Origin of the sequence: uncultured Clostridium sp. (assembly GCF_963515715.1) — a bacterium.
Lineage (GTDB): Bacteria > Bacillota > Clostridia > Clostridiales > Clostridiaceae > Clostridium_AW.
This window is the reverse complement of sequence record NZ_CAUPZS010000004.1, coordinates 115,343-173,013: the sequence shown is the minus strand read 5'-3', so window position 1 is coordinate 173,013 and position 57,671 is coordinate 115,343. Positions and strand designations below refer to the sequence as shown.

The 57,671-nt window shown below is 31.0% G+C and carries 54 protein-coding genes, 1 pseudogene and 2 riboswitches (1 of these 57 cut by a window edge); of the genes and pseudogenes, 49 read left to right on the top strand and 6 right to left on the bottom strand.

The annotated features are described in order from the left end of the window. Positions 1-537 carry the end of a HAMP domain-containing sensor histidine kinase gene (locus RYO54_RS05475; protein WP_315116494.1) on the top strand. Its footprint begins 876 nt before the window's first position, so 537 of the gene's 1,413 nt are visible here — the last part of the coding sequence; its start codon lies off the left edge, out of view; its stop codon occupies positions 535-537. 55 nt (positions 538-592) lie between these two features. Here RYO54_RS05475 and RYO54_RS05470 read toward each other — a convergent pair whose 3' ends face one another. Further along, positions 593-1,537, bottom strand: coding sequence for a DMT family transporter (locus tag RYO54_RS05470; RefSeq protein ID WP_315116492.1), 945 nt, complete (start codon positions 1,535-1,537; stop codon positions 593-595). Between the two features lie 273 nt (positions 1,538-1,810). Between RYO54_RS05470 and RYO54_RS05465 the strand changes: the two genes are divergently transcribed. The 5 genes from RYO54_RS05465 (at position 1,811) to RYO54_RS05445 (ending at position 8,411) form a co-directional block, all read left to right on the top strand. After that, positions 1,811-2,500 (top strand): response regulator transcription factor, encoded by a 690-nt coding sequence (locus RYO54_RS05465; protein ID WP_315116490.1) that lies wholly within the window; start codon positions 1,811-1,813, stop codon positions 2,498-2,500. Continuing rightward, on the top strand, positions 2,497-3,555 hold the full coding sequence (locus RYO54_RS05460) for a HAMP domain-containing sensor histidine kinase (RefSeq protein ID WP_315116488.1): 1,059 nt from the start codon (positions 2,497-2,499) through the stop codon (positions 3,553-3,555). The genes RYO54_RS05465 and RYO54_RS05460 overlap by 4 nt, the downstream gene beginning before the upstream one ends. Before the next feature lie 141 nt (positions 3,556-3,696). After that, the gene (locus RYO54_RS05455) at positions 3,697-4,371 is read left to right on the top strand and encodes an ABC transporter ATP-binding protein (protein ID WP_315116486.1); all 675 of its coding nucleotides are present in this window, start codon (positions 3,697-3,699) and stop codon (positions 4,369-4,371) included. A gap of 6 nt (positions 4,372-4,377) precedes the next feature. Continuing rightward, the gene (locus RYO54_RS05450; RefSeq protein ID WP_315116483.1) at positions 4,378-6,888 is read left to right on the top strand and encodes an FtsX-like permease family protein; all 2,511 of its coding nucleotides are present in this window, start codon (positions 4,378-4,380) and stop codon (positions 6,886-6,888) included. A 350-nt stretch (positions 6,889-7,238) separates the two neighbouring features. After that, positions 7,239-8,411: a DUF116 domain-containing protein gene (locus RYO54_RS05445; protein WP_315116481.1), complete on the top strand. Its 1,173-nt coding sequence runs from the start codon at positions 7,239-7,241 to the stop codon at positions 8,409-8,411. 65 nt (positions 8,412-8,476) lie between these two features. Here the strand turns inward: RYO54_RS05445 and RYO54_RS05440 are convergent, their stop codons facing one another. Beyond that, complete coding sequence (locus RYO54_RS05440) at positions 8,477-9,094, bottom strand: GyrI-like domain-containing protein (RefSeq protein ID WP_315116479.1); 618 nt, start codon at positions 9,092-9,094, stop codon at positions 8,477-8,479. A gap of 319 nt (positions 9,095-9,413) precedes the next feature. Here RYO54_RS05440 and RYO54_RS05435 point away from each other — a divergent pair, with 319 nt between their 5' ends. From RYO54_RS05435 to RYO54_RS05400, 8 genes are all read left to right on the top strand, one after another. Further along, entirely contained in the window at positions 9,414-9,683 is a 270-nt protein-coding gene (locus RYO54_RS05435; protein ID WP_315116477.1) for a hypothetical protein, read from the top strand. 20 nt (positions 9,684-9,703) lie between these two features. After that, entirely contained in the window at positions 9,704-9,931 is a 228-nt protein-coding gene (locus tag RYO54_RS05430) for a FeoA family protein (protein WP_315116475.1), read from the top strand. Continuing rightward, positions 9,928-10,152: a ferrous iron transport protein A gene (locus RYO54_RS05425; RefSeq protein WP_315116473.1), complete on the top strand. Its 225-nt coding sequence runs from the start codon at positions 9,928-9,930 to the stop codon at positions 10,150-10,152. Before RYO54_RS05430 ends, RYO54_RS05425 begins: the two co-directional genes overlap by 4 nt. A gap of 64 nt (positions 10,153-10,216) precedes the next feature. Next, a complete protein-coding gene (gene feoB / locus RYO54_RS05420) occupies positions 10,217-12,235 on the top strand; it encodes a ferrous iron transport protein B (RefSeq protein ID WP_315116471.1) in 2,019 nt (672 codons plus the stop codon). 152 nt (positions 12,236-12,387) lie between these two features. After that, positions 12,388-12,487, top strand: a riboswitch (purine riboswitch). A gap of 99 nt (positions 12,488-12,586) precedes the next feature. Continuing rightward, complete coding sequence (add, locus tag RYO54_RS05415) at positions 12,587-13,582, top strand: adenosine deaminase (protein ID WP_315116469.1); 996 nt, start codon at positions 12,587-12,589, stop codon at positions 13,580-13,582. Between the two features lie 233 nt (positions 13,583-13,815). Beyond that, entirely contained in the window at positions 13,816-14,631 is an 816-nt protein-coding gene (speD, locus tag RYO54_RS05410) for an adenosylmethionine decarboxylase (protein ID WP_399549086.1), read from the top strand. A 41-nt stretch (positions 14,632-14,672) separates the two neighbouring features. Continuing rightward, on the top strand, positions 14,673-15,527 hold the full coding sequence (gene speE / locus RYO54_RS05405) for a polyamine aminopropyltransferase (protein ID WP_315116467.1): 855 nt from the start codon (positions 14,673-14,675) through the stop codon (positions 15,525-15,527). Positions 15,528-15,756: 229 nt separating this feature from the next. Further along, positions 15,757-16,050 carry a DUF2325 domain-containing protein gene (locus tag RYO54_RS05400; RefSeq protein ID WP_315116465.1) on the top strand — a complete coding sequence of 98 codons (294 nt, stop codon included), beginning with the start codon at positions 15,757-15,759 and terminating at the stop codon, positions 16,048-16,050. A 165-nt stretch (positions 16,051-16,215) separates the two neighbouring features. Here the strand turns inward: RYO54_RS05400 and RYO54_RS05395 are convergent. Then, positions 16,216-16,447, bottom strand: a pseudogene (locus tag RYO54_RS05395) (helix-turn-helix transcriptional regulator); the annotation flags it as partial. An 18-nt stretch (positions 16,448-16,465) separates the two neighbouring features. Here RYO54_RS05395 and RYO54_RS05390 point away from each other — a divergent pair. From RYO54_RS05390 to RYO54_RS05345, 10 genes are all read left to right on the top strand, one after another. After that, entirely contained in the window at positions 16,466-17,185 is a 720-nt protein-coding gene (locus tag RYO54_RS05390) for a siderophore ABC transporter substrate-binding protein (protein ID WP_315116535.1), read from the top strand. A 106-nt stretch (positions 17,186-17,291) separates the two neighbouring features. Beyond that, positions 17,292-17,392, top strand: a riboswitch (TPP riboswitch). Between the two features lie 86 nt (positions 17,393-17,478). Further along, positions 17,479-18,216 carry a TatD family hydrolase gene (locus RYO54_RS05385; protein ID WP_315116463.1) on the top strand — a complete coding sequence of 246 codons (738 nt, stop codon included), beginning with the start codon at positions 17,479-17,481 and terminating at the stop codon, positions 18,214-18,216. Between the two features lie 24 nt (positions 18,217-18,240). Beyond that, positions 18,241-18,528, top strand: coding sequence for a thiamine-binding protein (locus RYO54_RS05380; RefSeq protein WP_315116461.1), 288 nt, complete (start codon positions 18,241-18,243; stop codon positions 18,526-18,528). After that, positions 18,503-19,255 (top strand): ABC transporter permease, encoded by a 753-nt coding sequence (locus RYO54_RS05375; protein WP_315116459.1) that lies wholly within the window; start codon positions 18,503-18,505, stop codon positions 19,253-19,255. The genes RYO54_RS05380 and RYO54_RS05375 overlap by 26 nt, the downstream gene beginning before the upstream one ends. 25 nt (positions 19,256-19,280) lie before the next feature. After that, on the top strand, positions 19,281-20,285 hold the full coding sequence (locus tag RYO54_RS05370) for an ABC transporter substrate-binding protein (protein ID WP_315116458.1): 1,005 nt from the start codon (positions 19,281-19,283) through the stop codon (positions 20,283-20,285). Further along, entirely contained in the window at positions 20,269-21,000 is a 732-nt protein-coding gene (locus RYO54_RS05365) for an ABC transporter ATP-binding protein (RefSeq protein WP_315116456.1), read from the top strand. The genes RYO54_RS05370 and RYO54_RS05365 overlap by 17 nt, the downstream gene beginning before the upstream one ends. 139 nt (positions 21,001-21,139) lie before the next feature. After that, entirely contained in the window at positions 21,140-21,511 is a 372-nt protein-coding gene (locus RYO54_RS05360) for a response regulator (RefSeq protein ID WP_315116454.1), read from the top strand. Further along, complete coding sequence (locus RYO54_RS05355; RefSeq protein WP_315116452.1) at positions 21,504-22,139, top strand: chemotaxis protein CheC; 636 nt, start codon at positions 21,504-21,506, stop codon at positions 22,137-22,139. The genes RYO54_RS05360 and RYO54_RS05355 overlap by 8 nt, the downstream gene beginning before the upstream one ends. After that, positions 22,132-23,064 (top strand): sensor domain-containing diguanylate cyclase, encoded by a 933-nt coding sequence (locus RYO54_RS05350; protein WP_315116450.1) that lies wholly within the window; start codon positions 22,132-22,134, stop codon positions 23,062-23,064. The genes RYO54_RS05355 and RYO54_RS05350 overlap by 8 nt, the downstream gene beginning before the upstream one ends. A gap of 108 nt (positions 23,065-23,172) precedes the next feature. Continuing rightward, entirely contained in the window at positions 23,173-23,484 is a 312-nt protein-coding gene (locus RYO54_RS05345) for a hypothetical protein (RefSeq protein ID WP_315116448.1), read from the top strand. Positions 23,485-23,639: 155 nt separating this feature from the next. On the opposite strand, the gene RYO54_RS05340 is transcribed toward RYO54_RS05345, so the two are convergent. The 3 genes from RYO54_RS05340 to ytaF form a co-directional block, all read right to left on the bottom strand. Next, positions 23,640-24,050, bottom strand: a complete 411-nt coding sequence (locus RYO54_RS05340) for an NUDIX domain-containing protein (protein ID WP_315116447.1) — start codon at positions 24,048-24,050, stop codon at positions 23,640-23,642. A gap of 59 nt (positions 24,051-24,109) precedes the next feature. Further along, positions 24,110-24,424 carry a hypothetical protein gene (locus tag RYO54_RS05335; protein ID WP_315116445.1) on the bottom strand — a complete coding sequence of 105 codons (315 nt, stop codon included), beginning with the start codon at positions 24,422-24,424 and terminating at the stop codon, positions 24,110-24,112. Positions 24,425-24,755: 331 nt separating this feature from the next. Then, positions 24,756-25,379, bottom strand: a complete 624-nt coding sequence (ytaF, locus tag RYO54_RS05330) for a sporulation membrane protein YtaF (protein WP_315116443.1) — start codon at positions 25,377-25,379, stop codon at positions 24,756-24,758. Positions 25,380-25,559: 180 nt separating this feature from the next. Between ytaF and RYO54_RS05325 the strand changes: the two genes are divergently transcribed. The 25 genes from RYO54_RS05325 (at position 25,560) to RYO54_RS05205 (ending at position 57,609) form a co-directional block, all read left to right on the top strand. Next, a complete protein-coding gene (locus RYO54_RS05325) occupies positions 25,560-27,287 on the top strand; it encodes an ABC transporter ATP-binding protein (RefSeq protein WP_315116441.1) in 1,728 nt (575 codons plus the stop codon). Next, on the top strand, positions 27,288-29,117 hold the full coding sequence (locus RYO54_RS05320; protein ID WP_315116439.1) for an ABC transporter ATP-binding protein: 1,830 nt from the start codon (positions 27,288-27,290) through the stop codon (positions 29,115-29,117). 79 nt (positions 29,118-29,196) lie between these two features. Further along, entirely contained in the window at positions 29,197-29,952 is a 756-nt protein-coding gene (locus tag RYO54_RS05315) for a VCBS repeat-containing protein (RefSeq protein WP_315116437.1), read from the top strand. Positions 29,953-30,116: 164 nt separating this feature from the next. Then, positions 30,117-31,097 carry an aromatic acid exporter family protein gene (locus tag RYO54_RS05310; RefSeq protein ID WP_315116435.1) on the top strand — a complete coding sequence of 327 codons (981 nt, stop codon included), beginning with the start codon at positions 30,117-30,119 and terminating at the stop codon, positions 31,095-31,097. Positions 31,098-31,203: 106 nt separating this feature from the next. Continuing rightward, positions 31,204-32,106: a ribonuclease Z gene (locus tag RYO54_RS05305; protein WP_315116433.1), complete on the top strand. Its 903-nt coding sequence runs from the start codon at positions 31,204-31,206 to the stop codon at positions 32,104-32,106. Positions 32,107-32,364: 258 nt separating this feature from the next. Next, positions 32,365-32,832, top strand: coding sequence for a MarR family winged helix-turn-helix transcriptional regulator (locus tag RYO54_RS05300; RefSeq protein ID WP_315116431.1), 468 nt, complete (start codon positions 32,365-32,367; stop codon positions 32,830-32,832). A gap of 16 nt (positions 32,833-32,848) precedes the next feature. Continuing rightward, positions 32,849-34,576, top strand: coding sequence for an ABC transporter ATP-binding protein (locus RYO54_RS05295; protein ID WP_315116429.1), 1,728 nt, complete (start codon positions 32,849-32,851; stop codon positions 34,574-34,576). Then, positions 34,573-36,450, top strand: coding sequence for an ABC transporter ATP-binding protein (locus RYO54_RS05290; RefSeq protein ID WP_315116427.1), 1,878 nt, complete (start codon positions 34,573-34,575; stop codon positions 36,448-36,450). The genes RYO54_RS05295 and RYO54_RS05290 overlap by 4 nt, the downstream gene beginning before the upstream one ends. Positions 36,451-36,606: 156 nt before the next feature. Continuing rightward, positions 36,607-37,338 carry a GntR family transcriptional regulator gene (locus RYO54_RS05285; RefSeq protein ID WP_315116426.1) on the top strand — a complete coding sequence of 244 codons (732 nt, stop codon included), beginning with the start codon at positions 36,607-36,609 and terminating at the stop codon, positions 37,336-37,338. A gap of 80 nt (positions 37,339-37,418) precedes the next feature. Then, entirely contained in the window at positions 37,419-39,155 is a 1,737-nt protein-coding gene (locus RYO54_RS05280) for an NAD(P)/FAD-dependent oxidoreductase (RefSeq protein WP_315116425.1), read from the top strand. Next, positions 39,142-40,410 (top strand): FAD-dependent oxidoreductase, encoded by a 1,269-nt coding sequence (locus RYO54_RS05275; protein WP_315116424.1) that lies wholly within the window; start codon positions 39,142-39,144, stop codon positions 40,408-40,410. Before RYO54_RS05280 ends, RYO54_RS05275 begins: the two co-directional genes overlap by 14 nt. After that, on the top strand, positions 40,407-40,775 hold the full coding sequence (locus RYO54_RS05270; protein WP_315116422.1) for a DUF1667 domain-containing protein: 369 nt from the start codon (positions 40,407-40,409) through the stop codon (positions 40,773-40,775). The genes RYO54_RS05275 and RYO54_RS05270 overlap by 4 nt, the downstream gene beginning before the upstream one ends. A gap of 3 nt (positions 40,776-40,778) precedes the next feature. After that, the gene (locus RYO54_RS05265) at positions 40,779-42,356 is read left to right on the top strand and encodes an FGGY-family carbohydrate kinase (protein WP_315116420.1); all 1,578 of its coding nucleotides are present in this window, start codon (positions 40,779-40,781) and stop codon (positions 42,354-42,356) included. Further along, positions 42,349-44,082: an FAD-binding oxidoreductase gene (locus tag RYO54_RS05260; protein ID WP_315116418.1), complete on the top strand. Its 1,734-nt coding sequence runs from the start codon at positions 42,349-42,351 to the stop codon at positions 44,080-44,082. The genes RYO54_RS05265 and RYO54_RS05260 overlap by 8 nt, the downstream gene beginning before the upstream one ends. Positions 44,083-44,321: 239 nt before the next feature. Continuing rightward, positions 44,322-45,845 (top strand): cell wall-binding repeat-containing protein, encoded by a 1,524-nt coding sequence (locus RYO54_RS05255; RefSeq protein WP_315116416.1) that lies wholly within the window; start codon positions 44,322-44,324, stop codon positions 45,843-45,845. Positions 45,846-46,198: 353 nt separating this feature from the next. Next, entirely contained in the window at positions 46,199-47,146 is a 948-nt protein-coding gene (locus RYO54_RS05250; RefSeq protein ID WP_315116415.1) for an ABC transporter permease subunit, read from the top strand. After that, positions 47,143-47,931 carry an ABC transporter ATP-binding protein gene (locus tag RYO54_RS05245; protein WP_399549078.1) on the top strand — a complete coding sequence of 263 codons (789 nt, stop codon included), beginning with the start codon at positions 47,143-47,145 and terminating at the stop codon, positions 47,929-47,931. Before RYO54_RS05250 ends, RYO54_RS05245 begins: the two co-directional genes overlap by 4 nt. Positions 47,932-47,960: 29 nt before the next feature. Further along, complete coding sequence (locus tag RYO54_RS05240) at positions 47,961-48,956, top strand: ABC transporter substrate-binding protein (RefSeq protein ID WP_315116413.1); 996 nt, start codon at positions 47,961-47,963, stop codon at positions 48,954-48,956. Between the two features lie 11 nt (positions 48,957-48,967). Beyond that, complete coding sequence (locus RYO54_RS05235) at positions 48,968-49,132, top strand: hypothetical protein (protein WP_315116411.1); 165 nt, start codon at positions 48,968-48,970, stop codon at positions 49,130-49,132. A gap of 393 nt (positions 49,133-49,525) precedes the next feature. Beyond that, positions 49,526-51,364 (top strand): LTA synthase family protein, encoded by a 1,839-nt coding sequence (locus RYO54_RS05230; protein WP_315116531.1) that lies wholly within the window; start codon positions 49,526-49,528, stop codon positions 51,362-51,364. Between the two features lie 130 nt (positions 51,365-51,494). Further along, positions 51,495-52,136, top strand: a complete 642-nt coding sequence (locus RYO54_RS05225; RefSeq protein ID WP_315116409.1) for an undecaprenyl diphosphate synthase family protein — start codon at positions 51,495-51,497, stop codon at positions 52,134-52,136. A 424-nt stretch (positions 52,137-52,560) separates the two neighbouring features. Next, a complete protein-coding gene (gene cysS, locus RYO54_RS05220) occupies positions 52,561-53,970 on the top strand; it encodes a cysteine--tRNA ligase (RefSeq protein ID WP_315116407.1) in 1,410 nt (469 codons plus the stop codon). Between the two features lie 383 nt (positions 53,971-54,353). Then, the gene (locus RYO54_RS05215; RefSeq protein WP_315116406.1) at positions 54,354-56,264 is read left to right on the top strand and encodes an endonuclease MutS2; all 1,911 of its coding nucleotides are present in this window, start codon (positions 54,354-54,356) and stop codon (positions 56,262-56,264) included. A gap of 197 nt (positions 56,265-56,461) precedes the next feature. Then, positions 56,462-56,629: a zinc-ribbon domain-containing protein gene (locus tag RYO54_RS05210; RefSeq protein ID WP_315116405.1), complete on the top strand. Its 168-nt coding sequence runs from the start codon at positions 56,462-56,464 to the stop codon at positions 56,627-56,629. 113 nt (positions 56,630-56,742) lie between these two features. Next, positions 56,743-57,609, top strand: coding sequence for a DMT family transporter (locus tag RYO54_RS05205; protein WP_315116404.1), 867 nt, complete (start codon positions 56,743-56,745; stop codon positions 57,607-57,609). Positions 57,610-57,671 lie beyond the last annotated feature (62 nt).

The following is a 57,671-nucleotide window of genomic DNA, read 5'->3' as shown; positions in this document are numbered from 1 at the left end:
AAAATAATAGAAGATAAGTCTAATTATATAAAAGACCTTATAGATGATTTAAATCTAAGTACCAGATTAAAGAATAAAGTTCTCGCTTTAAACTTAAAAAATACTAATATTGTAAGTTTAGCAAGGGGAGTTGTAATAGATATTTTGAATAATCCTCAAACTAGCAATGTGAATATTGATTTTTCAACCTCAAGGGAAGTTATTGAAAAGGATGTAGATGAAATATTAATAAAAAGAGTTATTACTAACATCTTATATAATTCTATAGTTCATAATGATGAAAATGTAGATATAGAAGTTAAAGTAGAGAAAAAAGATAGAATTCATATCTCTATAATGGATAATGGTAAGGGCATTAAAGGGGAAGATCTTAAGTATATTTTTGAAAGATACTATAGAGGGACAAATACAGGGAAAAGACATAAAGGTTCCGGACTTGGAATGGCTATAGCGAAGGATATCGTAGAAGCACATGATGGCATTATAAATATAGAAAGCGAGTTTGGAGTAGGAACTAAAATTGAAATAATTCTTTAAAATATATGAAAAAATTATTTAAAGGTGGCTAAGAAGGCCACCTTTAATCTTTTTATTAATCTTTTATTTTTTTATCTTCTATTTTTTCATCTAATATTTTTTTATCTAAAAAATTTGTTCCAATTATCCCAAGAAGAATCATGATCGCTCCAACAATATGAAAGTACTCTAATTTTTCATTTAAAAATATTACACCAGCCACCATGGTTATTAATGTGGAAAGATTGCTAAAAACACTCATCTTAGAGGCCTCTATTTTAGACAGTACATAGTTTGACAATAGTGATGTAATAAGTGAAGACAATACACCTAGATAAATTATTGAAACAACAAATAATGGGCTTGTGAAGGGTTTAAAGTAAAGCTTAAGAGTTCCCTTTAAAATGTGATTAATAAGGGACATAAGATTAAAAGATAAAAATCCTATAGCGGTCATTATATAAGTCAAGTCTATAAGGGTATATTTCCTTGTCATTTTTCTTGCTAGTACATTATAACTAGCAAAGGAAAGAGAAGATAAAAAAATGAATACTATTCCTATAAAAGCATTGCTTTTTAAATTTATCCCTTTCATAAAAAATATATAAACCACTCCTGCTACGGATAAAAGCAGTGATGCTTTCTGTAAGCCGCTGGAATGTTCCTTTAAAAAAACCGTTGCAAATATCATCGTAAAAATAGGAGTTGTTGCTTGAATGATTCCCGCTTCGGAAGAGGACACATGAACTAGTCCAAAAATTTGAAAAGCAAAAAACATAGCTGGATAAAAAAGTGCCAGAGGCAAAATATTAACTATATCCTTTTTACATATATCTAGTTTTATCCATCCTAATAAAACGGGAACAGAAGCAAAAATAAAGGAAATTGTAAAGCGGTGAGCAAGTGTATCAAGGGGTGAGGCTACAGTGAGAGTTAGTTTTACGAATAAAAATGAGAAGCCTATTATAAAGGCATACAGTATAGCGGCAAAGTAAGCCCTTTTTTTATGAGAAGTTTCCATTTTTATATTCCTCCTAGAGATAATATTTTAAACTTACTGTTATGTATACTTATATGTTAGTGGATTAGGAGATATTATACAATAATTAATAAACCTTACTTTTGAGTTATGGCATAAAAATTGTATGTTTTATAAAAAAGAAGGAAAAGTAAATATGAAATAGAAATAATTTATATAAGATAGCCTTGAGTAAAAAGCAAGCTTATCAGAGGATGGAGTAAGAAAATGCAATATATTATATAGTTAAAATGATAGAAAAGGAGATTTGATAATATGGGTAGGATTCTTGTAGTAGAAGACGATAAGATGCTCAATAATGGAATCTGTTTTAATTTGCAGGCAGATGGCTTTGAAACCATAGCTACTTTTTCTATAAAGGAAGCAGAAGAAGTTTTAAAGAAGACATCCATTGATATGGCCATATTAGATGTAAACCTTCCAGATGGAAGTGGCTTTGAATTATGTAAAAAAATTAGGGGAAATGAAGAGATAGGCATTATATTTCTTACAGCCTGTGATATGGAATTTGATGTAGTTACAGGTTTTAAATTAGGAGCTGATGATTACATAACCAAGCCATTTAGTTTGAGTATATTGAGAGAAAGGGTATTGGCTGTGTTTCGTCGTTATAAAAAAAGCAATAAAGTGTCAAACACCATGGTGATAGATGAATTGAAATTTGATTTTGATAAGATGACAGTTTCAAAAAACGGAGGCAATATTATTTTAACTCCAATAGAGTACAAGCTTTTGAACGCATTAGTAAAAGGAAGAGGGCAAGTTTTAACAAGGGGAGTTTTACTTGAGGCGTTGTGGGATAAGGAATGTGATTTTGTTGATGAACATACTTTAACAGTGAATATAAACAGGCTTAGAAGCAAAATAGAGGATGATCCATCTAAGCCTAAGTATGTTAAAACAGTTTATGGTATAGGTTATATGTGGACAGGTGATGAAAGATGAAAGCGATATCTACTAAAAAGATGTATATTGTCTTTGGAAGTATATTTTTAACACTTTCTACTTTGTTTTTACTACTGCTGTTTATAAATATAAGAAGCATTGTAGGTATGTATACTGAAATTACAGATAAAGCATATTCTTTTTTTATTATGGCAGCAATTTTTATTATATTATTATTGATGACATCAATATTATTTTTATGGTTCATGAGAGCTGAAGTTGTGAAATTTTCAGATAAGATGTGTAAGCTTATCGATGATGCAATATCAGAGAAACAGATGGTTTACTTTGAAACCAATAAGGAAAGTCTTATGTCAAAACTAGAAAATCGATTGAAGAAATTAATAGATATGATTAATCACCAAAGACAAAAAAATATGGATGATCAAAACAATGTTAAATCACTAATATCAGATATATCTCATCAAGTGAAAACCCCTATTGCAAATATATCTATGTATAATGCTACTTTGATGGAAAGAGAAGTAACAAAAGAACAAGAACAAAAGTTTTTGTACAATATGAAATTACAAATCTCAAAGCTTCAATGGCTTATGGAGGCACTTATTAAAATGTCTAGGCTTGAAACAGGTTTAATATGTCTAAATAAGACCACTTCAAAAATTGAAGAAACCATAGCTCAAGCTATAGGAGGCATATATTTAAAAGCGGAAGAAAAAAATATAGCTGTCACTATTGACTGCGATAGGAATATTCAATTATGTCATGATAAAAAATGGACCAGTGAAGCTATATTGAATATACTTGAAAATGCTGTGAAATATACTCAATGCGGGGGAACTATAAAAATTGAGGTAAAGGAATTTGAAATGTTTACAAGGATTGATGTTGAAGATAATGGCATGGGTATAGAAAAAGATGATATTAATAATATATTTAAACGATTTTATAGAGGAACGGAGACTTTAGATAAAGAAGGAGTAGGAGTGGGACTATATCTTGCAAGGGAAATTATAAGTAAACAAGGGGGATATATAAAAGTTAAATCCCAAAAAGAGATTGGATCAACATTTTCTATATTCCTACAAAATTGAAGTACCATAGCTTCAAAAGAGCTATGGTATTTTTATGTTACAAAACTGTTATATTTGATTTTTACTTTGTAACTGCTTTGAGATATTTTATTGATAATATAAAAGTATAAAACTTGATTAAATAGGGAGATGAAGAATTACATGAGTATTTTGTCAACAGAAAATCTTAATAAATACTATGGCGAGAAACCAAATATGGTAAAAGCTTTAGATGGGGTTAATGTAAGCATCAAAAAAGGAGAATTTGTAGCTATTGTAGGCACTTCAGGATCTGGGAAAAGTACATTGTTACATATGTTAGGAGGGCTTGATAGACCTACAGATGGAAAAGTTATAGTAGATAATAATGATATTTTCACCATGAATGATGAGGAGTTAACTATTTTTAGACGTAGAAATATAGGATTTGTATTTCAAAATTACAACCTTGTTCCTATATTAAATGTTTATGAAAACATTGTGTTACCTATAGAGCTTGATGGCAATGAAGTTGATCATGAGTATGTTAATAGGATTATTACTACATTGGGGTTAAAAGATAAACAAAAAAACATGGCAAACAATCTTTCAGGGGGACAACAACAGCGTGTGGCAATAGCAAGAGCATTGGCTACTAAACCATCTATCATACTTGCCGACGAGCCAACAGGAAACTTGGATGGGAAAACAGGGCAGGAAGTATTGGGGCTTTTAAAAGTTACTAGTGAAAAATTTAGCCAAACCATTGTGATGATTACCCATAATGAAGAAATTGCCCAAATGGCAGACCGTATTATAAGAATTGAAGACGGTAAAATTGTAAACACAAGGAGGTAATTTCACATGTTTCAAAACAATAATAGCAAAGTAACTAAAAAGTTAGCAAATAGGACATTGAAAGCTAATAAAAGTAGAAATTTTTTTGCCATATTAGCAATTGTACTTACAACTTTACTGTTTACTTCTGTATTTACAGTGGGTATGAACTTAATGAAGTCCATGGAAATTGCAACTATGAAACAAGTAGGCTCATCATGTCATGGAGCCTTTAAAGGTTTGACAGAAGAGCAATATGAAAAAATAAAAGGGCATACCCTTATAAAAGATTATGGCATTACTATGTATTTGGCTACTGCTAGTAATAAAGAATTTAAAAGTAAGGGTATAGAGATTAGATATGCTGATGAAAAATGGGCAAAATATGGATTTTCTTTACCTACAACAGGGAATTTGCCAGAAAATAAAAATGAAATAGCTATGCCCACATGGGCTCTTGATATGATAAAGGTTCCTCATAAAATAGGTACTCCAGTTCATATTGATTATGAAATTAATGAAGTACAATATTCAAAAGATTTTATTCTTTCAGGATTTTGGGAAGGGGATAAATATGTATCCATATCAGGGTATGCTTTTGTATCTCGTGATTTCATAGAAGAGGTTATGAGAAGTGTAGATTTCAAAGATGTTTCAACTAATCCTGACTATGAGGGAATGATTGACTTGGATGTTATGTTTGATAATTCATGGGATATTGAGGGAAAACTTAAAAGAATTACTGAAGAAGTAGGGGTTGATTTAAAAGGAAATAGATATGGAGTAAGTTGGGCGTATATATCATCTAAGGGTATAGATTTTGAAAACATACTTCCTTTTCTAATAGTCATACTTTTAATTTTAGTAAGCGGATATTTGTTGACCTATAATATATTTTATATATCTGTGGTAAAGGATATAAAGTATTTTGGACTTTTAAAAACCATAGGTACATCTCCAAAACAACTAAAAGATATAATAAAGAAACAAGCGATTACCCTGTCTTTTATAGGTATACCAATTGGACTACTTTTAGGATATTTTATAGGAGTTGTGATAACCCCCCTTGTAACAGAAGGGAGTATGGCCGAAAGCAGTACCACATTTTCTGTCAATCCTATTATTTTTATAGGAGCTATAATTTTCACATTTATAACAGTATTTTTAAGCAGTAATAAACCTGGGAAGATTGCTGCAAAGGTTTCACCCATTGATGCAGTTAGATATACGGGTATAAGCTTAAGCTCAAATAGGAAAGAAAAATCTTCAACTAATGGTGCAAAAATATATAAGATGGCTTTTTTAAATATATTTAGAAACAAGAGAAAAACTATTATTGTTATTATGTCTTTATCCCTTAGCATAATTATTTTAAATTTTGTTGCAACATTAATAAGTGGGTTTAGTATGGATTTATACTTAGAAGAGTATATTAGAGGGGATTTTGTTATAGGAAATTCAACTTATCATACCCATTATATTCATTTCGATGGAGAAGCTAATTTAACCAAAGAAATTTGTGATGATATAGAGAAAAATAAGGATGTTAATAGACTAGACAAAGTATACTATAGCAATGAGGAAACAGAAATAAATGAAAATATAAGAAAAGTGATAATAAATAGAAAGGAAAATATGGATGAAGATATTGCTAAATGGATAAAAGGGATGTTAAAAGAGGGAAAAACTCAGGCTCAGGTTTATGGCTTGGATGAAGGTTGGTTTGATATTTATAGAAAGGATCATATAATTGAAGGAGAATTTGATAGAGAAAAATTCAAAACAGGCAAATATGTTTTAGTAGATCAGGGAGAATATTATAATCCAGGAGAGCAAATAAAAATAAGTACTCATGAAGGAGAAGAGAGAAGCTTTGAAGTGATGGCAGTGGTAAAAGATTTATATGTATATGATGTAAAGTATTCTAGTATCTCTGGAACAAAGGTATATATGCCTTCATCTTCTTTTGTGGATTTTATAAAGAAACCTGTTATTATGTGTGCACAGGTTTATGCTAAAGAGGGAAAGGTAGATCAAGTAGAAAGCTATATAAAAAGTTTATTTGCTAGCAACACAGAACTTGAATACCGTGCAAGGACAAGTTATATTGATGAATATAAAAGCTTTGTAAATAATTTTTCTACTGTTGGATTTTCGCTTAGTTTACTCATTGGGGTTATTGGTATTATAAACTTTATCAATACCTTATTGATAAGCATTATTTCAAGAAAACATGAATTTGCCCTCTTAGAGAGCATTGGGATGACGAAAAAACAACTTAAAAAAATGCTTGTTTATGAAGGGATTTACTATGGAGGAATAACGACGTTTATTGTATTTACATTAGGAACTTTTATAGTACAATTTGGAGTTAAATCCTTTGGAAATCCAATGCCTCATTTTGTATATAACTTTAATATTATGCCAACGGTAATTAGCTCATTCATACTCATGATTATTTCTTTTATATTGCCGATTATATGTTATAGTAGCATTGAAAAGCTTAGTGTTATAGAAAGGTTAAGAGAAATGGAATAACACATTGATCAATGAAATCTTCCACGAATAAGAAAACTAAAAAATAGAAAAAGCTCCACTAATAAAGCAGTGGAGCTTTCTTAGGTTATATATCAGTGATATGTTTCCTTACGTAAGAATGCTATATTTCATAATTAGTATATGATAAAATATACCTAATTAATAAAATATAGTATTTATTAAAATATATTAACAATAAGCTATGCAAATAAATAGATCTATAATTAATTAGTCTATTTCATCAGCTGAATTTGCTTTAGATAAATAATTATGAGGTAAAGCAATAATGATGCACAGTTAACTTTGTAAATATAAGATGGTAAAACATAAAGGTGGGATAAATATATAAAATGGAGATTATAACTTATTCATTATGTGCAAATGACGCTACATCAGGGGAATACTATAACAGAATAGATTGCTTTACTAATGAAGTAATAGATAAAATAAATGAAACAACTTATGAAATAGTAGAAAATTACAGAAATTATATTATAGAAAAGGGACTTGAAATACCAATGGAAAAAACAGTGTATGGTTTTGAATTGCTGATGACAGGGGCTCTTTGGAGGGTATATATTAAAAAGGCCCTTTCATTAAATAAATATGCTGGTAAAATACTTTCTAAATTAGTTTTTTCTAGGGAAAAAAACGGTAATACAAAAATTATCGTTGATTTATTAAGAGGGGTATTAGGAAATAAGTTTTTATTAAAAGAAAATAAAAAGTCAAATGATGCAGACAATGAAATTGATAAATTTATGAGGTTTACGGATTGGCTAAAAGCATCAGGTGAATTTAATCAAGAAGCAAAAAGAATTGAAATTTGGGGTGGATTTTTAAATAGCCAGAGTAAAGAAGAGAGCATTAATATTATTTCAAAGGCGAAGGAGATTGGGAAATGGTTTGAAATAAGAAGTGTTCAGGTGATAGGATGTTATACACAAAATGTAGAGAATTTTATTAAAGAAAATCAGGGGAAATTGAAATGGAAAGAAAATAATATATTTTGTAGCCGAGAAAGAGTTGAATATCATTTAAACATGGTAGGTGCAGAGATAATGAATAGGTCTTTTAGGGAAGGTTTTTTAAAAACTAAAGAAAAAAGAGTGCTCTTACCAATATGTATGAGATATAAATCAAAGGAAAATTGTAAAGCGTTAAAGACGGAAAATGGATATTTATGTACAGGTTGCTCAGCTGAGTGTAGAGTGAATTCACTAACAGCATTGGGAAAAAAGAATGATTTTAAAGTATACATTATACCCCATGCATCTTCAGCATTTACAAAGGGTGAGATGAAGGAAGGAGAAGTTGGTATTGTAGGAATTGCATGTGTTCTCAATCTTATTTCTGGAGGATTTAAAGCAAAAGAAATAGGTTTCGAACCTCAATGCGTTTTGCTTAATTACTGTGGCTGTAAAAAGCACTGGCATAAAAACGGTATAGTAACGGATATATATTTAAAAAGATTAATAAATATATTGGGGCTAGATTTAAATGAAATTATGAACATGAAATAATAGGCTTTCCCAAAAATATTTCATCAAAAAATACTTTTGGGAGAGCCTTACTAATTTTCACATGTTTATTTTTTAGCTATAGGTTGTCTTAAAATAGTTTTTAATTTTTCTGGTGCTGTCCTTCTTGCGTCATTTAGGTAAATCTCATGATGTTTTCCAACTTTAATATATCCCATTTCATCAATGTAGTTGTGAAGTCTTTCAATTGTAGGAGCTTCTTCACTATAGGGACCTATGTACATCACTTGAGCTACTAATCCTTCTTCTATACTTTTAAATCTAATTTTAGAAACTGAAGGTAAGTTCTTTTTTCTCGTAACTTCTTCTAATGCTGTATGAACTAAATCTTCATCTACAAATTCAGGTTGCATAATTAATGCTGTCCAATTCCAAATATCTTTATTTTTCGTAGAGAAGTCTTCCATATTATCAATCCACCATAATCCTTCAAGGGGTAATACCCCGTAATCTACAGCAGTAGCTCCTTTTTTAATCATAAATTTTATTGCATAAGAAACACTAAATAGCGCTTCTATAGCCTCTTTGTATTCCTGTGAAGTGTTTGGATTTCCTGTACCATCAGTCATTAAATAATTTAATTTAGGCATATTTACGATTTGAATTTCTTTTGAAGATGGATTATATAATTCCTTAAATTCTTTTTTAAAGTCTATTTTCCCCATGATATGTTCTCCTCTCTTTGTAATAAGCTGTACTTATTATACCTTCTAATTTTATAATAAACTATGACACTATGTTAAGGTCAACAAAAATTTTAAAAAGAGAGAATGGTAGTTATTAGAAGGAAATGCAAAGATAACTTAGATATACCTCTGATTGTTAAATAAATTGCAATAAAATGTAGATTTAATGATATTGATTTTCAATTGCATTAAGAGTATATTTTATATAGGAGCGTTTTTAGAAGACTACATAAGTTAAATATCAAAGTTATATTATAGAATACATATAATGATTATTTTAAATAAGAGAGGTGAAGATATGTTATTAGCTTTACTTTGTGAAATAGCAAAAGGGGACAACTACTCTAATAGAAATTTGGCAAATAAGTTAAATACCAGTGAAGAAGTGGTTGCACAAGTAAAAAAAGAACTTCAAGATAGAAAATATATTAAAATATATGATGAAGAAATTTGTTCTCCAAGTAAATGTTCAGGCTGTACAGCATGTTCAACTAGTAAATCAAATAATATTCCTAAAATGTGGACATTAACTGAAAAGGGGAAAAAGGTTGTAAGTAAATATATATAAATTTTGTGGAGGGATGGATAATGGTAAAGAAACTTACTGAGATCAGTATTGGAACTAGTGCAAAAGTTGAAGGAATTTCTAAAGAAAGTAGATTTAAAAGAAGGCTTATGGATATGGGTATAATTCCAGGAGTAAATATTTCCGTTACAGGTAAAGCACCCTTAGGAGATCCTATAGAAATTTTAATAAGAGGTTATAAATTAACTTTAAGAAAAAATGAAGCAAATGATATTCAGGTGATAGTATGAAAACAATGCCTTTAACATTTATTTCAAGCGGAAAAAATTGTAGTATTTTTAACATTGAGGGTGGAGATACATTACGTAAGAAGCTAATGGAAATGGGATTTAATACAGGAGCTAAAGTAGAAATTGTTAAGAATGATGTAGGCCCTTTAATTATAGGTATAGGGGGAAGTAGGGTTGCCATTGGAAGAGGGATGGCACAGAAAATAACAGTAGAGGTGTAATAATTTTTTTTGAAATAAGATTGATAATGATTATCAAAATCAAATTGCGTTATGGAGGTTTAATATGAATACTATTGCATTAGTTGGAAATCCCAACTGCGGTAAAACTAGCCTATTCAATCAATTGACAGGCTCAAGACAGCGTGTTGGAAATTGGCCAGGGGTTACAGTAGAGAAAAAAGAAGGAAAACTTGAATTTGAAGGTAAAGAATATGTTGTAGTAGATTTACCAGGCACCTATAGTTTAGGGGCTTATTCTGAAGATGAGATAGTTGCAAGAGACTACATTATTAAAGACAAACCGGATGTGGTAATAAATGTAGTTGATTCAACTAACATAGAAAGAAATTTATATTTGACTACTCAATTATTAGAAATGAGCAGTAATGTAGTTATAGCTTTAAATATAATTGATGAAGCAGAAAATCAAAATATAAAATTTGACATAGATGGCTTGTCAAAAGGGCTAGGGGTTCCAGTGATCCCTACTATAGCCACCAAGAGAAAAGGAATAGACGAATTAATAAAATCTGCTGTAAAAGTAATCAAAAATAAAAATAACTTAAAAAATGAGATACCTTATGGGAAAGAAATTGAAAATGAAATAGAAATTTTAAAAGCTTCCATAGAAGAGTGCGCATGTCATGCAGAATACCCATCAAGATGGACAGCTATTAAATTACTTGAAAATGATGAATATATATTAGAAACTATTAAAAATAAGGATAAGTCACAAAGTGTATTAAATAAGTTAAAAGAGAGCGTTGAAAAAGTAACTAATTCTGTAGGTTTTGAACCTGAAATGGGCATTGTAGATAAAAGATATGAATTTATAGGTAAAGTTGTATCAAAAAATGTGAAAAAGCAATCTCTCGGAGTAGAGACTACATCTGATAAAATTGATAAAGTGGTTACAAATAAGTGGCTTGGACTACCTATATTTGCTCTTATAATGTATTTATTATATCAAGCTACCTTTGTTGTAGGGCAATTTTTTTCAGATAAAATGGATGAAGGTATTGGAATTTTAGGAGAAAAGATAGGGGAAATGCTAACCAATGCAGGGGCTCATGAAATGATAGTTCAATTTATTTGTGACGGCATAATCGCAGGAGTTGGAGCAGTTGTGGTTTTCTTGCCTATAATAATGGTTATGTATTTCTTTATAGGTATATTAGAAGATAGCGGTTATATGGCAAGAGCGGCTTATGTAATGGATAGATTTATGAGGGCGCTGGGATTACATGGTAAAACTTTTGTTTCTATGATAGTGTCAACAGGATGCAATGTTCCAGGTATAATGTCCACAAGAACACTTGAAAGTAAAAAAGATAGAATGATTGCAATACTAATTAATCCATTTATATCTTGTGGTGCAAGGCTTCCAATTTATCTTGTATTTATTTCTGCTTTTTTCCCAGAAAAGGGTGGAACTATACTTTTCGGTCTCTACGTTCTTGGAATTATAGTTGCTTTAATATTTGGAAAAATATTTAGTAAAACATTGTTTAAAGGTGAAACTTCATATTTTGTAATGGAACTTCCACCATATAGACTTCCTTCATTTAAAGCTTCAATAATGTTGATGTGGGAAAAGGCTGGAGCTTTTCTAAAAAGAGCAGGTACAACTATCTTTGCAGTCGTAAGTATATTATGGGTGCTATCAGTATTACCATTTGGAGTTGAACAATATAGTGAACAATCAATATTAGGAAGAATAGGTTCATTTATTGCACCGATATTTAAACCAGCAGGATTTGGAACATGGCAAGCATCAGTAGGATTGTTTACTGGTATAGCGGCTAAGGAAGCTGTTGTAGCAACTATGGGAATGGTATATGCAGGAGTGGAAGAAGGTGCTAAACTTACTACTGCAATACAAGGAGCATTTACTCCTCTTACAGCTACTGCATTTATGGTAATGTCATTGCTTTATACACCATGCGGTGCTGCTCTTGGGGCTGTGAAAAGAGAAACAAATTCAACTAAGTGGACATTGTTTACAGCTTTATATACCTTTGCTGTTGGTTATATAGCAGCAGTATTAATATTCCAAATAGGAAGAGCATTAGGATTTAATTAATAGTATAAATAAAAATTAATAAGTTAAGGTTCCTTCTAATGAAGAGGGAGCCTTAAAATTATTTTATATGTAGCCTTGACTACCGCTATTAATATGATATAATTATATAAAATTTTATCAATAATTAGCCTTATGTATTATAATTTAATAGTACAAAAAAGTTATAATGACTTCGTATAACCCCAATAATATGGTTTGGGGGTCTCTACCAGGAACCAATAATTCCTGATTACGAAGGGGATACATTTGTGTATTTTCTTCGTAATCAGGAATTTTTTATATTTTAATATTTAATGAATTAAGATAACTTTTTATTAGAAATTACTTTGCAATTAAAGAAAGGGGGATAATATGGATTTAATAAAACTACCTAAGATTGAACTTCATTGCCATTTGGATGGAAGTGTTAGGCCGGGAACAGTGATTAGTATAGCAAAAAAGGAAGGTATAACTATTCCTAGCTATGATAGTGAGGTTATTAAGAATATGATGATTGCACCTATGGAATGTACTTCTCTTAGAGAATATTTAAAAAGATTTACATTACCTAATGCTGTCATGCAGTCTAAAGAAGGCTTAAGAAGAATTGCTTATGAACTTATTGAAGATGCGGCAAAAGAAAATGTAAAGTACATTGAAATAAGATTTGCACCATTACTACACATAGAAAAAGGATTAACTATTGAGGAAGTAATAAAAACCGTATTAGATGGAATTAAAGATGGAGAAAATACCTATGGTATAAAAAGTAATTTAATATTATCCTGTTTAAGACATATGCCTGAGGATACTGTTTACGATGTAATAGAAGCTGGGAAAAAGTTTTTAGGAAAAGGTGTAGTGGCTATAGATTTATGTGGAAATGAAGAAGAGGGTTTTTCAAAAAAATTTATAGAATCGATTAAAGCGGCTAGAGAATATGGCTATAGGGTAACAATTCATGCTGGTGAAACTGGAATTGGGAAAAATGTGCTAGAAGCAGTAGAAGTGCTTAAAGCTGAAAGAATAGGTCATGGAGTTTTTATAAAGGATTGTCCTGAAGCTTATAGCGTTGTAAAGAATAAAGAGATTACACTTGAAATGTGTCCAACGAGCAATGTTCAAACTAAAGCAGTGTCTAGTTATGGGGACCATCCAATAATAAACTTTTATAAAGATGGAGTTAAAGTAACAGTGAATACTGACAATAGAACTGTATCTAATACAGACTTGAGTAATGAATATAAATTTATCTTTAATGAGTTCAATTTAACTTTAGAAGACTATAAAGAACTTTATAATAATAGTATAAATGCCTCCTTCGCTCCTGAAGAGGTAAAGGAACAGTTAAGAGCTTATTTTGAATAAATAAATATAATTTTAAATTTCCTGTATACATGTATTTTGTAATCAGGAAATTTTTTTTATTGAAAATCAACATTCATATAAAGCTAGTCCTATAGAAAAATATAGGATTTAAGAGTTTAAACGTTTAAAGTGAGATTAAACTGCATAATATATGAAATATGATGAAATATATTAATATTTTACTTAAATCTCCATATTATTTTGTTTGTATAATTGCTTATGAAAGGAGAGTGATGTTTGAAGTGAAGGAAAAGTTAAAACTTTATGGCTTTAATAACCTCACAAAAACACTTAGTTTTAACATTTATGATATTTGTTATGCAAAAAGTGAACGTGAGCAAAAGGATTATATTGCATATATTGATGAACAGTATAATTCTGAAAGACTTACAAAAATTTTATGTGATGTTACAGAAATGATTGGAGCACATGTGCTCAATATTTCAAAACAGGATTATGACCCTCAAGGTGCTAGTGTTACCTTACTTATAAGTGAAGAGGCTTTACCTGAGCATTTAATTGATAAGTCCTGTAGTAAAAATGGGCTTGCAGTTTTAAAAAACCGTGAAGCTGTTGTAGCACATATTGATAAAAGTCATGTTACGGTGCACACATATCCTGAATTTCACCCGGATAATGCCATAACAACTTTTAGAGTGGATATTGATGTTTCCACTTGTGGGAAAATATCACCCTTAAATGCTTTAAACTATTTAATAGGAAGTTTTGATTCGGATATTATTACAATTGATTATCGTGTAAGAGGGTTTACACGAGATGTGGATGGTAAGAAGTATTTTATAGATCATGATATAAATTCAATACAGAATTATATAGAACCTGAAACACTAACAAAGTATGATGCAATTGACGTTAATGTTTATCAATCTAATATTTTTCATACTAAAATGTTAATAAAAGAGATAGAACTTCAAAATTATCTGTTTAACACAGATACTTATGAGCTTTCTCCAAAAGAAAGACGTGCGATAAAAGACAGTCTAAGTAAAGAAATGATAGAAATATTTAGTGGAATGAATATCTATTAATTAGGGTAATTTGAAAACATGAAATTATTGGAGGGAAAGCAATGGAGTTATGGTTTACAGAAAAGCATACAGAGGATGTGCATTTTTCTATAAAGGTTGACAAACAAATATATAGTGGTAAAAGCGATTTTCAAAGAATTGATGTGCTTGAGACAAAGGAATTTGGCAGGGCTTTATGCATTGATGGAATTATAATGCTAACACAAAAAGATGAATTCATTTATCATGACATGATTGTACATGTTCCTATGGCAACAAATCCTAATATAAAAAATGTACTTGTAATTGGAGCAGGTGACGGGGGGACAGTTCGCGAACTTACACGATATAACATCATAGAGAGAATAGATATGGTGGAAATCGATAAGCTGGTGGTGGATGTGTGTAAAGAGTATTTGCCTCAGACATCATGTAAACTTGATGATAGTCGTGTTAATCTATATTTTGAAGATGGCATTAAGTTTGTTAAAAAAGTTGAAAATCAGTATGATTTAATAATTGTTGATTCTACAGATCCTATTGGTCCAGGAGAGGGACTTTTCACAAGGGAATTTTATAGGGACTGTTTTAAAGCTCTAAAAGAAGATGGCATACTTGTTAATCAACATGAAAGTCCTTATTATGCTTATAACGCAAATGCAATGAAAAGAGCCCATTCAAGAATTAAGGAACTTTTCCCTATAGCTAAAGTATATCAAGCATTTATTCCAACATATGCATCAGGACACTGGTTATTTGGATATGCCTCTAAGAAATATGATGCTAGTAAGGATTTAAATGAAAAGGCTTGGAATGATTTGGGGTTAAAAACCAACTATTATAATACAGAACTGCACAAGGCGTCATTTGTATTACCTAATTACGTAAAGGATCTTTTGAAAAATATTAATGAATAGAATAAAAGAATAAAAGAATAAAAGAATAAAAAGAGTCTACTTTAAGAAAGTAGACTCTTTTTATCTGAAAAATAATTGTAAAAAATATAACGAACGATATTGATAATCATTATCAATCAATGTATAATTAAAAGTAGATTTAAACATAGACAATATAATATTCATGTAGTTATAAAATAAAGGTCTAAGATCGGGTTATGGAAAAAATATTTTTAAGAGGAGGATATATATGAGTGTTTTATTAGTGGGGGGAGACAGACTAGGAAATATCAAAGAAAACCTAAAAAAGAATGGTTTTAATAAAATCGAGCATGTAACAGGAAGAAGAAATGTACATACAAAAATTAAAATACCATGTGATACGGATTTAGTAGTAGTACTGACGGATTTTATAAATCATAAAGTTACAGAAACAATAAAGATGGAATGTAAGAAAAGCAATACAAAGATAGTATATTCAAAACGTTCATGGGTTTATATGGAATGTATTATTAAAAATTGTATAGAAGAAAGAATACAATAAGAATTTATAATATAGTTAGTTTAGTTACAAATATTTGTTTTGGGGAATATAATTATATAAAAGAAACTGAGTATATAGTGATAGAAGGGCCTTTTGTTAGGCCAGGGCACCATATACTCAGTTTTCCTTTTTGCATAGTCAATCTATTGTAAAAATTATAGTTGATTAAGTACCCATTTGATTAAAATAATTCCTATACTCAAGTGGTGTCATATTAATAAGTTTTTTAAAAACAGTATTATAATAATTTTGATTATTAAAACCAACAGAAAGGGATACATCCAATATAGATAAATCTCCTCTTAGTAATAAATCCTTACTTTTTTCTATTCTTATCTCATTTAAAAATTTTACCTGTTTCTTTTTTAAAAATACTACAAAAATAACATCTTTTGATAAAATGGGCATAGAACCAGTGGCATTACCAAAGTCAAATATCCCTGCTCATCTTGAAAAATATAAAGATGATAAATATATTAATATAGGAACTTTATTTGAACCAGATTTTGAAAAAATAAATGAACTTAAACCAGATTTAATTATTATTTCAGGAAGACAAGCTAAATTATATGAAGACTTGAAAAAAATTGCTCCAACTGTATATCTTACAATAAGCAATGAAAACTATATGGATTCATTTAAAAGCAATATGAAAACTTTAGGAGAAATTTTTGATAAAGAAGAATTTGTAGAAAAAGAACTTAAAAATATTGATGATAGTATTAAAGCACTAAATGAAAAAACAAAAGCAAGTGGAGAAAATGCGTTAATCCTTATGGTTAATGAGGGATCTTTAAGTGCTTATGGAGAAGATTCAAGATTCGGTATTATACACAAAAGCTTTGGTTTTACTCTTGCGGATAAAGATATTAACTCATCTACTCATGGACAAAGTGTTTCTTTTGAATACGTAGTAGAAAAGAATCCAGATTATATATTTGTCGTTGATAGAGGAGCTGTTGTAGGTGGCCAGACTGGTGCTAAGCAGGTTTTAGAAAATGATTTAATTAAAACCACATCAGCATATAAAAATAATAAAATTGTGTATCTAGATCCTCATATTTGGTATGTTGGTGGAGGCGGATTTAACTCAACTATAGAAATGGTTGAAGAAGTACAAGCTGTAGTTAAATAATATTTTTTATATTAGGCAAGGATTAGAAATAAAAATAAAAAATTACTTTCAATTATTGAATATTAGTGTTAAAATAACAAATGTAGATTAGAATATATAATTAAATATCTAGTGCTAGGGGTGCCAAGTGGCTGAGAAAAGTTCAAACTTTAACCCTTCGAACCTGATGCGGATAAAACCGACGTAGGGAAGCTAAGCTGATTTTATCGAATTCCTAAGCACTGTTTTATTACAGTGCTTTTTTTATTAAGTTTTAATAATTAGCTTTATATTTTTTATTTAATGGAGGAAGTATGTATATTGATGCCCACAATCATTTAGATTTTTATGGAGATAACTTAAACAAGGCTTTAACTATAATTAATGAAAATAATATAAAAACATTAGCATGCTCTATGGATGAGGAAAGTTATCTATTTACAAGAAAGCTTAGTGAAAAAAATCCACTTATAGTACCCGCCTTTGGAGTTCATCCTTGGAGAGCTCATGAAAACCATAACAATTTAGAAAAATTTGAAGAATATATCAAAGAGACTTCTATAATTGGAGAAGTAGGACTTGATTTTCACTGGGTTTTAGAAAAAGAAAGATATCCACTACAGCTTAAAGTGCTCGAATTTTTTTTAGAAGGGGCTAAAGAGTATAATAAAATTACCAATTTACATACTAAAGGTGCAGAAGGTCAAATACTTGAGCTTGTTAGAAAGTATAATTTAAGGACTCCCATAATTCATTGGTATAGCGGATCTTTAGAAATTTTAAAGAAGCTTCTAGATATGGGATGCTATTTTACTATAAGCGTAGATGTTTCTTATTCTAAGCTTACTGATGAAATAGTAAAATACCTTCCTATGGAGAGGATTTTAACAGAAACTGATGGGCCAACTGCCTTAGAATGGGTAAATGGACAGTATAGTTACCCAAGCTATATCAAAAATATTATAAAAGAAATTTCCTCTATAAAAAGGCTTCCTAAAGAAGAGGTAAAAGAAATAATCTACAATAATTTTAACAAATTAATTGAAATTTAAAATATGGAAAGCAGGTGGAAACATATGAAAAATGTTAATGTAAGTCTTCAAGTAATACCAAACGTTCCTGAAGAAAGAATATACCCTGTTGTAGATAAGGTTATAGAGTACATAGCATCAACAGGAGTAAAATACGAAGTGGGACCTATGGAAACTACTATGGAGGGAGATATAGACACTTTATTAGAAATTGTTAAAAAAGCACAGAATATATGTGCAGAAGAAGGTGCCTCAAGGGTGTGTTCCGTAGTAAAGATTGACTACAAAAATGAAGGGGTAACTATGGATGAAAAAATCTACAAATATAGATAGTAGAATCTATCCTATAGCAACTATAATCCTTATCACTTTATTTTGGCAGGCTATTGTGGTGATAAAGAAGATACCTCATTACATACTCCCAGCGCCTACAGATATTATAAGGGCTTTATGTAATGATTATAAGCTTATTTTATCTCACACTAAGGTTACCCTTTACGAGGCTTTTGTAGGTTTTGGGTTATCCTTAATTTTTTCTTTTATACTTGCTATAGTAATGGATAGTTTTCAAATTATAAAAAAGGCTTTTTACCCTATTTTAGTTATTTCTCAAACCATTCCAACCATAGCTATAGCTCCATTATTTATTATATGGTTTGGTTTTGGAACCTTACCTAAAATTATAGTGGTAATTATGGTATGCTTTTTCCCAATAGTAATAAGTTTAGTAGATGGGCTAGAAAAGATAGATAGAGATTATCTTCGTCTATTCCATTCTATGAAGGCATCAAAACTTCAAACTTTTTATCATTTAAAACTTCCTTATGCCATGGTTAACCTTCTATCTGGTCTTAAAATTGCAGCTACTTATATGATAATGTCAGCAGTAGTTGGAGAATGGCTAGGGGGAGATAAAGGGATAGGAGTTTATATAGTAAGATCAAAAAATGCTTATGCTTTAGACAAGGTATTTGCTTCAATTTTAGTAGTAGTCATAGTTAGCATATTAATAATTTACATAATAGACTTTATAGGGAATAAATTAGTTCATTGGAAGTAAAATTAGAGAGGAGTAAATAAATATTATGAAAAGAAAAAAATTAATGTGGTTAATAAGCATTCTTGGGGTTACTGCTTTGTTATTTTCAGGTTGTGCCTCAAAGGAAGCTAAAGATACAGGAAAAGATGGATTAGAAAAAACTACAGTTATATTGGACTGGACACCAAACACAAATCATACAGGATTATATGTTGCTTTAGAAAAGGGATATTTTAAAGAAGAGGGATTGGATGTGGAAATTATGCAGCCTTCAGAAGGTTCTTCCACTACCCTTATAGCCACAGGAAAAGGGGATTTTGGGGTTACCTATCAGGAAGATGTAACCTATGCATTGACTGGCAAAGAACCTCTTCCAGTAAAGGCCATTGCCACTATAATACAAAACAATACTTCAGGTTTTGCATCGCCTAAAAGCAAAAATATAAATACTGTTAAGGATTTTGAAGGGAAAACCTATGGAGGATGGGGTTCACCTTCTGAAGAAGCGGTATTAAAGGCAGTTATGGAAAATAATGAAGCAGATTATAAGGAAGTTAAAAACATAAGTATAGGTAATGATGACTTTTTTGCAGCAACTCAAAAGAATATTGATATAGCTTGGATTTTTGAAGGATGGACAGGAATAGAAGCTAAATTAAGAGGCGTAGATATAAATTATATCCCTGTTAAAGATTTAGATCCAGCATTAAACTACTATACTCCAATTTTAGTAACTAACAATAAAACTATAGATGAAAAACCTGAAAAAGTTAAAAAGTTTTTAAAGGCTACAGAAAAAGGATATAAATTTGCTATAGAAAATCCAGAAGAAAGCGCAAAAATTCTTTTAAAATATGCTCCAGAAATAGATGAAAAGCTTGCAATAGAAAGTCAAAAATTCTTAGCTAAAGAATATGCTAAAGATGCTCCAAAATGGGGAATGATGAAAGAAGAAGTTTGGAGAAACTATGCTAAATTCATGAAAGACAGAGGATTAATAGATAAGGAGTTAAAGACTGAAGATGCATTCACCAATGAATTTTTACAATAATAAAGAATACCTTATAAGTTTAAATAATGTGGATAAAAAATACGGAGAATACCAAATACTAAAAGATATAAGCATAAAGGTTAGTAGGGGAGAATTTATATCTTTAATAGGTCCTAGCGGTTGTGGGAAGAGTACCATTTTCAATATAATCACAGGACTAACATCTAAGGATAGTGGAGAAGTCATAGTCAATGGAAATATAGGTTATATGCAGCAAAAGGATTTACTTCTTCCTTGGAAAAATATCATGGACAATGTCTCATTGCCTTTGATACTAAATGGTGTTGAAAAAAAGGTTGCCTATGATAAAGTTAAAAGATATCTTCCTATAGTGGGACTAGAGGGATATGAAGATAAATATCCCTCTCAGCTATCAGGAGGAATGAGGCAAAGGGCAAGCTTTTTAAGGACTTTTATGACCTCTGAAGAAATAATGCTTCTAGATGAATCTTTTGGTTCCCTAGATTCAATAACAAAGGGAAAAATGCAAAAATGGCTTCTAGAAATGAAAGAAAAATTAAACAATACTATACTTTTTATTACTCATGACATAGAAGAGGCACTTTTTCTATCCGATAGAATATATGTACTATCAGATAAGCCAGCTAGCATTAAAAAGGAGATTACTCTAGATTTTCATAAGGGTGATAAATTAGATAGACTGTTGTCACCAGAGTTATTGATTTTAAAGGATGAGATCATAAAATTATTGTAAAATTTACTTCTTTTTCTGAAATTATTGGATTAATTTGAGAAAAAGTTGAAAAAATTGCAAAAGTAGTCCCGAATGGGATTGCTTTTTTCTTTAATTATCATTAAAATTAAATGGTAATGTATTCAGGAGGGTTTGATCAATGAAGATATTGATAATCGATGATTCTAGCTTTTCACAAAAAGTTACTAATAATTTATTGAAGAAATATTTGGAGGATTTTTCTGTCCACTTTGCTGCTGATGGACAAGAAGGTTGTGAAAAATATAAAATCTTAAATCCAGATTATACTTTTGTAGATTTATTGATGCCAAAAGTAAATGGAATAGAGCTTATAAAAAGGATTAGAGAAGAAGATAAGGATGCTAAGATAGTTGTAATTTCAGCAGATGTTCAAGTAAGTGTAAAGGAAGAAGTAGAACAACTAGGGGTTATGACTTTTATAAATAAACCATTTAATGATGATAAAGCAAAGCTTGTAAGTCAATTAATAAGGAATGATATAAATGAGTGATAATGATTTAAGATATGATGCATTAAAAGAGCTATTCAATATAAGTGTTGGAAAGGCTGCGTCCATGCTCTCGGAAATGATTAATAGTAAAATCATATTGGATGTACCCTATGTAGATATAATACATGTTATCAGTGAAGAACTTAAGATTGAGAACTATCTTCCTAAAGTATTGGAAGGGGCATTAATGGTGTCCTCAATCTCATTTAAAGAACAATTAACTGGACAAGCAAATTTAATATTTCCAGCAGATAAAATGAAAACTTTTATAAATGTTTGTATAAATAATGAGGAACCTAATACAGAAATTGATATAGATTTTACTGATATTGATTATGATATAATTAAAGAAATTGGAAACATAATTTTAAACTCAATAATTGGAGAAATAGGCAATTACATAAACATTAAATTAAACTACTCCATTCCAGAAGTTAAGATTTTTGATAGAATTGATTTTGCTAAGGATATTGAGAGCAAAGAAAATACTCACATATTAATGCTTTACATTACATTTAACATAGATAATGTTAAAATAGATGGTGCAATAATAATTGACTTAACTATAAATTCCCTAAACGAAATGATAAATAAAATAGATATAATGGTAGATGATTTATATGGATAAGGTTTTCAAATGTATATTAAATTTAATAAATGAAGGAACCATAATATTAAATGAAGAACTTCAAATAATATTTTGGAATGATTATATGAAAAAAATAACCAAAACTTCCATGGAAGAAGTTTTGAATAAAAATATATATGAAGTTATGCCAAAGCTGAATAAAAGTTACTTTATTAAATCCATTGAGAATGTTTTAAATGACGGATGTAAAATGTTCTTTTCTGCTGCAATACACAAAGGTATAATTAATGATAATGAAAATTTTAATATTAAAATAAGTTCCATAGATAAAAATGATAAAAAATTTATACTTTTAGAATTTATAAATGTAACAAATCAATTTGCTCGAATAAATCAACTTAAAGAATATGTTAGTAAACTATACAACATGAATGAAGAACTAAAGGAAAAAGAAGAAACCATCACTAAATTAGCCTACTATGATGGACTAACTGGGCTAGCCAATAGAACTCTATTTTATGAAACAGCAGAGAGATTTATAGGGGAAGCAAAGGAAAATAATACAATATTAGGACTATTGTTTATAGATTTAGATGAATTTAAATTTATTAACGACACTTATGGTCATAGTGTTGGAGATGAAGTTTTAATAAATGTTGCTAAATCTTTAGTAGAATGCGTAAGGGATGGAGATATGGTTTGTAGATTTGGAGGAGATGAATTTTTAATTATTATACCTAATCTAAGGAGCAGTGAGGATTTAGAGAATATAATTAAAAGGATTTTAAATTCTAAAGATAGGTTTACTGAAAATATAAATTCTGATATAGAAGTATCCTTTAGTATAGGATCTAGTATTTATCCTTATAATGGAGAAGATATAAACACACTAATACAAAAGGCTGACAAAGCAATGTATGTAGCAAAAGGTAAAGTTGTAAGTTATCAAGCCGATTTTCTTTAAAGAGAATCGGCTTCTATTATATATATAATATTAATAGGAGGAAAAGGCTTTTCTTTATAGAATAGTACTATTGATATGGTTAAATATTTAGAAAGGTAGATGAAATAAATGGAAAAGGATTTAGAGTTTAAATATGGAGATCAGGAGCAAGTTATACAGTATAATTCTGGAGATAAGATGAATTTTACATTTCCACAAGGAGCGGTTTTCTTTGTAGGAAGTAACGAAGGAATGGTATTATGTAACAAGATAAATATATTTAAAGAGGAACTTGGATATCAGATCCATACAAAAATTGAGCTACGCAATGATGAAGATATAATAGGTGTTTTCTTCGTTGATGTAGAGAAAAGTATTCAAATAATACTGTCTTCAGATGATACTTTATTTAAAGCAGCATTTATTTACAATGCTTTTTAAAAAATATTTTACTCAATAAAAATTTAAAAACATAAAAACCTTATAGCTTGAAACTATAAGGTTTTTTGTCCTATATAAATGAAAGAATCACATCACATATAATATGTAGCTATGATTAGTACTATGATGATATAAGGTGCTATTTCTACAAATAATTATTTTATTAAATACTCTATAGCTTTTTTGGTAGTAAGAGTGATGTTATCAGGTAAATTATCAATAGAAAACCATTTAATATCTTTATGTTTATTCGGTTCCATATTTTTTACTTTCCCTTTTATAATTTCTACTAAAAAGGTAGGAGCCACCCAATGGGATTTTTCCTCTACTAATATATGATTAGTAACACCTAAAAGCTTAATTATATCAATTTCTACACCCAATTCCTCTTTGATTTCTCTTTTAATACTATCTTCAATTGTATCAAAGAACTCTACTTTTCCACCTGGTATAGACCAGTATCCAGCTTCCGGTGATCTTTCTCTCAGTAGTAGAAGTATTTCTCCATTATCATTTGAAATTACGGCCCCAACGCCGACGCCTATATAATCTTGTCCTATTTTCATTGTGAAATCACTCCAAATCTATATTATTAATTGTCTAACTTATTAATAGTTATCAAGTTCTATTTTTCAGTTTTTGAAGCTTTCGTATCTTTCGTATCTTTCGTATCTTTTGCAGCTTTCATATTTTTTGTATCTTTTTTATCTTTTGAAGCTTTCGTATTTTTATCTTTTGTCTCCTTTGCCTTTATTGCCTCTAGCTTTGCCTCTAGGCTCTGTTGCTGAGCTGCAATGGTCAATATTAAAGCTCCTACTGCAGCTGTGAAATTTCCTAAAACATTTGACTCATTTGCTGTTCTGCCTTCCGTTAGAGCGATGGCTACTATGTTGGCTAAAGTAGCTAATTCTTGAGGGCTTATATCATTTATGCAACTCAATTTAACCTCTCCCTTATATTACATATTATATTAAATGCAATATAGATGCAAATTGTTAAAGATTCAATAATTAGTAATTTTATTTTTAGGAATCTTTTTATCATTACTCTCATAAAATTAATTATATTTAATTATACGAGGAGGCATATAATGGGGGACAAGGGTAAAGGAAAAAGCAGCTCCACTAAGAATGGTAATAAAAAGAAGGACGCAAACAAAAATAAAGGAAAAGACACTAAGAAAAAATAACCTCAAAAATAACACTGGTGAATTTAATGTAATATTCCAGTGTTATTTTTTATTTAAACTATTATAGCATTAGAAATTTTATCTATACTAATCTTAAAACTGCTAAAACTATAAGGAGTACTCCTGAGAGCCAGGATAAATTAATTTTTGATTTTTCAACGAATTTTTTGCCTAAAAATAATCCCGATAATACAGCAACCATACCAGAAATTAAGGACAATAATATAACTTGTATATAGTTGATACTACCCAAACTACTTCCAAAGCCTACAGCCAATGAGTCTAAAGAAAGGGCCACTGCAAGATACAAGGCTTCCTTTGCACTAAGATCTTTTGAATTATTTGAATCGGCTTTAGTTTCGTCTACATATATATCTATAATAAATTGAATATCTGAAAATTTTAATTTTAACTTTCTAGTTGATGTTGAACTTTTCTGTAAGTATGTTTTTACAATGGATTCAAACAAATAATATATACCTAATAATAATAAAATTATAAAGCTTATTATTGATGTTATATTTCCTGGTACAATTTTTTTTACTAAGGAACCAAAAAAAAGAGATATACCAAGAATACATGAACAAACAATATTAATAATAGCTACTGAAGAAAAAGGTATTTTTATCTTACTTGTTCCATAGGCAATACTAGCCACAAATGCATCTAAAGATAATGCTGATACTAATAATATAGATTCTAACATCATACCTCTCCTTTATTTTTTACTATTAATATGTTATTCCTGTGGTTATAAATGGTTACTAAGGCTTATAACATTAGTTTTTTATTTTAAAATACATCATAATGATAATGGTCTATACTTTTTATGCTATAATTTAGAAATATAAAGTATTTTAAGTTAGAGATTAAGAGAGGGATTTAAGTGAGTTATTTAAATAAATATGTAAAAATATATTGGAAAAAATATGCCGTTGTATTAGTTTTTCTAATCATTGAGGCCTTTTGTGATTTAATGCAGCCTACTATAGTATCAAAGATTATTGATAATGGAGTACTCAAAAATAATATGGATTATGTTTTAAATATGGGTGGAGTAATGCTTGCGGTTACAGCCTTAGGAGCTATGTCAGCAGTTACTCGTAACATTATATCTAGCAACGTATCTCAAAGATTTGGAAGTAAACTAAGAGAAGATCTTTTCAAAAAAATACAGGGCTTTTCATTTGGTAATATTGATAAATTTCAGGGAGCATCTCTCATGACTAGATTAACTAATGATGTAAATCAAGTGCAAAATTTTGCACATGGGATGATGAGGATATTTGTAAAGGCCCCACTTTTGTGTATTGGAAGCCTTATAATGGCGACTTTAATTAATCCTTCTATGGCATTAATACTATTAGCTGTGGTGCCAATTATTGCAGTTCTTATATTTATTAATATGAGAGCTGGGTATCCATATTTTGTTAAAATACAAAAATCACTAGATAGAGTAAATGCTGTAATGAGAGAATATTTAGCGGGTATAAGAGTGGTTAAAGCTTTTAATCGTTTTGACTACGAGATAAATCGCTTTGAAGGGGCAAATAATGAATTAGCACAAATATCTATTAAAGGGACTAGAGTACTTTCAATATTTAATCCACTTATAACTTTAACAGTAAATATAGGCATAGTGCTACTACTATGGTTTGGAGGAGTGAGGGTTAACAGCGGAAACATGCAGGTAGGACAAATAATTGCTTTTACAAATTATATGACACAAATTCTATTTTCTCTTATAATGTTATCTCATGTATTTACAATGTTTATAAGGGCAAAGGCTTCCGCAGAACGTATAGGAGAGGTTTTTGAGGAAGAAAATAATATAAATATGAAGGAAGAAACTATAAGTTTTAAAGAAACTCGTGGAAAAATAAATTTTGAAGATGTGAGTTTTTCCTACAATGGGGATAAAAGCGAACCTGTCTTAAAAAATATTACTTTTACATGTAAGCCAGGGGAAACCTTAGGAATCATTGGTTCCACAGGAGCTGGTAAAAGTACTTTAGTTAATTTAATACCACGTTTCTATGACACAACTTCTGGAGTTGTAAAAGTAGATGGAGTGAATATAAAAGATTTAAACCTTAAAGATTTACGAGAAATAATAGGCATAGTTCCTCAAAAGAGTACTCTATTTACAGGAACAATAATGGAAAATATAAAATGGGGAAATGAGTTTGCAACTATAGAAGAAGTGGAAGAAGCAGCGCAGATTTCCCAGGCACATGAATTTATATCCTCCTTTCCAGAGGGGTATAATACTGTATTGGGACAGGGAGGAGTAAATCTTTCAGGAGGGCAAAAACAGAGAATTTCAATTGCTCGTGCATTAGTTAAAAAACCTAAGATACTTATTCTAGATGATTCTACTAGCGCTGTAGATGCAGCTACAGAAGGAAAGATAAGGGAAGATTTAAAAAGATATTCTAGCAATACTACCTGTATTTTAATTGCTCAAAGAATTACTTCAGTGATGAGTGCTGATAGGATAATTGTTTTAGATAATGGCTCTATTGTAGGTATGGGAACACATGAAGAATTGATGAATGACTGTGATATTTATAAAGAAATATTCCGTTCACAAATAGGAAAGGAGGGTGTGTAAATGGAGAGAAAAGGATTTGGGTTACCCTCTAAAAATAAAGGTACCTTTGGACGTGGAATGAAACCCGTTGTTAAACCTAAAAATTTCAAAGAAACCTTTCTTAGATTATGGACTTATTTTGGCAAAGAGAGAAAACTTTTGTTAGTAGTGTTTTCATTGATAATCATAAGTTCAGCACTTGGATTGATGGTGCCATACTTCATAGGGAAAGCTGTAGATATTATATCATTAGGGGAAATGAAAGTAGATTTTAATGGGCTTAAGATAATTATAGGAATACTTGTAATTACATATTTTGTAGATAGTTTTATAAGTTTTATTCAAGGATGGATTATGGCTGGATTATCTCAAAGAATAGTTTTTACTTTGAGGGCTTCACTTTTTGATAAGCTTCAAAATTTACCTATATCTTTTTTCGATACCCATACTCATGGAGAAATAATGAGTAGGTTATCTAATGATATAGAAAATGTGAGTACTACCATATCTCAATCTACTATTCAGTTAATGTCAAGTTCAATAAATATTTTAGGAGCTTTTATAATGATGCTCATTTTAAGTCCGCTGCTTACTTTGGCTAGTATGATTACCATCCCCATGGTGTTTTTACTCACGGGCAATATAGCAAAGAAGACAAAGGTTTTATTTAAGGAGCAACAAGTAATATTAGGAAGTTTAAATGGGCATATAGAGGAGTCCATATCAGGTATTGTAGTAGTAAAAGCATTTAATCGTGAGGATAAAATAATTGAAGAATTCCATAAGATTAATTCAAACTTATGCGAGGTGGGGATAAAGGCTCAAATTTGGTCTGGATACCTAATGCCTCTAATGAATGTAATTAATAATTTTGGATTTGCGGTAGTTGCTGTTGTGGGAGGAATTTTATCCATAAAAAGCGGGATTGCAGGTGGAATTACAGTAGGAATAATAGCTAGTTTTTTAAGTTATTCCAGGCAATTTACTAGACCTTTAAATGATTTAGCAAATATATTCAATACTTTACAATCAGCTGTTGCTGGTGCAGAAAGGGTTTTTGAAATTTTAGATGAAAAAGAGGAAGTTAAAGATATAAAAGAAGCTAAAATTCTAGAAAATATTAGAGGAGAAGTAGAGTTTAGAGACGTAACCTTTGGATATAGAGAGACTGTACCAGTAATAAGAAACATAAGTTTTAAAGTAAAAGAAGGAACCAACATCGCTTTAGTAGGACCCACAGGAGCAGGTAAAACCACTATTGTAAATTTGCTCACCCGTTTTTATGAAGCTACTGATGGAGAAATATTAATTGATGATAAAAATATAAAAGAATATACTAGGGATAGCCTAAGAAGATGCTTTGGCATGGTTTTACAAGATACATATTTATTTTCAGGAACAGTAAAAGAAAACATTAAATATGGAAGATTAGAGGCTAGGGATGAAGAAATAGAGGAGGCAGCTAAAATGGCTAATGCCCATTCTTTTATAAAAAAATTGCCACAAGGTTACGATACTCTTCTGATTGAAGGTGGAGTGAACTTAAGTCAAGGGCAAAGACAGCTTTTAGCCATAGCTAGGGCAATTTTATCAAATCCTTCTATACTTATACTAGATGAAGCCACTAGTAGTGTTGATACTCGTACAGAACTAAGAATACAAGAAGCCCTCCTTAAGCTTATGAATGGAAGAACTAGTTTTATAATAGCTCATAGGTTAAGCACAATTAAAGATGCAGATGTTATTATGGTAATTGATGAAGGAAAAGTAAAAGAGAGTGGTAGTCATGATGAGCTTATAGATAAAAGAGGGTCATACTATAATCTTTATAAAAGTCAATTTTCACAGTAGATTTCTTTTACAATAGTAAACTTGTGATAATAATAAACATATTATACCTGTATAAGCAATAATTTTAAGGAGATAATTCATGTTTTATTGTCCATGGGTGCATCTTAATAGAGAAATGTCCGAAGAAAGATATCGCATAATCCAATATAAAAAAGGTGATGTAAACGGAGATAAAATAACAGACGGTGTTTACTTAATAGGAAAAAAGCCTTCTGGAGAAGAAAGTCCTTTCTATGATGATATAACTTTAGTTATTAGAGACGGAAGGGATAATAGACTGTACTGTATAAAGCTAAAAGATAACGCTGGATATGGACCAAGGATGTTTTTAGGAGATTTTACAGGGGATGGCATAGATGATATTTTTATTACAATTGATTCAGGGGGAAGTGGTGGATTTACTTACAACTACCTATATTCTTTTGTGGGAAATCAGCCTAAGAAGTTGTTTGACTATGAAGATTTTGACAAAAGCTATGAATATGAAGTGACATATAAGGATAACTACAAGGTGGAGGTATTGAGTAAAACTCTAAATAAACAGTTTATTATTGATATTTCAAATAAGCCTCAAGATTATCTAAATGAAATTTATGATAAAAATGGTAAACTCATAAAAGAGATAAAAGGAGATGTAATTGGAGTAGGAAATATATATCCTATAGATTTTAATGGAGATGGAGTCTATGAGCTTTTTGCTTTACAAAGAATAATAGGAAGATTTAATGCAGACACTTTAGGGCTTGTACAAACCTCCTTAACGTGGAATGGAGATAAGTTCATTCCTCTTAATCAGTATGTAGGTATATTTGGAGCAACGGTTAATTTAATATAACAAATAATATAATAATAGAATTATTGTAAGCAGTCTTAGGAAAATTAGACTGCTTTTTACTTCTAAGAATTTTATATTGATCATGATAAGAAGTCTTAACTAAACTATGTAAATAAAGTATAATTTTATATGACACTTAAAAAAATGCATGTTGGGAGGGTATTATGAAATTTATTGGATTTAGAACATTAAAAACCGCCATAGGAGCTTCTTTGGCAATTATAATAGGAAAAGAATTGGGATTACAATATGCTGCATCTGCAGGAATTATTACCATATTAAGCGTTCAGAAGACCCGTAGAAAGTCCGTTAAAAGCGCATTAAAAAGAATACTATCTTGTATTTTAGCCCTTTGCCTCGCAGCGATTCTATTTAATTTACTTGGCTATGGAGAAATAATTTTTGGTATTTTTCTAGTAATTTTTATACCTTTAGCAGTAAAGTTTAAGGTAGAGGATGGAATTGTTGTTAGTTCGGTATTGGTATCCCATCTCTTAGTTGAAAAATCAACTAGTGTATTCTGGTTGTGGAATGAAGTAGCACTCATGATAGTTGGGGTTACTGTAGCCTTAATATTAAATCTTTATATGCCAAATATTGAGAGACGGATAAAAGAAGATCAGTTGTTTATAGAAGAAAGTATAAAAGAAATTCTAATTAGAATAGCTGAAGCTATGAGGAATGGAAAAATTTCTAAGGAAGAGGAAGAAGAGTTACTTGTAAATTTAGAGAATAGGTTGCGTGGGGCAAGAAAACTTACTTATATAAATTTAAACAATTATTTTCGAGGGGATGATAGTTACTATGTTAGATACATGGAAATGAGAATGCAGCAATTGGAAACTTTAAAATCCATGAGGGAACATTTCAAAAGTGACTTTTCCACATATGAGCAAGCGGTAATGATGGCAGATTTCACGGAAAAGGTTGCTAACTCTATATATGAAGAAAATACCGCTGAAAATTTGATTGAAGATTTATATAGATTAAGGGAAAATTTTAGAAGTATGGCCCTTCCTATATCGCGAGAGGAATTTGAAGTTAGAGCATCCTTATTCCAATTTTTGAATGATATAAAACAATTTTTAAGGATTAAGAATGAATTTATTACAGATATAAATATACTTGAATTAAATGAAAAATAAATATTTAGCATTAAAACTGCTCGGAGGATAATTATATTTCTAGAGCAGTTTTTATAATATATTTTAAGCAGAACTTGTCAACAATATAAAGATGAGGTGATTATTTATGGTAGATATAGCACTACTAGGCTGTGGTGGAGGTATGCCTACACCTGAAAGGTTTTTATCTTCATTGCTTATAAATTATAAAGGGAGAAAAATATTAATAGATTGTGGGGAAGGAACTCAAGTATCAATGAAAATTCTTGGCTGGGGGTTTAAGTCTATTGATGTTATATGCATAACTCATGGGCATGGAGATCATATTGTAGGACTACCGGGTCTTCTTGCAACGATTGGAAATAGCGGGAGAACTGAGCCATTAACAATTATAGGACCAGAGGGTATAGAGAATATAGTAAATTGTCTTAGAGTTATAGCACCTTATCTTCCTTATGAGATAAATATAATAGAAAATCCAGCAAAGGATATATATATTAGAGACTTAACTATTTCTACATTAGAACTCAATCACTCAACACCCTGTATAGGTTATAGCTTTTACATAAATAGAAAAGCAAGATTTGATCAGGAGAAGGCAATTTTAAAAGAAGTACCAAAATTTCTTTGGAATGCACTTCAAAGGGGGGAAATTGTCATACATGATGGAAAAAAATATGAACCTAATATGGTGTTAGGAAGCGAGAGGAAAGGAATAAAGATAAGCTTTATAACAGACACGAGACCACTAAGTACTATAACTGATTTTATAAAGGATAGTGACTTATTTATATGTGAGGGTATTTATGGAAAAAACGAAGATTTAGACAAAGCAATTAATAATAAACATATGACCTTCGCTGAAGGGGCGGAATTAGCTAGTAAAGGTAAAGTTCAAGAACTTTTACTTACTCATTTTAGTCCAGCTATGATTGAGCCAGAACTATACAAAGATAATGCAGTAAGTATTTTTCCTAATACTATATTAGGAAAGGATAGATTGATTAAAACATTGATTTTTAGAGATTAGTAAAAACATAAAATATATTAGCAGGCTAATGATTAAATACTTAATAAAAATAGAAAATGTTTTCAAAAATAAATTTATTATAAGAACGTAGAAATTATGTTGCTTTTATATAATGTTCTGAATATTAACGGAATAGGATATCATATTTATGTTAACAAATTGTTTAAAATTATTATTTATTAATGATATTGACTAGTAAATATCTTACGTGATATTATTTAATATGTTTAGTAGGCTAATTAAATAGGAGGGAGAAAATTGGAATGTATTGAAAAAGATTCTTTATATCATATTTTTTCGCAAGTAATAAGACTTCATTATTATAGAACTCATAAACTATTAGAAAAAGTTGGGGTGTATCCAGGTCAACCTCCCATGCTTATGGCATTACATATTAAAGATGGGCAAAGTCAAAAGGAATTATCAGATAAATTGAATATAAAACCTGCCACTATTACTATGATGTTAAAAAGAATGGAAAAGTTTGATTTGGTGGAACGAAAAGTAGATGCTGAGGATCAAAGAGTTGTGAGGGTCTATTTAACAGAGCAAGGGAAAAATCTAAGTAAAGAAGTAATTCAAATTATGAAAATTATTAACCAGGAATGTTTTTCTAATTTTACAGAAGAAGAGAAAGTTTTGCTTAGAAGGTTACTAATGCAAATGAAAGACAACCTTGAAGAAGTATGTGATAAAAAATTAGATATGCAATCACAGGAGAATTAGATGGAGATGATAATTTATGATTAAGCTGTTCAAATTTTTAAAGCCTTATGCAGCTTCAATAGCTGCAGTGTTAGTACTAGTATTTTTTCAATCAATTTCAGAATTATATTTACCCACATTGATGTCGGACATTGTTAACAAAGGTATAGTTAGTGGAGATACAAATTATATTTTAAAAATTGGAGGAATAATGTTAATAGTAGCTGCAGGAGGTACAATATGTACAATCGTTGCCAGCTTTTTGTCCTCAAAAATTGCAATGGGATTTGGTAAAATTCTTAGAAATAATATTTTTTCTAGAGTTGAGAGCTACTCTCTCCAGGAATTTGATAAGATAGGAACCTCCTCTCTTATTACCAGGACTACAAATGATATAACGCAAATTCAACAAGTGGTTATTATAATTTTAAGAATAATGATTAGTGCACCTATGATGTGCATAGGCGGTATTATCATGGCGGTGTCAAAGGATGCAACCCTATCTTTAGTTATAGTAGCTGCAGTTCCTATAATAGCAGGTACTATATTTATTGTAGTAAGAAAAGGAATTCCATTATTTAAGGTAATGCAAACAAAGTTGGATAAGCTTAATCTTGTTCTGCGTGAAAATCTTATTGGAATTAGAGTAATACGTGCTTTTAATCGCAATGATCACGAAAAGAAACGCTTTGATGAGGCGAATTTAGATCTTACTAATACTGCTATAAAGGTAAATAAAATAATGGCTGCAATGATGCCTACAATGATGTTACTTCTTAACTTTACCACTATAGCGATTATTTGGTTTGGTGGTATTCGTATTGATAGAGGCTATATGCAAGTTGGAGATTTAATGGCATTTATTCAATATGTTATGCAGATTATGTTCTCTTTAATTATGGTTTCTATGATGTTTGTATTAATACCACGTGCTTCCGCTTCAGCAACGAGAATAAATGAAGTATTAGACATGATACCACAAATCAACGACCCTGAAGAAATTGTTAGCGCTAATAGTAAAAGAGGTTATGTGGAATTTAAGGATGTTGCTTTTAGCTATTCAGGAGCTGAGCAGCCAGCCATTAAAAACATTTCTTTTAGTGCAAAGCCAGGGGAGGTAACTGCAATAATAGGAGGTACTGGATCTGGAAAGTCTGCTTTGATAAATTTAATTCCACGTTTTTATGATGTGGATAGAGGAAGTATTTTAGTCAATGGTGTAGATATTAAAGAAATGTCTCAAGAAGAGTTAAGAGCTAAAATAGGATTTGTACCACAAAAGGCAGTTCTCTTCAGTGGCACAATTGAAGAAAATATTAAATATGGAAAAGAAGATGCCACAAGAGAAGAAATTCTTCATGCTAGTGAAATAGCTCAAGCTACAGAATTTATAAGCAATATGAAGGATGGTTTAGATTCAATGATAGCTCAAGGTGGTACAAATGTTTCAGGGGGACAGAAACAACGTTTATCAATTGCTCGTGCCTTAGTTAGAAAGCCAGAGATATATATTTTTGATGACAGTTTCTCAGCCTTAGATTTTAAAACTGATGCAAAATTACGTGCAGCATTGAAAAGTGAAACGAAAGATTCCACTATGATTATAGTAGCTCAAAGGGTAAGTACCGTTATGAATGCAGATAGAATTATAGTTTTGGATAATGGTGAGATCGCAGGAATGGGTAGACATAAAGAGCTTTTAAATAACTGTGAAGTATATCGTGAAATTGTATCTTCACAGCTTTCAGAGGAGGAATTGGCATGAGTGAAAAACGTAGAGAAAGAAAATCCGGTGGAGGATTAGGAAGAGGCCATGGAGGCCCTGCAATGGGCATGCCAGTAGAAAAGGCAAAGGATTTTAAAGGTACGTTAAAAAGACTTTTAGGGTATCTAAAACCCCTTAAAGTTCAGCTCATTGCAGTATTTATTATGGCAATATTGAGTACTACTTTTACAATTCTAAGCCCTGAAATTTTGGGTAAGGTAACAACTACTTTATTTACTGGAATAATGCAGAGAATTAAGGTTCCAAATGCGCCTATAGACTTTGATTATATATATAAAACCCTTGCTATTTTAGCTGCATTATATATTGGCAGTGCATTCTTTTCCTACATTCAACAATATATAATGGCAGGAGTAGCACAAAAAACCGTTCTTAATATGCGTAAGGATGTAAATGAAAAACTTTCCCGTTTGCCATTAAAGTTTTTCGATTCTCATACCCACGGAGAAATATTAAGCCGTGTCACAAATGATGTGGATAATATCAGTAGTACGTTGCAACAGAGCATTACACAGCTTATTACTTCTATTGTTACCATAGTTGGAATTATAATAATGATGCTTAAAATAAGCCCAATAATGACTCTTATTACTTTTGTTACATTGCCACTCTCAGTTATAGCAACTAAAGTAGTAGCATCTCGCTCACAAAAGTTTTTTAAGGATCAGCAAAAGTCCTTAGGTGAACTTAACGGTCATGTAGAAGAAATGTACACAGGTCATAAAATAGTTAAAGCTTTTGGGCATGAAAGCAAATCTATAAAAGAGTTCAATAAAATTAATGAAGAACTCTATGAGGCCGGTTGGAAAGCGCAATTTATTTCTGGTATTATAATGCCAATTATTACTTTCGTAAATAATATAGGATATGTGTTTGTATCTGTAGTCGGTGGTATTCTAGTAACAAAGAGGTCTATTGAAATAGGTGACATACAGGCATTCATTCAATATTCAAAGCAGTTTACACAGCCTATAGTTCAAACGGCAAATATTGCAAACATCATTCAATCTACCATTGCATCCGCAGAGCGTGTTTTTGAACTGTTAGATGAAGAGGAAGAAATTCCTGATAGTGATGATACTAAAATTATAGAATTTCCTAGTGGTAATGTAAAATTTGAAAATGTTGATTTTGGATACAAAGAAGGGGTTACTCTAATTGAAGATATGAATATAGATGTATCAGAAGGTCAAACCATTGCTATTGTAGGCCCTACTGGGGCAGGTAAAACTACCCTTGTAAACTTACTTATGCGTTTTTATGAAATCAATGATGGTAAAATCACCGTTGATGGAGTTGATATAAGGGAATTAAAACGTGAAGATTTACGTAGTGTTTTTGGCATGGTGCTTCAAGATACTTGGCTTTTTAATGGAAGCATAAAGGATAATATTGCTTATGGGCGTGAAGGTGCTAGTGAGGAAGAGATTATAAGAGCAGCAAAGGCAGCTCATGCTGATCACTTTATTAGAACTCTTCCAGAGGGATATGATACTGTTCTTAATGAAGAGGCATCTAACATTTCTCAAGGACAAAAACAGTTATTAACTATCGCTAGAGCAATACTGGCAGATCCAGTAATACTCATACTTGATGAAGCCACAAGTAGTGTAGATACTAGAACAGAAGTTTATATACAAAGAGCTATGACTGAACTTATGAAAGGAAGAACAAGTTTTGTAATTGCTCATAGATTATCTACTATTCGCGATGCGGATTTAATACTTGTTATGAATAATGGCTCTATAATTGAACAGGGTAACCACGATGAATTACTAGCTCAAGGTGGATTCTATGCAGATCTTTATAATAGTCAGTTCACCGGTGCAAGTTTAGAAAAGGAAATTATATAAGTATAAATTTAAAATGGGTTTAGCAAATTTTATTTTGCTAAACCCATTTTTACGTGGAAATTAGCTTATAAATAATAGAATTTTTTATTACTAACATTAATATAATTAAGCAAATATATTAAATCTCAATAATTAATCAGAAAGGGTAGGGATTGTATGTTAGATAGACGTAAACCAATTCCAATATATATTCAGCTAAAGGAAGAGATAGTGAAAAAAGTTAAAGAAGGAACATTTGAAGTAGATGCTCAAATTCCAACGGAAAGAGAATTTATGGAGAGATATAAAATTGGTCGTGCTACTGTTAGAGAAGCCATTACAGGATTAGTTAGAGAAGGTTATTTATATAGAAAGCAGGGTATAGGAACTTTTGTTGCAAGAAAAGAGCCTGCTATTGGTTTCGAGCCCTTAATAAGCCTTACCTATTCTTTGAAGGTAAGAGGGATAAATCCTAAAAATATAATAGATGAAAGCAAAGTTATAACCCTAGATAATAAATTATGCAAAAGACTTAAATGGGAAAGGAAACAGGATTGCTTTTATTTAAGAAGAATTCGCTACGCAGAAAAGTTGCCAATTGCCATAGAAGAATCCTATTTTAATGTAGAAGCTGTGGAACTTTTAAAAAATTTTGATCTTAATGATTCACTTGCAAAGATTATATTAGAAGAACTTAAATTTACTATAAGTAGAGTGGAACAAGTTATTATACCAAGAAATCCAAGTGAAGATGAACAGAATATCTTAAAGGTAGATTATAATGCCGTAGTAATTGATATGGAGAGATGGATATACATAAATAATGAAAAAGAGCCTTATTATTATCTAAGGTTTGTAATTCCTAATGATATATATAAATATCCCATAGAGGATTTAAGAAAAAACTAATTGGAATATATATGTAATGCTAATAATAAGATATTACTAAATAGGATGTTCGGACAACATTATGACAGTAGGGGTGGGGTATGAAAAAAATATTAAAAGATATTGAAGAGAGTATTAATAAAAAATTATCTTCTAAGATCTATTGCAGGCAGTGGAGGGATTCCATCGTACTAGAAGGAGAAGTAGATAACTGGCATCAGGTGATTACAGCAGGCAAAATTGCTGCAGGAAAAGGATTTAAGGGAGTGGTAAATAAAATTCAGGTAAAAGACTTAATAATCCCTCCTATTGAAAAACCAATATTAAATGATTCTGCACTACATGGGAGGCGTGTAGATGTATTAATAATTGGAGGTGGAGTTATAGGTAGTGCCATAGGAAGAGAATTGGCTAGATATAATATTTCAATTTTACTGGTAGAAAAAGAGGATGATGTAGCAGTCCATGCTTCTTCAAGGAATGATGGTATGATTCATCCAGGTATAGCCTCAAAACCAGGAAGCAAAAAGGGTTACTACAACGTAAAAGGCAACAAAATGTATACAAAAATTGCAGAAGAATTAGATGTGGAATTTAAAAGAAGAGGGAATATTATTCTATACGAAAAGCATTGGATGAAAGTCGTAGCACCTATAGTGTATAACAGAGCTAAAAAGCTAGGAGTGGAAGGTGTAACGCATGTGCCATTAAAAGAACTAAGAAAATTAGAACCAAACATCACAGAGAAGGCAGCTGGAGGATTCTCCTTTCCAACCACAGGGATTTTATCACCCTATAAGATGACTGTGGCCTTTGCTGAAAATGCTGTAATGAATGGATTAGAATTATCATTAAATACTATAGTTGAATCTATAGAGGTTGAAAAAAATAAAATAGAGGTTGTAAATACCAACAGAGGGAAAATATATCCCAGTATTGTTATAAATGCAGCAGGGGTGTATTCTGATAAAATAGCAGAAATGGCAGGGGATCAATTTTTTACAATACATCCTAGAAAGGGAGAAGTTTTAATATTAGATAAAAAGAAAGGGGAGCTTTTCAATCGTGTATTGGCTATGCCTTCTATAAGTCAAAGATCAGGGAATACAAAAGGAGGAGGCTTAGTTAGAACCATAGATGATAATATATTAGCTGGGCCAGATGCTTATGAACAACCCTTAAGGGAGGACTATAGTAGTAATAGAGAAAATATAGAGGGAGTTATAAATAAACATTTGCCCTTAGTAAAGGGATTGTATAAAGGGGATATAATAACTTATTTTACAGGTATAAGAGCAGCTACATATGAAGAAGAGTTCATAGTTGAAAAATCGGAGTATATCCATAATTTAATTCATGCAGCGGGAATACAATCACCAGGATTAGCTTCAGCTCCTGCAATAGCAGAGGATATAGCTAGTATTGCAATAGAAGTACTTTCTCAATCTAAGAATGTATATAGGAAAGTTGATTTTAATCCAATAAGAAAGGGTATACCCGATTTAAGTAAGCTTTCTTTTGAAGAGAGAAGTAAAATTATAAAAAACAGACCGGATTATGGAGTGATTATTTGTCGTTGTGAGGAAATTAGTAAAGGAGAAATAATAGATGTGTTAAATTCTCCTGTAAAAATAAATAGTTTGGATGCTATTAAAAGAAGAGTAAGAGCAGGAATGGGTAGATGTCAGGGAGGATTTTGCACTCCTTTGATAACGGAAATAATAAGTGAAGAAGCTAATATTAAGCCAATAGAGGTAACTAAAAAAGGAAGGAAGTCTAATATATTAGTCTCTGAAACCAAAGTTTTATGGAAGGAGGAGGCAAATGGAACAGTATGATGTGATAGTAATTGGAGGCGGCCCAGCTGGGTTAGCAGCAGCATTATCTTCTAATGAAATAGGAGCAAAAACATTAATTGTGGAAAGGGAAGGTAGAGTAGGAGGAATATTAAAACAATGCATACATGATGGTTTTGGAATTATAAAGTTTAAAGAGCGACTTACTGGTCCTGAATATGCAGAAAGATATGTAAAAATGGTAGAAGAAAGTAATATATCAATTGTTACATCAGCTTTTGTAGTGAATATAGAGAAAACTGAAGAGAATTTTATTATTTCCTTAGTCAGTGGAAATAAAGGATTATATAAAGTAAGTTCTTCTTCCTTAGTGCTTGCTAATGGGTGTAGAGAAAGATCCTCAAGACAGGTATTTATTCATGGAGATAGACCAGCAGGAATACTTACAGCAGGTACAGCGCAATATTTTGTGAATATAAAAGGATATCTTCCTTGTAAGAAATGTGTGATTCTTGGAAGCGGTGATATTGGACTAATTATGGCAAGAAGATTCGTTCTTGAAGGAGGAGAGGTGTTAGGGGTATATGAAGCTAAGTCTACTCCCTCAGGTTTAACAAGAAATTTAGTTCAATGTTTAGAAGATTACTCTATTCCTCTTTATTTATCAAAAACCATTAATAGAATAATTGGTCATGACAGGGTAGAAGGGGTAGAGATAATTAGTGTAGATGAAAATATGAATCCCATAAGTGGAACTGAAGAGATAATAGAATGTGACGGGGTTATTTTATCGGTAGGTCTTATACCAGAAAACGAAATAGCTGAAAAATTAGGAGTACAAATAGATGGGAGGACAAAAGGGGCATATGTTGATCAAAACTTGATGACTTCAGTGGAAGGAGTATTTTCTTGTGGAAATGCATTACATGTAAATGATTTAGTGGACTATGTATCAGAAAGCGGTTCTATTGCAGGAAAGAGCGCTGCTAGCTATGTTAGGAATAAGGAAAAGCGAGAATTAAATAATATAGGGTGTAAGAATGAAGATTTTCTATATGTGGTTCCTCAAAGCTTTGATATCATGTCTCAGAACAAAAAAATAATATTGTATTTTAGAACTAAGGACATACGTAAGAATATCATAGTTCAGGTAAAATATAACAATAGAATAATATATATGAAAAAATATAGAAATTTAAGACCGCCAGAGATGGAAAGGATTGAAATTAATATAGATAATATAAAACCCATTTTAGGAAAAGAAATAGAAGTGATGATGCAGGGGGAGATAAAATGAAGGAGCTTACCTGTATAGTATGTCCAAATAGCTGCAATCTAGTGGTTAAAAAAATAGAAAATGAATGGGTGGTCACTGGAGGATTATGTTCTAGGGGAGAAGTTTTTGCAATAAATGAAATGGAAAACCCACGTAGAAGCCTTACTACTACAGTTAAGACAATTTATAAGGATATGCCAAGACTGCCTGTAAAAACTGATGGGGAAATACCGAAGAAAGATATATTTATTCTGATGAATACCCTAGAGAAGATTGTTGTTGATAGATTAATGTGTTGTGGAGACATAGTGGTAAAAAATATATTAGGAAGTGGTGTAAATATAGTTTCTACCTCTGACATGAATCTTTGGTTAAAGGGGGAATGAGTTTTGGAACCACTGGTAGTGTCAATTGATTGTGGAACTCAAAGTGTAAGGGCATTACTTTTTGATAAATATGGAGAACTTAAAGGTAAAAAAAAGGTTGAATTTGAGCCATATATTTCGAAAAACCCAGGATGGGCAGAACAGGATCCAAAGGTTTACTATAATGCTATATGTTCTGCCACCAAAGCATTGAAGGAAGAAGTAGAAGACTTGTGGCAACAGGTTATAGGAGTATCTATAACCACCCAAAGAGATACCTGTGTAAATGTAGATATAGATGGAGAACCATTAAGAAATTGTATACTGTGGCTTGATCAGAGAAATGCTCTTTGCACAGAAAAATTTTCTGTGGGGAAAAGACTTGCCTTTCGTACAGTAGGGATGAATGAAGCAGTAGATATAACCATGAAAAAAAGCAAATCTCATTGGATTAAAGAAAACCAGCCTGAAATATGGAAAAATACCTATAAATACTTAATGCTTTCAGGCTACTTAAATTATAAATTAACAGGGAAATTCATTGATTCCATAGGAAATCAAGTAGGACATATTCCCTTTGATTATAAGAAAAAGCAGTGGCCTCAATCTGATAATAGTTACAAATGGCATCTCTTTGGAGTGGAAAGGGAAAAGCTACCGGAATTAGTTGAGGTAGGTGACATAATAGGAAAAATAACAGAAAAGGCATCAAAGGATACGGGGATAATTGAAGGCACAGCTGTAATAGCATCAGCCTCAGATAAAGCTTGCGAAACATTAGGAAATGGATGCATGAGTTCTGATTGTGCTAGCATAAGTTTTGGCACCACTGCAACAGTACAAACCACCTCTAAAGAATATTTTGAACCAATTCCTTTTATGCCTGCTTATCCAGCTGCAATGAAGGGATATTATAACCCTGAAGTAGAGATATTTAGAGGGTATTGGATGATAACTTGGTTTAAAAAAGAATTTGCTCATAGAGAGATGATTGAGGCACAAGAGAGAAATATACCTCCAGAAGAGGTTTTAAACGAAAAGCTTATAGAAATACCTCCAGGATCTCAAGGACTTATGCTTCAACCTTATTGGACACCAGGACTTAAAATGCCTGAAGCCAAAGGAGCAATAATAGGCTTTAGTGATGTCCATACCCGTGCACATATATATAGAGCCATAATTGAAGGAATAAATTATGGATTATTAGATGGCATAGATAAAATTGAAAGTAAATCTCATAAGAAGATTAATAAAGTTTTTCTATCTGGAGGAGGTTCTCAAAGTGACATTATATGTGAAATAACATCGGACATGCTAAATAGACCTATATACAAGGCTCAAACTTATGAAACATCTGGTCTTGGTGCTTCAATTATAGCCTTTGTAGCTTTAGGTATTTATGAGAACTATAATGAGGCTGTTAAAAATATGGTGAATTATATAAAAGATTACAAGCCTAATAGCAAAAATGTAAAAATATATTCCCAACTTTATAATAACGTGTATCAAAAGATTTATCCTGCTCTTAAGGGACTTTATAAGGAGATAAGAGAGATAACAGGGAATGAGAATTTAAGTAAGGAGGATGGGTGTAATGAGTAAAAATAATAATGATTTCTATCCAGATTGGCATAAAGAAGCACCTCCAGAGGGGAGTTATCGTTCTATATTAAAATGGGGGGATCCTAAAGAGTTTAAACATCCTAACAAGAAACTTTATGGACTTATGAAAAAAACCTTTAATATGACCGATGAAGATTTTAAGACCAAGCAGAAAATGGGTCTTGAGAAAGTAGATTTTGATAAACCTATAAAACTTAATGAAACACAAGTAAACAAATTCAAAGAAATGCTTGGTGAAGAGAATGTTAAGATGGATAGTTACTCCAGACTTCAAATTGCTTACGGAAAGACTATGTTTGATTTAATGCGACTTAGGCAGGGTATTGTAGAGAATATACCTGATTTAGTATTACACCCAAGGAATAAAGAGGACATTATAAATATAGTAAAATACTGCAACGATGAAAAAATTGCGGTATATGTTTATGGTGGAGGATCTTCCGTTACCCGTGGAGTTGAGTGTATGAATGGCGGAGTTTCTCTAGATATGAGAGTTCATATGAATAAGGTTGTAAGTTTCAATGAAGTAAATCAAACTATTACAGTACAAGCTGGAATGAGTGGACCAAAACTTGAGGAAACTTTAAATAAGGCACCAGAAAATTTTAATGCCAAAATAAGATATACCTGTGGACACTTTCCTCAATCCTTTGAGTATTCGGTTGTAGGAGGATGGGTGGTTACAAGAGGTGCAGGTCAAAACTCAACCTATTATGGCAATATTAAAGATATGGTTATAAGTCAAGAATATGTTACTCCAATAGGAATTATAAAGAGCGATGAATACCCTGCTAATGCCACAGGGCCATCAATAGATGAAATAATGATGGGAAGTGAGGGGGCCTTTGGTATTCTTGTAAATGTAACTTTAAAGGTATTTAAATATATGCCTGAAAATATAAAAAGATTTAGTTATATATTTAAAACTTGGGAAGATGGAAGAAATGCAGCTCGTGAAATAATGCAGGGACAATTCGGATTTCCATCTGTATTTAGATTATCAGATCCTGAAGAAACAGATGTAATGCTGAAGCTTTATGGTGTAGAAGATACGGTAATTGATAAGCTTATGGCTATAAAGGGATATAAGCCCATGGAAAGATGTATTTTCCTTGGATTTGCAGAAGGAGAGAAGGATTTTGCAAAGTTAGTAAACAAAAAAGTTCATAAAATATGCAAAAAATACGGCGCTATGTATACAACAGGTTATGTGACAAAGGCTTGGGAACATGGAAGGTTTAGAGACCCATATATGAGGGAAGATCTTCAAGATTATGGCATAATGACGGATACTTTAGAGTGCTCTGTTAACTGGGATAATATGAAAGAAGTTCATGAAGGAGTTAGGAAGTTTTGTAAAAGCAGGCCTAATACTATATGCATGACTCACATGTCCCATGTATATCCACAGGGAGCAAATCTTTATTTTATATTTATAGCTAAAATGAATGAGATCAGCGACTATATAGAGTATCAATCAGGTATATTGGACAATATACAAAAATATGGAGCTGCTATGAGCCACCACCATGGCATAGGCAAGATGACTGCACCATGGCTAGAAGGTCAGATTGGAAGCAATCAATTAGAATTATATCGTGCATTAAAGAAGCATTTTGATCCTAATAATATTATGAATCCAGGAGGGACTTTAGCTTTAGATCTACCTGATGAAAAGAGAAAATTTTTAAGAAAAAAATGGTGATATGAACAATTAGAGTATGGAGATATTAAAGAAGTAACTAATTTAGTTAATTTAACTAAGTTAGTTACTTTTTATTTTAAATCACTAAAATATTTAATAAAATTTTAATAATTTCCTTAGAACTCAATGTTTTCAGTATATGGGAAATAGGTGCGCATGCTGTTACCACTAAATACCAGAAGTAATAGTTAAAATCTGTGCTACAATAAAAAATATATAATAATGAGGGAGGAATATTAATGACCTTAAGGAAAAAATTATTAGTATTTTTATGTTGCTTTTTCGTTGCACTACATATGCGGGATAGTAAGGCATTTGCGGCTCCCACAGTAGAGAGGTTTGGAGGAAATGATAGGTATGAAACCTCCATACAAGTTTCTAAAAATAATTGGGAAGTTTCAAACTACATAATACTAGTTTCAGGCGAAGATTTCCCAGATGCTTTAAGCGCAGCGCCCTTATCGAAAAAGTATGATGCACCAATCTTGTTAACCAGAAACTCTTCTATAAGTAAGGAAATGACAGAAGAAATAAGAAGACTAAATGCAAAAAATGCCTTTATAATAAGTGGACCTGGCGTTATATCTGAAAATGTAGAAAAACAGTTAAAGGATATGGGCATAGAGTCTACACGAATATATGGAGCGGATAGATATGAGACAAGTGTGAAGGTAGCAGAAGTCTTAGGTACATATAATGATATATTCATAGCTTCAGGTGAGGATTTCCCAGATGCTGTATCAGCGGCACCGATGGCTGCTATAAAGGGAGCCCCCATACTTCTTACTAGGTCTAAAAAGTTACCAGATAGTGTTGAAAAATTTATTACCACTAATAATGAAAGCAATTATTATGTTGTAGGTGGGGAAGCTTCTGTTAAAAATGAATCTATCCAAAATATTAAAAATTTCAAAAGATTAGGTGGACAAAATAGGTACAAGACTAATGAGGCGGTAATTAGTGAGTTTTTAAATGCAATTACTTTTGATAGTACTTACATAGCAAATGGACTAGCTTTTCCTGATGCCTTGTCTGGATCTGCAGCAGCAGCAAAAACATTATCCCCTATAATCTTAGTTAGCAATTCTTATGATATGAAAAATTCTTTGCTAAATTCCAAATTAGAGAGCATATTTAATATGAAAGTATTAGGAGGAACTGGGGTAATATCTAATGAACTATTAAATAAAATTTTAAATGGAGGGTCCATAAAAGTGCTTTTAGATCCAGGACATGGTGGATATGATCCAGGAGCAGTAGGACCTACTAAAAAGCTTGAAAAGGATGTAACTTTAGCTATAACACTTAAGGTTGGAGAAATACTAAAAAGTAATGGTATTGATGTTATATATACAAGAAATAGTGATAGAGTATCTTGGCCTTCAAATGAGGCAGCAGATCTTAAAAAACGTGTTGAAATAGCTAATAATGAAAATATTAAATATTTTATATCTATACATGCCAATAGCGCTTCTATTCCAAGCGCCCATGGTACGGAAACCTATTATTCACCAGGTAGTGTACAAGGTCAAAAATTAGCAGGAGCAATACAAAGTCGACTTGTAAATGCTATAGGATTGTATAATAGAGGAGTTAAAACTGCAAATTTCTATGTTCTTAACTACACAAAAGCACCAGCGGCTCTGGTAGAAGTGGCTTTCATAAGCAATGCTACTGAAGAAGCGCTCTTGGTTAACAATGATTTTCAAAATAAGGCTGCCAAAGGTATTGCTGAAGGCATAATAAAAGCTATACAAGAATAATAAAGCTTAATAAAGCTTCAATACACTTAAGAAGTAGGGGGATTCTAAAAGAATTTTCCTGCTTTTTTATAATACATATAGACGTAAAAGATATTAATCCCATAGGAATATTAAAATATTTTTTAAAAATCGTTGACAAAGCTGTGACAAATATATATAATTTTTCTTATAAGGAAAACATAGTAAACATATATTAATTATAATTTGATATCTATAAATTATACATATTTATGAGGAATAATAATATTTACCAGAAATCAGCTTAAAAATAACTAGAAGCTGAATTAATTTTTGTATAAATACCTAGTATTCATATAGGATATATATATATAAAGTTTAATGGAGGGTTCTACATGAAAGAGAAACTTAACTTTAAAATCTTTTACCCAATGTTGTCAGTTATAGTGACAATTTTAGTTAGTAAGTTGCTGCCAAATAAACTTGTAGTTTACAAAATAGCATTTTGGATACCTGTACTTATTGGAGTGACGTTGATATTTATAGTATTAATTATGACTTCTCTTAAATATTTTTCTTTAAGATATTGGTTAGAGGAAAAGTCTCCACTAATTACAGCAATTATATTATTTTTATCTCTATGGGAGATCATCACAGCTAAATTGTCTATATTACCTTTACCTTATTTTCCAGCACCAGGACAAATCGTAGATGTGATTATAACGGATTGGAAGATGCTTTTATTGAGTGCACTATACTCTTTAAGGATGCTATCCATAGGATATTTAATAGGAGCTTTATTAGGATTAGTAACGGGTACTATGATAGGATGGAGTCCTAAATTAAATTACTGGATTTCACCCTTACAAAAGATTGTTGGGCCAATACCTGCAACGGCATGGATTCCAATTGCTATGACAGTATTTCCTACAAGCTTTACTGCAAGTATATTTATAATTGCTTTAGCAGTGTGGTTCCCAGTTACTGTTATGACAAGCTCTGGTATTGCCAATGTACGAAAGTCATATTTTGAAGTGGCTCAGACATTAGGAGCGGATAAATCATACCTAATATTTAAAGTGGCGCTTCCTGCCGCATTGCCAAATATTTTTATTGGCTTATTTATGGGACTAGGAACCTCCTTTGTTACATTGATAGTAGCTGAAATGCTTGGTGTTAAAGCAGGTCTTGGTTGGTATATAAACTGGGCTCAAGGTTGGGCAGAGTATAAAAAAGTATATGCAAGTCTTGCGGTTATGTCCTTATTGTTTTCAACAATTATAAGCTTATTATTTAAAGTTAGAGATAAGGTGCTTATATGGCAAAGGGGGTTAATTAAGTGATAAATAGTGAAGGAAGAATAACACTAGATAAATTAAGTTGTGAATTTATAAACCATGAAAAAAATAAAATGTTAGCTTTAGATGAAATAAATTTAACCATTGAACCAAATGAATTTGTGTCAATAGTAGGCCCCAGTGGATGTGGTAAATCTACTTTGCTTAGGATAGTTGCAGGGTTACAAAAGCCCACTACAGGGAAAGCGCTTTTAGATAATGTTGAAATTCTTGGGCCTGGTCATGAGCGTGGATTGGTGTTTCAAGATCCTACTTTATTTCCATGGCTTAATGTGCATGATAATATTGCCTCAGGATTGGTTGCTAGAAAGGTATATAAGCAAAAACAAGAGGAGGTCAATAAGTATATTGAACTTGTAGGGTTAAAAGGATTTGAAAAAGCTTATCCTCATCAATTATCTGGAGGAATGGCGCAGCGTGCAGCTATTGCAAGAGCACTGGTTAATCATCCTAAGGTATTGCTTTTAGACGAGCCCTTAGGAGCCTTAGATGCCTTTACTCGCATGTATATGCAAGATGAACTTTTAAGAATTTGGCAGGAGCGTAAAAATACAATGGTTTTGATTACTCATGATGTAGATGAAGCGGTATATCTTAGCAATAGAATAATAGTTATGTCCCCACGACCAGGCCACATTGTAAAGGACATAAAGGTAGATATGAAATATAAGAGAAAAAGAAATAGTGAAGAATTTATACTCTTACGTAATGAGATTTTAAAATTGTTAAACTTTGTTAAAGAAGAGGAAGAAATTAATTATTATATATAAGATTATTTTATTATTAGGGGGAGTGCATTATGAAAAAAAGTATTTTAAAAATTTTAAGTACATCATTAGCTATTACTTTATTATTATCAGGTTGCAGCAATGGTAGTAGTGAAAAGAGTAAAGGATTAAAGAAAAATGCTGAAGGGTTAACGGAAATCACATTAGGTACCTATAATGGAACTTGTGAAGCACCCTTATATGTTGCCATTGAAAAAGGCATTTTTAAAAAGCACGGATTAGATGTAAAACTTGTTAATATCAATGCTGAAACTCTTAAAGAAGGGTTAGCTTCAGGTAAAATAGACGGAGCTCAAATTTCACCAGGTATGTTTAAGGGAATTGAGCAAGGATTAGATATTAAACTAACCAACGGAGTACACACCGGCTGTATTCAAGGTGTTGTTCCGGTAAATTCACCGATTAAATCAGTTAGCGACTTAAAGGGGAAGAGAATAGGTGTAGATTCAATAGGAGGAGTGCCTATGGTGCTTTTATCTATTGAATTAGGTAAAGCTAATATTGATGCTAAAAAAGATATAGATTGGAGAGTATATCCTCAAGCACAGCTTCAACAAGCTTTAGAAAAGGGAGATATAGATGCATTTGCCGCTTGGGATCCCTATGGTGCTCTAGCTGTATTGTCGGGTAAGGCAAGAAAGATATTCGGAAATGCAAATAATGAAAATGGCGAAATGGATAATTATTGCTGCTATACAGGAGTAAGTGGAAATATAGTTAAAAACAATCCTGAAATAGCTAAAGCTATTACTGAAGCTTGGGCTGAAGGAACAGATTGGGTACAAAAGAATCCAACAGAAGCAGCTAAGATTACTATTGATAATAAATATGTAAGTAGCGGTGATGAGGTTGAAAACAGCAAACTTCTTGGTGATTATGAGTTCATAGGAGACAAAAATAAGGCAAAGGCTGATTTTACAAAAACTCTTGAAGAGATGAAAAAACAAGGTATACTTGATGAAAAAACGGATGTAAATAAACTTGTTAAAGATGTATTTGTAGAATAGAGATGGTAGTTGTGAGTAAAAGGAAGTTAGTTAGCGTAATATTTATAATCCTTATGGTTGTAGGCATTGTTTTTGTATATGGTTATTTATATAAATCAAAATATAGTAAAGCAAGTGAATTACCTAAAGGAGGCATTGAGCAGACAGGTAATACAGGAGCTGGATGTTGTAGATAAATAAGTAAATAAAATTTTTATTATCTATTAAAACGTATTGTTTTTACAATGCGTTTTTTTAGAGTTTATGATTTGTTTACAATATTACACTATTGATGTCATTTAAATCAAATAATATAATAACAAAGGAGTATGATTTATTAATGTATTTTTCAGCTAATAATGGCATAGTTTTAAGCAGGGAAAAAATATTAGACTATATTTGTTTACAATTTATTAATAATACTGTTATAGAAATGTCACTTTTAACTAGTAGCATTAATTAATGTATATAAAAGTGTATATTGATATTAACTTTGAAGACGGGAGAAAGAAATGGATAATAAAAATATAGTGGAATACAATTCACAAAATACCTTAAGCAACATTTGGTTAAATATAAAACAACAATGGATGCAGCACTGGGAAGTAGTTTCTTTTTTTATTATAGTAACAGTTAAAGTTTTGTATTATGGAAAGCAAATTTCACCAGAATTTTTTAATATTTTATTTTTGCAACCGCCAGTTATGGCTTCAATTTTACCTATTGTAGCTATTGGATATCTGTTTAAAAATAATGGTAGAAAAAACTTTTTTTATATAATGAATATAATTATTACCTTGATTTTATTTGCAGATACGGTTTATTATAGATATTTTAAAGATGTTATTTCTATAGCAGCAGTAAGGGACAGCTTTCTACTTAAGAGTGTAGCATCTAGTGTGGGAGCTTTAATAAAACCTATAGATTTTCTATATTTCTTAGATATAATTTTACTTATTCCCTTAATGAGAGTGATGAAGAACATAGAAAGAAAAGAATTTAAATTTAAATTGAGATTTATGATATTTATAGTTATATTTTCTTTAGGGGTTGCCTTTGATGGAGGATATATTTATAAATTATCAAAAGATCAGCCTTTGTTAATCAAAACCATGAGCAATAAACTTTATTTAACAAAGGTTTTAGGGAATATTAACTTCCATGTTTTAGATAGTTATAATTTTGTTACAAATAAAATAAATAGATCAAAGAAAATTCCCCAGGATAGAAAAGAAGAAGTTCAATCTTTTTTAAAAGAGAAAAGTAAAACTAACAGGGTAAATCTTGCTGGAGAAGGTGAAGGGAAAAATTTAATTGTAATACAGGTAGAAGCTCTGCAGCAGTTTGTAATAAATAAAAAGGTAAATGGAGAAGAAATTACTCCAAACCTGAATAAGTGGATAAATAAAAGTATGTATTTTGATAACCTTTTTTATCAAGTAGCTAGTGGTAACACCTCTGATGCAGAATTTATGGTAAACAATTCTTTGTATCCAGCAGCTTCAGGAGCGGCTTATTATCAATATACAGGGAACACTCTTAATTCATTGCCTAAGGCCCTAAAAGAAAAGCAATATCAAACAGCTGCTTTTCACGGATATATAGAAGGCTTTTGGAATAGAAACGTTATGTATCAAACAGAAGGTTTTGATAAGTTTTATGGAGAACATAGCTTTGAACTAAATGAAAAAGTGGGATTAGGGCTTAGTGATGAATCCTTTTTTAATCAATCCTATGAAAAGATTAAAAATCTAAAGCAACCATTTTATTCCTTTATGGTGACTTTAAGCAGTCACTTCCCTTATGATGGTGGGGAGGGCTATGGAAACTTCCAGGCAGAAGATTATGAAGACACTTTGCTAGGAAATTATTTTAGAGGAATCCATTATACTGACAAGCAATTAGGAATGTTTTTAGATAAGCTTGAAAAAGATGGGATGATGGATAATTCAATTATTGTTATTTATGGAGATCATAGTGCTATTCCAAAAGATTATGCTGAAGAGTTGTATAAATTTGAAGGGGTTGATAATCCTACAGATTTAGATTGGTATCAATATCAAAAAGTACCTATGTTAATACACTTTCCTAAAGATGAGCATAAGGGTGTTAATAGTACCTATTCAGCACAAATGGATGTGTATCCAACTTTAGCAAATTTATTTAATTTGCCTAATAAATATATGCTAGGGAAGGATATATTAAACTCATCTGAAAGCACAGTGATTTTCAGGAATGGTTCTTTTACTGACGGAAAGATCTTTTATATTTCATGGTCCAATCAATATTATGATATAGCTTCAGGGGATGTAATACCTGAAACTGAAGAGTTAAAAAAGATTAAAGAGAAGGCTTTAGAAGAATTGAGATATTCTGATGATATCTTGAATTATAATTTAATAAAGACTTATGAAAATAAAACTCCATGATAAACTAATCCCCTGATAAAGAAATCAGGGGATTTTTAATTTTGTCTTTATTTTTGAATTAGTTTTAATAATAATGCTAATAATACATAGGAAAACATTTATTATATATGTAAAAGTTGAGGTGGTCGACATGAAAATACCAAGTCACATAGGAATAATACCTGATGGGAATAGAAGATGGGCTGAAGGGAAAGGTCTATCCAAAGAAAAAGGATATGACCAGGGAATTGACCCAGGTCTTTTACTATTTAAATTATGTCAAAAGGCAGGAGTTAAAGAAGTAACTTATTACGGATTTACCGCAGACAATACTAAAAGGCCAATGGAACAGAGAAAAGCTTTTACAAAAGCTTGTATAAATGCAGTAAACATACTCTCGAAAGAAAATGCTTCTCTTTTGGTGGTAGGAAATACAAAATCACCTATGTTTCCAGAAGAATTAATTCCTTATACTGAGAGAAAAATTTTTGGCAATGGCGGAATGAAGGTTAATTTTCTGGTGAATTACAGCTGGAAGTGGGATTTATATCAGTTAAAGAAATCAACTTCTTTAAGTAACAATATAAATAATCAAATTCAATCAAATGATATTTCTAGAGTAGATTTAATCATACGTTGGGGAGGAAGAAGAAGATTAAGTGGATTTTTACCAGTTCAGTCTATATACTCAGATTTTTTTGTTGTTGATGATTACTGGCCAGATTTCAATCAAAAACACTTTTATGATGCACTAGATTGGTACGACAATCAAGACATAACTCTTGGAGGATAAAATTCATAAGTTCCTTAAATCAAAGTAGGTAAAATGGTTTTATAATAAATTTTAAAATACAAATAAAATAAACAATTATTATAAAGAATGCTATGAATTTTCTTATAAGCATTGTATAATAAATATATAAAATAAATTTGGAGGGTATTTACAATGATGTATTGTTGCTGTTGTTGTTGTTTAAGTAATTTAATATGTAAAAGAATAAATAACAACGGATCTGCGTGCATTATATAATCCTATATCCTTTGAGTTTATAGTGTAATTACTCTATAAATTTAATATATTGATATTTAAACTGCAGGTCATACCCTGTGGTTTTTCTGTTTTAGAGAAACCAGGGAAATCTGCAGTTCTTTTATTTTATTCATATCAAATTAACCAAGAAAATGATAATTTAATTATGTAAAAGGAAGTGAAAAGAATGGATTTTAAAATTTATAATACTTTGAGCAGAATTAAAGAAGAATTAATCCCAATAGAAGAAGGGAAGGTGGGGTTATACACCTGCGGACCTACAGTTTACAACTTCGCCCACATAGGTAATTTAAGAACCTATATATTTGAGGATGTACTAAAAAAATCCTTAACTTATTTGGGATATGAAGTAAAACATGTGATGAATATTACAGATGTAGGTCACTTAGAATCTGATGGAGATTCTGGAGAGGACAAAATGGCTTTAGGGGCCAGTAGAGAAAAGAAAACAGTATGGGAAATAGCTAGATTTTATGAGGAAGCCTTCTTAAAGGATTGCCAAGAACTAAATATAGAGGCTCCTTCAGTAACTAGCAGGGCAACAGAACACATAGAAGATATGATTCAGTTCATTAAAATATTAGAGGAGAAAGGTTTTACCTATATAGCTAATGGTAATGTTTATTTTTCTATAGATAAATTTGAAGATTATAATAAATTAGCTAACCTGACTTTAGAAGAATTAGAAGCAGGAAATAGAGTTGAGGTTGATCCTTATAAGAAAAATCCTTTGGATTTTGTATTGTGGTTTACAAACTCAAAATTTACTAATCAAATAATGCAATGGGAATCTCCTTGGGGAAAAGGCTTTCCAGGATGGCATATAGAATGTTCTGCTATGTCAATAAAATATTTAGGGGATAGAATAGATATTCACTGCGGAGGAGTTGACCACATTCCTGTACACCACACAAATGAGATAGCTCAATCAGAAAGTGCTTTAGGCCATAAGTGGGTTAACTACTGGATGCATGGAGAGTTTTTAGTGCTAAACAAAGGAAAGATGTCAAAATCTAGTGGGGATTTTCTTACTCTATCAAGGTTAGTAGAAGAGGGGTATAGTCCATTAGATTATAGATATTTTTGCTTACAATCTAGATATAGAAAGCAACTATTATTTAGCTTCGAGAGCCTTGAAGAGGCAAGAAAGGCACTGAAAAAACTAAGAAACAAAGTAAATAATATAGTGAAGAATAAACTTGAGGATGAAAAGATAGATGAAAATAAAATATATAATTATAAGGAAAAGTTTTCTTTCCAAATAAGTGATGATTTAAATTTACCTAACGCTTTTACTGTTTTAGAAGAGGTAATAAAGGAAACGACTTTAAATAATAATGAGAAAGCTTACCTTATTGAAGATTTTGACAGAGTGTTTTCATTAAATCTTTTAAGTGAAGAAGAAACAAAAGAAATCTTAATCGATGAAAAATGGGTTGAAGGGCTTATAGAAGAAAGAAATACTGCAAGAAAAAATAAAGATTGGGCAAGAGGGGATGAAATTAGAGAGATTTTATTGAGTAATAATATTGAGATTATTGATTCTAAAGAAGGAACCACTTGGAGAGTTAAATAAAATCTATTGACATTTTTAAGAGCGTAGAATAAACTAGTATGAGATAGGTTTGAAATAAGAAAGATGAGGTGCTTTATGCGCGGGGTAGTATCAGAATAGACATGTTTTTGGTGAATAAATCTGAAAAAAGGTATATAAAATGCCTTTATTTGCTATAGATTTATTTAGAGATAATATGAAGATACTAAGTCCACGTATAATGTACTTTAATATATTAAAGGATAGTTTATTTAGGCTGTCTTTATTAAGGTGTGATTTTGAGCTGTGGAAGTATCCACAGCTTTTATTTTTACTCCAAACCTATCCTTCGGAGCGTATCTTCATGGAGATTTATAAAATCAAGGGAAAATTTCTATAAATTTTTGTGAAGGAGATATTTAAAAGTGAATAATATTACATTTGAAAAATTACAATACAATGAATTAAAAGAATTGATAAAATCTTATTGCGTAAGCGGTTTAGGAAAAGAATTAATAGATAAGTTAGAGCCAAGTAATGACATTAAGGTTGTTCAAAAAAGATTGAAGGAGACCAGTGAAGGTAAAAATTTATTAAATACGACAAATCACATACCCTTAGAAGGGTTATTTAATATAAAGGCCGCCTTAGAAAAGATTGAAAAGGGTGGAGTTCTATCAGGAGAAGAGCTTACCATAGTTTCTGATTTTTTAAGAGGATGTAGAAAAGTTAAGCAGTTTATGATAGATAAAGAGGCTTATGCTCCTACATTAAGTTCTTATGCAGCTTCAATCGCAGGAATGAAGACTATAGAAGAGGAAATAAATAATTCCATAAAAGGAAATACTGTGGATTCTTCTGCCAGTAAGGAACTTAGGAGAATAAGGAGGCACATAGAAAATACAGAAAGTAAAATTCAAGAGAAATTAAATAAGTTTCTAGCTTCCAGCGAAAACAAGAAGTATATACAAGAGTTTTATATAAGTAAAAGAAATGATAGATATGTAATACCAATAAAAGCTACTTGTAAAAACCAGGTTGATGGGGTAATAGTAGACACTTCATCAAAAGGCTCAACTGTATTTATGGAACCAAACTCCATTGGAAAATTTAATATTGAATTAGTAGCACTAAAATCGGAAGAGGCTTGTGAAGTATATCAAATTTTATCATACCTAACTGGGTTAGTTTATGAAAAAATTAGAGAGATAAAAATTAATTTAGAGCTTATGGGACAGTATGATATGGTATTTGCAAAGGCAAAATACAGTAATAGTATTAGCGGTATTGAGCCTAAGGTAAATGATTATGGATATACCAAGATAATAAAAGGAAAACATCCATTGCTAACAGGAGAGATAGTTCCTCTAAATTTTGAAATAGGAAGGGACTATAGAAGTTTAATTATAACTGGACCTAACGCAGGAGGAAAAACCGTGGTATTAAAAACCTTAGGACTGCTAACATTAGCACTTCAATCGGGATTTCATGTAAGTGCAGCTAAGGACTCGGAGTTTAGCATATTCGATAGAGTATTTGTAGATATAGGAGACAACCAAAGCCTAGAAAATTCTCTAAGCACATTCTCTTCTCATATAAACAACTTAGCTCAAATTATGAAAGAGGCAAATAGAAGAACTCTTTTACTATTTGATGAAATAGGAACTGGAACAGAACCTAATGAGGGAGCAGCTCTTGCTATTTCTATATTAGAGGAATTTTATCATATGGGATGTATAACTATAGCCACAACTCACTATGGAGAGATAAAAAAGTTTGGAGAAAATCATCCAGAGTTTCAAAATGCATGTATGCAGTTTAACCCTGAAACTCTAGAGCCTCTATATAAACTAACCATAGGGAAATCAGGAGAAAGCAATGCTCTTTGGATAGGAAAGAAAATGGGATTAAAAGAAGGAGTGCTAAAAAGAGCAAAGGGCTACATTGAAAAAAAAGATTATAACCTTGATTTAGTAAAAAGAAGTAAGATAAAAACAGAAGATGTAATTATTGAAGCAGAGGAAAATACTGAAGAAAGTTATAAGTATAAAATTGGCGACAAGATAAGACTACTAGATTACAATGATTTTGGAATAGTTTATAAAGAAAAAGATGAACTTAATAATATAAAAGTACTATATGGAAATAAAATAATTGAAGTTAATATAAAAAGAGTAGAACTATTTTTAGAAGCTGAAAATTTATATCCAAAAGATTATGATTTAAACAGCTTATTCACTAGCTATGAGGAAAGAAAGCTGAAAAGAGATATTGAAAGAGGTTCTAAGAAAGCCTTAAAGAAAGTACAAAAAGAGATGAGAAGAAAGGCTGATTAACTTAAAATAATTAAATAAAAACTATTTTCAAATTATCTATTGCATATTTAATATATAAGTGATATACTTATCAAGCGCTGGTAGTTAAGTTAATTATTAGCAAGAGATTTAATATGATGAATAATATTTCCTCTTTTTTTTAAAAGGTTAGATTAATCAACTTTAAATCTTAATATTGAAAAAGGAGGAATGTTGAAATGGCAGATAAGAATATAACTTGTAAAGATTGCGGAAATGAATTCGTATTTACAGAATCAGAACAGGATTTCTACAAAGAAAAAGGATTCGAAAACGAACCACAGAGATGTGCTGACTGTAGAAGAGCAAGAAAACAACAAAACAATAACAGAGGATTTAGAAGATAATAATATTTGCTAAATTTACCCCATAAGAAGTAATTCTTATGGGGTTTGTTGTTATGCCAAATTGAAATATGATAGAATAGAAGAAATTTGACTTGTTAAAGGGGGACTTATTCATGAAGCCAGATTTAAAAATAATACTATCAATGGCCATTTTTGGGAGCATAGGCCTATTTGTAAAAAGCATTGATTTACCTTCTATTGAGATGGTATTTTTAAGAGCTCTTATTGCTAGTGTTTTCTTATTGATTGTGAAGACCATAGCTAAAAGAAGACAAAGAGAAGAAGAAAATAAAGAAGAAAATAAAGAGGATAATAAGAAAAACGTGATTTTACTTATAATTTCTGGATTTGTCATGTCATTTAATTGGTTATTTTTATTTCAAGCCTATAAATATACTACTGTAGCTAACGGCACCTTAAGCTATTATGCTGCACCTGTAATTGTTGTATTGCTTTCGCCTATTGTATTAAAAGAAAAGTTGACGGTAAAAAAGTTAGCATCAGCAATGGTGGCTATGATTGGACTAGCTTTAATTGTTATGAATCAACCCCAAAGTAGTGGTGGTAACTATGTTCATAGTAAAGGAATTGCTTATGGAATCTTGGCTGCTACACTATATGCCACTGTAATTTTACTTAATAAATACATTAAAAATTTTTCCAGCTATGATAGAACCTTTATACAAATTTTTATAAGCACTCTTATATTAACTCCAATTGTAATATATAGAGGAAATTTATATATAAAAGATATCAATTCATTAATAAATATATTAATATTAGGTGTAGTTCATACTGGTGTAGCATATCTATTGTACTTTTCTGGTATTGAACATGTGACAGCACAAAGGGCGTCCTTGCTAAGTTACATAGATCCTATATCAGCTTTGGCTTATGGTACTATATTTTTAGGAGAACCATTAGGTATATATCATATAGTAGGGGGACTTATGATTATACTTTCTACACTAGATATATAATAAAGGTATTTTAAAGAAAGAGGTATGTTAATTTCTTTCTTTTTTTCTTTATAGTAAAATAG

Bases quoted from the DNA above. Each gene is read 5' to 3' on its own strand.
- RYO54_RS05460 (WP_315116488.1), top strand. From the start codon at position 2,497: ATGAAAGCGATATCTACTAAAAAGATGTATATTGTCTTTGGAAGTATA.
- RYO54_RS05455 (WP_315116486.1), top strand. From the start codon at position 3,697: ATGAGTATTTTGTCAACAGAAAATCTTAATAAATACTATGGCGAGAAA.
- RYO54_RS05470 (WP_315116492.1), bottom strand. From the start codon at position 1,537: ATGGAAACTTCTCATAAAAAAAGGGCTTACTTTGCCGCTATACTGTAT.
- RYO54_RS05425 (WP_315116473.1), top strand. From the start codon at position 9,928: ATGAAAACAATGCCTTTAACATTTATTTCAAGCGGAAAAAATTGTAGT.
- RYO54_RS05365 (WP_315116456.1), top strand. From the start codon at position 20,269: ATGAATTTTTACAATAATAAAGAATACCTTATAAGTTTAAATAATGTG.
- RYO54_RS05255 (WP_315116416.1), top strand. From the start codon at position 44,322: ATGACCTTAAGGAAAAAATTATTAGTATTTTTATGTTGCTTTTTCGTT.
- add (WP_315116469.1), top strand. From the start codon at position 12,587: ATGGATTTAATAAAACTACCTAAGATTGAACTTCATTGCCATTTGGAT.
- RYO54_RS05465 (WP_315116490.1), top strand. From the start codon at position 1,811: ATGGGTAGGATTCTTGTAGTAGAAGACGATAAGATGCTCAATAATGGA.
- RYO54_RS05250 (WP_315116415.1), top strand. From the start codon at position 46,199: ATGAAAGAGAAACTTAACTTTAAAATCTTTTACCCAATGTTGTCAGTT.
- RYO54_RS05360 (WP_315116454.1), top strand. From the start codon at position 21,140: ATGAAGATATTGATAATCGATGATTCTAGCTTTTCACAAAAAGTTACT.
- RYO54_RS05205 (WP_315116404.1), top strand. From the start codon at position 56,743: ATGAAGCCAGATTTAAAAATAATACTATCAATGGCCATTTTTGGGAGC.
- RYO54_RS05380 (WP_315116461.1), top strand. From the start codon at position 18,241: ATGAAAAATGTTAATGTAAGTCTTCAAGTAATACCAAACGTTCCTGAA.
- RYO54_RS05345 (WP_315116448.1), top strand. From the start codon at position 23,173: ATGGAAAAGGATTTAGAGTTTAAATATGGAGATCAGGAGCAAGTTATA.
- RYO54_RS05210 (WP_315116405.1), top strand. From the start codon at position 56,462: ATGGCAGATAAGAATATAACTTGTAAAGATTGCGGAAATGAATTCGTA.
- RYO54_RS05355 (WP_315116452.1), top strand. From the start codon at position 21,504: ATGAGTGATAATGATTTAAGATATGATGCATTAAAAGAGCTATTCAAT.
- RYO54_RS05285 (WP_315116426.1), top strand. From the start codon at position 36,607: ATGTTAGATAGACGTAAACCAATTCCAATATATATTCAGCTAAAGGAA.
- RYO54_RS05440 (WP_315116479.1), bottom strand. From the start codon at position 9,094: ATGGGGAAAATAGACTTTAAAAAAGAATTTAAGGAATTATATAATCCA.
- RYO54_RS05375 (WP_315116459.1), top strand. From the start codon at position 18,503: ATGAAAAAATCTACAAATATAGATAGTAGAATCTATCCTATAGCAACT.
- RYO54_RS05260 (WP_315116418.1), top strand. From the start codon at position 42,349: ATGAGTAAAAATAATAATGATTTCTATCCAGATTGGCATAAAGAAGCA.
- feoB (WP_315116471.1), top strand. From the start codon at position 10,217: ATGAATACTATTGCATTAGTTGGAAATCCCAACTGCGGTAAAACTAGC.
- RYO54_RS05320 (WP_315116439.1), top strand. From the start codon at position 27,288: ATGGAGAGAAAAGGATTTGGGTTACCCTCTAAAAATAAAGGTACCTTT.
- RYO54_RS05450 (WP_315116483.1), top strand. From the start codon at position 4,378: ATGTTTCAAAACAATAATAGCAAAGTAACTAAAAAGTTAGCAAATAGG.
- speD (WP_399549086.1), top strand. From the start codon at position 13,816: ATGTTTGAAGTGAAGGAAAAGTTAAAACTTTATGGCTTTAATAACCTC.
- RYO54_RS05385 (WP_315116463.1), top strand. From the start codon at position 17,479: ATGTATATTGATGCCCACAATCATTTAGATTTTTATGGAGATAACTTA.
- RYO54_RS05340 (WP_315116447.1), bottom strand. From the start codon at position 24,050: ATGAAAATAGGACAAGATTATATAGGCGTCGGCGTTGGGGCCGTAATT.
- cysS (WP_315116407.1), top strand. From the start codon at position 52,561: ATGGATTTTAAAATTTATAATACTTTGAGCAGAATTAAAGAAGAATTA.
- RYO54_RS05315 (WP_315116437.1), top strand. From the start codon at position 29,197: ATGTTTTATTGTCCATGGGTGCATCTTAATAGAGAAATGTCCGAAGAA.
- RYO54_RS05400 (WP_315116465.1), top strand. From the start codon at position 15,757: ATGAGTGTTTTATTAGTGGGGGGAGACAGACTAGGAAATATCAAAGAA.
- RYO54_RS05350 (WP_315116450.1), top strand. From the start codon at position 22,132: ATGGATAAGGTTTTCAAATGTATATTAAATTTAATAAATGAAGGAACC.
- RYO54_RS05430 (WP_315116475.1), top strand. From the start codon at position 9,704: ATGGTAAAGAAACTTACTGAGATCAGTATTGGAACTAGTGCAAAAGTT.
- speE (WP_315116467.1), top strand. From the start codon at position 14,673: ATGGAGTTATGGTTTACAGAAAAGCATACAGAGGATGTGCATTTTTCT.
- RYO54_RS05370 (WP_315116458.1), top strand. From the start codon at position 19,281: ATGAAAAGAAAAAAATTAATGTGGTTAATAAGCATTCTTGGGGTTACT.
- RYO54_RS05295 (WP_315116429.1), top strand. From the start codon at position 32,849: ATGATTAAGCTGTTCAAATTTTTAAAGCCTTATGCAGCTTCAATAGCT.
- RYO54_RS05275 (WP_315116424.1), top strand. From the start codon at position 39,142: ATGGAACAGTATGATGTGATAGTAATTGGAGGCGGCCCAGCTGGGTTA.
- RYO54_RS05230 (WP_315116531.1), top strand. From the start codon at position 49,526: ATGCAGCACTGGGAAGTAGTTTCTTTTTTTATTATAGTAACAGTTAAA.
- RYO54_RS05240 (WP_315116413.1), top strand. From the start codon at position 47,961: ATGAAAAAAAGTATTTTAAAAATTTTAAGTACATCATTAGCTATTACT.
- RYO54_RS05445 (WP_315116481.1), top strand. From the start codon at position 7,239: ATGGAGATTATAACTTATTCATTATGTGCAAATGACGCTACATCAGGG.
- RYO54_RS05280 (WP_315116425.1), top strand. From the start codon at position 37,419: ATGAAAAAAATATTAAAAGATATTGAAGAGAGTATTAATAAAAAATTA.
- RYO54_RS05290 (WP_315116427.1), top strand. From the start codon at position 34,573: ATGAGTGAAAAACGTAGAGAAAGAAAATCCGGTGGAGGATTAGGAAGA.
- RYO54_RS05225 (WP_315116409.1), top strand. From the start codon at position 51,495: ATGAAAATACCAAGTCACATAGGAATAATACCTGATGGGAATAGAAGA.
- RYO54_RS05270 (WP_315116422.1), top strand. From the start codon at position 40,407: ATGAAGGAGCTTACCTGTATAGTATGTCCAAATAGCTGCAATCTAGTG.
- RYO54_RS05435 (WP_315116477.1), top strand. From the start codon at position 9,414: ATGTTATTAGCTTTACTTTGTGAAATAGCAAAAGGGGACAACTACTCT.
- RYO54_RS05305 (WP_315116433.1), top strand. From the start codon at position 31,204: ATGGTAGATATAGCACTACTAGGCTGTGGTGGAGGTATGCCTACACCT.
- ytaF (WP_315116443.1), bottom strand. From the start codon at position 25,379: ATGTTAGAATCTATATTATTAGTATCAGCATTATCTTTAGATGCATTT.
- RYO54_RS05310 (WP_315116435.1), top strand. From the start codon at position 30,117: ATGAAATTTATTGGATTTAGAACATTAAAAACCGCCATAGGAGCTTCT.